Genomic DNA, 56706 nt, shown 5'->3' with positions numbered 1-56706 from the left:
TGCGATCCGGGCTGAACATTGCCCTGTTCCTATTCTTGGTGGTGCTGGTTTCCTACTTGGGTCTTAACTTCGTGCTGGCCTTGGTGGACAAGCTCAGGTGACCACTCCGTAAACCGATCCCCCGGCGTCACCCCGTTGCTGCCGGCCCAGATTTGCCGATAGCCCTTTGTCGCCAAGGGCAGGAAAGATACACTGGATTTACAGGACTTAACACCTTCTCTCAGTTGCCCCCTTGCCACCATGAGCCCCCTCTTTTGGTTGAGGCTGCCCTCTTTCTCCTGGCCTTCGCCGGGATCCCTTAAGCTTTATTCCAGATCCTACTCTGGATCTCAACCAGGGCCGACCCTAGCCCGCCGGGATCCTTCCTGGAAGCGTTGGCTGCGCTATCTTTATCTGCGCCTGTTGCGGCTGCAATCGTCGCCAAAAGAAATTGCCCGTGGCTTGGCGGTAGGGGTTTTTGCCGGCTGTTTCCCCATCTTCGGCTTTCAAACGTTGGCCGCTCTGGTGTTGGCTGTTCCGTTTCGGGGCAACAAGCTGGCGGCGGTGGCAGGGACCTGGGTGAGTAACCCCTTCACCTATGTGCCCATCTATGCATTCAACTACCAGGTGGGAGAATGGCTACTGGGATCCCGAACTGTCCTTCCCACCACAGAGCTGGTGGCGGCCACCTGGCAAAACTGGATGCAGTGGGGCTTGGAGATGTCGGGCACGCTGTTTGTCGGCTGTGCGTTTGTCGGTTTTTGGGGATCCCTCGTCAGCTATTTTCTGGGGCTGTGGTTGGTGCAGCGGATTCGTCGGCGGCAGAAAATGGCCGGCAGGGGTCTGTGAATGGGCGCAAGGCGATTCAGAATCCCAACTGAGAACCCAATCCTGGACAGTCTGCAGGTGCAGAGATCCATCCGTTTTCACAGAGCTTTTCACAGATAAGGTCTCATGATGGAAGACATGCGAGCGTTGTTGACAGACCTCAGCCGTCGCTCCCAGCGATGGGGGGAGCAGTTGGGATCCGCTTTGCAGACGCTCACGCAAGCCCCTCAGCCCATTGTGTTGCTCTCTTCGCGGGAACTGGAGAAAATGCGGCGGGCTTGTCGCCTGGCGGCAGATCTGCTCAAGCACTTGGAGCCGATGGTGCAGCCAGGGGTCACCACCCAAGAGCTCAACGACGAGGCCGAGCGATGGACGCGGGCGCATGGGGCCAGAAGCGCCCCTTTGGGCTACCATGGCTTTCCCAAGTCCATCTGCACCAGCGTCAACCACGTGGTCTGCCACGGCATTCCCAGCCCCAAGCAGATCCTGCGAGAAGGCGACATCATCAACATCGATGTCACCCCGGTTTTGGATGGCTACCACGGCGATACGTCCAAAACCTTCTTTGTCGGACAGCCTTCTGAGCGGGCGCGGCGCTTGGTGGAGGTGACCGAAGAATGTCTGCGGCGGGGCATTGCTGCCGTCAAGCCGGGGGGGAGAGTCGGCGACATTGGCGCTGCCATCCAAGAATATGCCGAGGCCCAGGGCTACAGCGTGGTGCGCGATTTTGTCGGGCATGGGGTGGGACGGCAATTCCACACTGCTCCCCAGATCCCCCACTACGGCGAACGGGGAAAAGGGGAGAAACTCCGCCCCGGCATGGTGTTCACCATCGAGCCGATGATCAACGAGGGCACCTGGGAGGTGAAGGTGCTCTCCGACGGGTGGACGGCGGTCACTTTGGATGGCAAGCTCTCGGCCCAATTTGAACATACGGTCGCCGTTACCGAAACCGGTGTAGAGATCTTGACCCTGCCTTCCCAAAGCCCCTGAGCCGATCATGAACAGCGCCCCCGCTCTCCGCCTGCGCCTCTCCTCCGAGAACCTGCTGCTGCTGCTGGCGGCGGCAGTGGGGTTGGCCACGGGGCTGTTGGTGGTTGGATTTCGCTACTTGATTGGCTGGTGGCGCTATCTGCTGCAGGACACCCTCGTGGATGGCCTCGGCAGGGCTGCAGAACACTATGGCCTGTGGCTGCTGGGATCCTGGCCGCTGGCTTTGGCGCCGGTGTTGGGGGGCCTGCTGATCGGCGCTTTGGGGGCAGTTGTGCCCTTTCCCAACTTGAGCCTCTCCAGCTTGGTGAGTCCTGCTCGTCCTTTGGCACTTCAGCCCTGGTGGATCCCGCTCAAGCTCTTGGCGGCTGCCATCTCGTTGGGCGCGGGAGCTTCCCTTGGCCCTGAGGCCCCCAGTGTGGAAAGTGGCGCTTTGCTGGGATCCCTGCTGGGGCAAAACCTACGCCTCTCGCGGGAGCGGGTGCAACTGTTGATGGCTGCCGGAGCAGCGGCTGGCCTGGCGGCAGGGTTTAACGCGCCCATTGCCGGGGTGTTTTTGGCGCTGGAGCTGGCTTTGGCCCGCACCTTCACCACTTCTGCTGTCAGTGTGGTGGTGTTGGCGGCGGTGGTCTCCGCCTTGATCGCCCAGGTGGGGTTGGGGGCACAACCCGCTTTTCTTTTGCCCACCATCACCCAGCCGGCTTTTGTCTTGCCGGACTACGAGATCCACAGCTTGCTGGAGGTACCTCTGTATCTCGGCTTGGGCTTTTTGGCCAGCCTGGTTTCTATGGCCTTCAGCTACACCCTGGAGTGGGGCAAGCACCTGTTCAACAGTGGCCCCCTGGCGGCTTGGCCGGCTTGGAGCAAGCCCATTTTGGGGGGCGGGATCCTGGGCTGCGCGGGCTTGGGGATCCCATTGGCGTTGGGGGTGGGCTATGAAACCATTGAGTCGATTCTGCAGGCCGTTCCCTTTTCTCTTGGCCATCTGGGCCTGCTCCTATTGGGCAAGCTGTTGCTGAGCGCTTTGAGCCTGGGCAGCGGCTTTGTGGGGGGAACCTTTGCCCCGGCTTTGTTCATGGGGGCAGTGCTGGGGGCAGGCTACGGTCAGGTGCTATCTCAAGCTTTGCCCTTGATTGCCTTGTCTCCCCCTGCTGCCTACGCCATGGTGGGCATGGCGGCGGTGTTGGCGGCCAGCGTGCGGGCTCCGCTAACGGCCATCTTGCTGCTGTTTGAGATGACGCGGGACTATCACATTGCGCTGCCGGTGATGGCGGCAGTGGGTTTGAGCATCTGGCTGACGGAGCAGTTGCATTCGCCGGCCATCTACCCTTCCGCCCGTCGCTATCGCCACGCAACGCTTGACGGAGTCCTTGGGCAGGAGCCTAGAGAGCTGACGGTGCAAGAGGTGATGGTGCCCCCATCTCTTTTGCTTCGGCAAGACACACCGCTGCGAGAAGCTCTGGAGAGTTTGCTGCAGCAAAAGTGCCATAGCGCGTTGGTGGTGGACGGACAGGAGCGGCTGCGGGGCATTCTCACCCTGGAAGATCTGGAGCGGGCCTTGGCCCATAAGGAGGCGGCGGAGTTGGCGGAGCTAACCGTACAGGAGGTCAGCCAATCTCCGGTTCTCACCACCTTCCCCGATGAGGCGGTAGCGGTGGCAGCCGAGCCGATGTACGAATACGATTTGCGCCAATTGCCAGTGGTCTCGCGGGAAGACCCGGAGCAGATCGTCGGCCTGTTGGATCGAGAGCGGGTGCTGCTCTCCCAAGAGATTCAATCGGTGCGGCAAGCCCTGGAGTTGGAAGTTCCCCCAGCAGAGAGAGACGCCGGCAGGAACGGACAAGAGGGGATCCCAGATGCTTCTACTGCGCCCGCAGAATAGAGCCCTGCTGTCGGGATCAACGCTGCCGCCCAGAGGGGCAGGTGGGACGCAGCGGGCAGCGGCCACATTCGGGCATACGGGCCTTGCAAATGCGCTTGCCCAGCCGGACAAAGTTGACGTGCAGGGAATAGGCTTTGCCTCTGGGGATCTGAGGGGAAAGCTGAGCAAAAGTGTCGTCGGGATGTTTGGCCCGCACCAAGCCCAGACGGTTGGCCACTCGATGCACGTGGGTATCCACCGGGCAGAGATCCCGACCCAGGCCGAACAACAACACACAGGTGGCGGTCTTCAGCCCCACCCCTTTTAACGAGAGCAGAAAGTCGAGGGCGCCGGCGTCGTCTAGCTCTCTTAGAAAGTCCAGACTCAGGGATCCCTGTCGTTCTTGAATGGCGGCCAGGATCTCCTGAATGCGGGCTGCCTTGAGGTGGGCTAAGCCGCCGGAGCGGATCACCTGGGCCAGATCTGCCGGGTCGGCGGCCAAGACCGCTTCCCAAGAGGGAAAGGTGGCTTTGAGGGCGCGGAAGGCACGGCTGCTGTTGGTGTCAGTGGTGTTCTGGGAAAGGATCGTGCCCACCAACTCGTCCAGGAGATCCGGGCGGGGGGAAAGGCCATCGGGAGCCCGCTGGGGGATCCCGAAGCACTGCTCTAGCCGCATCAACAGCGATTCCATCCTGTCAGCGGGCGGGAGTTCCGCCAGCAGGGTTGGGGACTCCGCCGCTTTGGCGGGCACAGGCGGGCGTTGGGAAAGGCTGTCCAATCTTGGCTGTACCACGGCTTAACGGGCAGAACTCTGGCGGATCTCCTGCAACAGGCGGGCAAGAACCTTGCTGGCATTGGGAGGAGCTGCGGCCTGCAAGCGAGCGGCCATTTGGGCAACCACCTGCGGCTGGGCCAACCAGGTCAACACCGTTTGCCGCAGCAAGTCCAGATTCTCTTCGGATTCTCGCATGACCACCCCCCCACCGCGCCCCACAAAGGCCAGAGCATTCTGATACTGATGATCCTCAGCGGCAAAGGGATAGGGGATCAAAATGGCTGGGGTGGCGGTGGTCAGCAACTCCGCCAGGCTCATGGCCCCGGCGCGGCTAATGGCAAAGTTGGCCCGCTGCAACAAGGCAGCTACATCTCGACGGAAAGGAAAGGGCCGGTAGCGGGGATGGCTGGGGATCCTGGCTTCCGGATCTTGAGCTTCGCTGCCGCCGGTCAAATGCACAATCCAGGCCCCCGCCTCCAACCAAGCTGGGGCACAGGTGGCCACCATGCGGTTGAGGCCCCGCGCCCCTTGGCTGCCCCCCATGACCACAATGAGGGGATCCCCGTCGGGAATGGGGAGGTCGGCAGGGAAAGGCTGGGGCGTGTAGAACTCGGCCCGCACTGGCGTACCCACCACTTGGGCAGCCACCCCTGGCAAATGCTCTGCCGTCTCCGCCATGCCCAGCGCCACCACCTGACAAAATCTCCCCAGCCAACGGGTCACTTTGCCCGGGATCCGATTGGACTCGTGCAGCAACACCGGTACCCCCAGCGAGCGGGCGGCCAAAATGGCCGGAGCGGCAATGTACCCACCGGTGGTCAGGACAATATCAAACCGTCCCGACATAAGGAGTCGGCGCACTTGCAGGGTGGCGCGGGCCAGTTGGGCCAAGGCCTGCAGCCTATGGAGAGGGGATCCCTGCCAGCCCGACATGACGACCCGGTGCAAGGGATAGCGCTCCCGCACCAGCTTCCCTTCCATCCGATCCGGCACCCCCAGCCATTCGATCTGCCAGTCAGGCAACTGCTCGGCAATAGCCAAAGCCGGAAAAATGTGGCCACCAGTGCCACTGGCAGCAACCAGCAGCCGCGGGCGTGAAGCTGGATCCTTGGCGCGTATATCCACCCGTGTGCCGATTAGGGATCCCTAAGATCTGATCTAGATCTTCAGGAGTTGTTGGAGCTGACATAGCGCAAGAGGGTGCCCCGTTGCCCCAGAATAAACCCCTGCTGGGGGCCGAAAAACTCAATGCTGTAGAAGTTGGCGGGGATGTTGCTGAGTTTCTTGGCCTGTTCCCAGGTTTTGCCACCATCAGGGCTGTGGATCAGGGTAGCGCCACCCCCCACCACCCACAGGTCGTGGTCGTTCTGGTAGGCGGCATTGAGGTAGCCAAAGCTGAGGGCCCGCCCTGGACGCAGCGGCGACGACCACTGGCCGGAGGTGAAGTCATCGGTAAAGGCGATCTCCGCCCCTTGGTTCAATTTCCAAGCGCTGCCGTGGGGGCCAAAGCCCATGTTTTGAATGCGGCGGGAGCTTTCCCGCGGGTAGGGCTTCCAGGTGCGACTTTCAGGAGTGTACAGAAAGTAGAAGCTGCCCCGCGACGACACCGCCAGATATTCGCCTTCAGGGCCGCGGGCAATGTTTTTGATGGCCCCAATCGGCTCATCCACTTGGGCATGCCAGGTCTGACCGCCATCTTCGGTGCGGTAGATGGCCCCCACATTGGTCACCATTTCGGCGGCGCCAGGGCCCAGAGCCTGGATCAAGAGCGGCTCCCCTGGCAGTTGGTTGTTGAGGCGGATGGAAGTCCAGTCGGATCCCTCGTTTAGGGTGTGGAGGAGGATCTTCGGCTGCCCGGCCACCCAGCCTTCTGCCCCAGCAAAGCTAATGGAGGCCAGGTAGGCTTCCGGCTCCAGACCCGGCAGCTCCCGCACCTGCCAGTGCAGACCCCCATCGCGGGATTCCAGCAGCGTCGCCTTGTCTCCCACCAACCAGCCATGGGAAGGGGTGGTGCCGGTGAAGGCAATGTCCAGCAGAATGTTCTGGGTGGGCACTTCCACCTGCTGCCAGGGGACCACCCGCATGTTGGGCATCCCCGCCGCCATCAGCAGCACCGAGACAGCAATCAGCAGCACCAGCCTCAGGGGTTTGAACATCTTGACCCTCACTCGACGAAATAGAAACTCATCAAAAATAAAAATCCCAGCGCCAGTCCCAAGAAGATCAGCAGGTTCTTTTGAGCAGGGGTCATCACGTTCACCCCCAGGCCGTAGCGCAAGTTCTCTTGAAAACCGGAAGGCTTGCCCTTGGCGCCCACTGCTTGGAACGAGCGCTTACCGGCTCGGCACACCGGACATTTCCAATCGGCTGGCAATTCCTCAAACGGTACGCCCGCCGGGATCCGATTGAGCTGATCCCCCTTGGCCGGTTCGTAAACATAGCCACAAGAACGACATTCGTAGCGCTGCATCCGCAGGGGATCGCTGAGCTGCGCATCGGTTTCATCTTCTGGCAACTCAATGAGCCTCGGTGTCTTGGGAGAACGGGGTTGAACACCGGGATCCGGTTGCGAGCCATTCATGGTCAGGGAGCCATCCGCATCGTCGATCCTATTATGAGAGGAATTGTTACAAAAATCTACTCAGACCCTTTCTTGTTGCTCAGGGGGATCCCGCGCCAGCTCAGAGTGATGGGCAGATTCCGCTGCTCTTGGAGAGGCTGATCTGGTGGACACAGGGATCCACCAGGGGGATCCTATGTTATGTTTTGGCTATCCTGCCCTCAGTGTTGTGCAAGCGGGTGCCTTTCATGACCACGCCCCCTCGCCGACCAGCCCTCAATCACGTGCTCATCGTCAAGGATCGTCATGGGCCAAAAGCCTACTGGTTGACGGCTGAGCTCTACTCCTTAGGCCGGGATCCACGCAACAGCATTCGCATCGACTCCCAGTACGCCTCTCGCTACCACGCCATTTTGGTCAAAACAGAATCCCCCTCTTCTCCCGATGGGTTCACTTACCAAATCATCGACGGAGACATTCAGGGCACCCCCAGCACCAACGGCCTTTACGTGCGTGGGCAACGGGTGGAATTTCGGGATCTGGAGGACGGGGACGAGATTCAGTTTGGCAACGATGCCACTGCTACCTACTCGGTGCAAAACAAGGATCTGGATGAAATCCTGGCTACTTTTGAAAACACCCAGATCGTTGGGCTGTAGGAAGCTGCCTTCCCTGTTGGGTCTTGGCCTGTCCCGTCTGCATGCTGGCTGAAGGGTTAACCGGCGCTCGGAGAAGGGATCCCGTCGCCGTATTTCTGGGATCGCTTGCTGGTAAACTGTGTCATACGAAAAAACAAAGCTGGGATCCCTGCTGTTTTATTGGGCTTTCTGCTTGCGGGATCCCTTCCTTCTGCTGTCTTTAAGGGAGGATCTCATCTTGCGCCCCATCCTCATTGCCGGCAACTGGAAAATGCACAAGACTCAGGCTGAGGCTCGCGAGTTTCTGCGAGAGTTGGGCCTGGCTTTACGGTCATCGCCGTCAGGGTCAGCATCCCAGCGGCAGATCATCCTATGTGTGCCCTTTACAGACCTGGCGGTGGTGGCAGAGCAAAGCCGCGGATCCGACATAGCCGTGGGAGCACAAAACCTACATTGGGAGGATCAGGGAGCTTTTACCGGGGAAATTTCCGGCCCCATGCTGGCGGAATTGGGGGTGCGCTATGTCATCGTCGGCCACAGCGAACGGCGGCAGTACTTCGGCGAGACGGACGAAACCGTCAATCGGCGTCTGGCAGCCGCCCAGCGGCACGGCCTTACCCCCATCCTCTGTGTGGGAGAAAGCCAGCAGCAGCGGGAGCAAGGCTTGACCGAGTCTTGGATTGTGGGGCAGTTGGATCGCGCCTTGCAAGGGATCGATCTGGAGAACTTGGTGATTGCCTATGAGCCAATTTGGGCCATCGGCACCGGCCAGACTTGTGCAGCTCAAGAGGCCAACCGGGTCATCGGCTTGATCCGGCAACACCTGGGCAATGCCCAACTGCCCATTTTGTATGGCGGCTCGGTGAAGGCCGGCAACATCGATGAGCTGATGGCCCAGCCTGAGATCGACGGCGTGTTGGTGGGAGGGGCCAGCCTAGACCCCCAAGAGTTTGCCCGCATCGTCAACTTTCAGGCCCTAGCTCCCGCCTAGGCCGCTAGCGGGATTGTCCCCACAGCAGGGCCACCGGGAAGGATTTCAAGACAACGCCCACCGGCAAGGTTTCGCCGGCAGGGATCCTTTCCTGGGTTAGCCCATTCACCCAGTCCAGCCGCTTCCAGCGCGGCAGATGAATTTCGGTATCTGCCCAAACGGATTCTCCCAGAGGATCTTGGGTTTCGTCGATCAACTTTGTCAGGAAACGCGGCACTACCGTGAGCAATACCTGCTTACTGTGCTGACGGGCAAAAGCCACAACATGGTCAGCATGGGATCCGCTGATTTGCAGAGGAATGTAGCTGCCCTCGAGAAACAATTGGGGCTGTTCCTGGCGGGCCTTGAGCACGTGGTAAATCAGAAACAGCTTAATGCGTCCGTCGCTGCGGTGCAGGAGCAAATCCGCGATGAGTTGGAGAGGATCCTGTTTAACCCGCCGCTGAATTTCTTCCAAATAGGCGAGGCGACGGGAAAAATCCACAGGCCGACGATTGTCGGGATCCACCATGCTCAAATCCCACAGTTCCGTGCCTTGGTAAATATCCGGGATCCCAGGGCTGGTGAGCTTGATCAGCGTCTGCGAGAGGGAATTAAAAATGCCAAAGTGAGCAACTTTCCGTTGGAAAGGCAAAAAGGACTCCAAAAAGGGGTTAGGACCTTGAAGGATCCGTTCGATAAAGGCGGTAGTGGCTTCTTCGTACTCGGTATCGGGGCGAAGCCAAGCGGTGTGGACCTTAGCTTCCCGCACTGCTTTGATGGCATAGTCTTTGACCCGCTGTACGAACTGGGACACCTCTTCCGGTTGGAAGGGATAAGAGCCGAGCAATGTCTGGTAGAGCAAATACTCGTCATTGCGATCCGGCAGTTCCGAGCGCTTAGCTTGTTTGCTGCGGACTTTGTAGCCGAGGTTCAGCTCATGCCAAAGATTGATGTGCTTTTCCCACTCGGCGGGGATTTCAGAAAGCACATTCAGCCGGGCCCGCACATCTTCGCCACGCTTGGTGTCGTGGGTGGCAGAAGCATTCATGGACAGAGGCCACCGAGCTGACCGCTCTTGATTAAAGCGGTGAAACTCTTGCACCGAAAGGCCAAAGCGACAGGGATCCCCACCGACTTCATTGAGAGATAAAAGGCGGTTGTACACATAAAAAGCAGTATCTTCTACCCCTTTGGCCATGAGAGGGCCGGCCAACTGCTGCAAGCGCATGGCAAAATAGATCTGCTCATTTTTCTCCTGGTCTGATAAATTGTCCAGAGACTCCAGGCAGAGAAAGCGCTGAATAAAATTCAGCTCATTCACCAAAACGGGCAGGTTCTCCTTGGCCTTCTCCACAGCTTGACGAACCACCTGTTGACCTTCTGGACTGAGGATCCCTTCGTGGATATAGACGCGGTAGACCGGAAAGCACACCAAAACTTCTACCAAAGCTCGACGTAAACTGTAGAGGGTAAAGTCATTGGCATAGCGATGGTGGCTGGTGATCTGTTTGAGCAAAAAAGCAAGGTTATCCATATCTCCTGACAGGTTGCGCTCGATGATCAGGCGTTTTTTATCTTCGATAACCTGCTCTGGGGAATGCCGTAGATTTGTGAAATTTTGATAGAGAGAGTCAAAAGCCTCTGCATTTTCTTCTTGACAAAAGATGCCGTTGAGCTTAGCCAAAAAATCATAGCCCGTTGTGCCCTGAACCGGCCAGCTTTGGGGCAGACTTTCATTAGCCTCTAGTATTTTTTCTACTACGATGTAGAGATTTGGGCAGCGTTCCCGCAGGCGATGGAGATACTCTTCGGGATTGAACAACCCATCGATATGATCGATGCGCAAACCACTAAAACGCCCCTGTTCTGCAAGCTTAAAGATAAGCTGATGGGTTTTGCGAAACACCTCGCGATCTTCCACCCGCAGTGAGATCAGCTCGTTAATGGTAAAGAAACGACGATAATTGATCTCCTCAGCACCCACCTTCCAGAAGGAAAGGCGAAAATTTTGCCGCGCCAGAAGACTATCCAGCAGGTCAAAGCTTGACGGATCCCCTGGCTTGCCGTTAAAGATGGCAATGTTCTCGTCAAAAAAGCTCTGGATAGGTTGGCTAGACGTGTAGAGTTCCCACAATGAATGCTTGGCAAAGCTAATTTGATCGGTGCGCTCTAGGAGATCTTCCTTGCTGGGAATGAATTTCAGGCTGAAGAGGATCCCGAGCAACTTGACGTAGTCAGGGTGGCTGCGTCCCAATTTTCGCCGCAGTTTGCTCAGGTTGTAGGTAAAAACATCCGCATAGGTGTCAATATTGAGGGGGAACCTCAAGTTGTAGTAGTTAATACTTAGGCCATCGGCATCATAACGAAGCTGGATTTGACCCGACTCCAAACATTTGTCGTAGAAATCTCCCAAGAAAGGGGCTAAGATTCTGCCTTTGATCCCCAGGTAAGAGTGATTCCAATTCACATCAAAGTAGTCAACAAAATCTGAGTTGGGGCCGCTCTCCAGAACGTCCATGAGCATCTGGTTTTGGCCATCGTAGGCCATGTGATTGGGCACAATGTCCTGGATCCAGCCTATTCCCTGCTGATTGAGGGCTTCCCACAAGAGCTCAAACTTTTCGCTTCCCCCCAATTCCTGATTAATTTGCCTGGGATCCACCACGTCGTAGCCGTGGGTGCTGCCTTTGCGGGCTTGGAAGATGGGAGAGGCATACAAGTCACTGATGCCCAGCAACTTCAGGTAGGGAACAATCTGTCGTGCTGCGTCGAAGTCAAACCCAGTATGAAACTGAATGCGATAGGTGGAAGTCGGGATCCGCATAATGACCTTAGAACAACGACAGAGGGGCCTAGCTCGCGAACGGCATAGGGTCAAGAGAAGAGATGTATCCAGGGTAGCGGCTAAGATCAAGGAGTCCTGCAGGGGAGAGGCGAGGTTAGTGAACTTGTCAAGGCCACAGAGGAGCGCTTCACCCCCGGTAAGGGGGCCGGCAAGGATGGCGAGGTGGGCAGGGATCCTGCTCGTGGGTGGGCTGATGGGGAGTTGGCGGAGCGAGGCAACCTGGGCAGAAAGCGAGTTTCGGGTGGGGAGTGAGCTGGTTTTGACCCTGCGCACCCCCGATGCCCCCGCTCGCCTCCGTCTGCTGAAGCAACGGTTGGAAGAGATTTTGCTACAGGCCAGCAGCCCTCAGGTGCAGGTCAGTCTGGATATCCCCAGTCCCAATCCCTCGACGACCGGCAGCGGGGATCCCCCAGCTCAAGCCGCTCGGATTCTTTTGAACCAGCAACTGCTGTTGGAGGTAACTCCAGCCGATGCAGAGGCTCATGCTGCTCCCCAACCGGCAGATCTGGCAAGGATCTGGGCGGATCGCCTGCAAACGGTGTTCAACCAGGAATCCAGTCGGCAGCAACTGTTTTTGGGATTGGGGCTGCCCCCGCACTTGACCTGGCAAGGGCGACTCTATCGCCGCGCTGAGCGTGCTGCCGCCGATACTGGGCGCTTTGTTACCGATGGCACTCGCATTCAAGATCATGTGGTCTATTGGGAGATCCCCTCTGGAGAAAACCCGTTTGATTTTACTGACAAGCCGACCCTGCCGGATCCGCCGCCGGAGCGGCTATTTTTGTTGAATCGCCACCGCCAGTTTGTGCCCTACGAGTTGTAACCGAAGTCCTTTCTCCCTCTGTTGTCTATTGTCTATGTCGTCCATTCAACGAGAACCTCGCATTCTGTTGGGCCTGCGGGCCGACCAATTTCGTCATCCCGTGGATCTGCAAGCCACCCGCTCTCTGCAGCAAGTGCCGGGGCTGGGCCTGCTGATTCAAAATTGGCTTGGCTCAACGGCAGGACAGATATTTTATCTGGACAACATTGCTTCTAGTATCCAAATTAACGAGCATCAGTTGCCGGAAATTCATCAGCTTTTGGTGCAGGCCTGTCGCATCTTGGATCTGGAGGTGCCCCAGCTCTACGTGCGGCAGAACCCCACGCCCAATGCTTACACCTTTGCCATGCAGGGGAAAAAGCCCTTCATTGTCTTGCACAGCTCTCTGCTGGATCTGTTGGAGCCGCCGGAAATTCAGGCCGTGATCGCTCATGAGTTGGGCCACTTGAAGTGCAATCACGGGGTCTACTTGACGATGGCCAACATTCTCATGCTCTCCACCAGCTTGCTCCCCTTCGGGGGGTTGTTTTATCAGGCGTTGCAGGATCAACTGATGCACTGGCTGCGGTGTGCCGAGTTTACCTGTGACCGGGCGGCGCTGTTGGTAGCCCAAGATGCCAAGACGGTGATCTCGGTGTTGATGAAATTGTGTGGGGGATCCCCGCAATTGGCCTCCAAGCTGAACGTGGACGCCTTTTTGGAGCAGGCCCGTACTTACGACGAGCTGGACGGGGATCTGTGGCAGATGGAGCTGAAGCAGATGCAAACGGTGGGGCGCACCCATCCGCTGCCGGTGCTACGGGCCAGAGAAATCGAGCGTTGGTTCCGCAGCAACACCTATCAGCAGATCCTGGAGCTCCAGGGATTGGGCTCCGCACCGCGGACGTCAACGGCTGCTTCGTAAACTACCCGACTCCGACCGCTAAAGCAGTACAGAGCGGGCTTTTAGTAGCCCTGCAGTTGGCAAGCCAACCACGAGCCTCTGGGGTGGTTTACAGCACCCCCAATCGACCGTTACCAGTGCCTTAAACAACCGTTTCTGGTGTCCGCAGTACAATTATAACCATGGAGGCGGACTTTCCTCTCGACACTGATCCTACCGGTACAGCACGGGGCTCCTGCGATTTCTAGCTGAGTGCTCAAGATGGATCCCTCTCATGTGCCCCTGGGTTTGCCGCTCATCTTGGGGGAGGTGCTTTTCGACTGCTTCCCCACAGAGATTGTGCTGGGCGGAGCAGCTTTGAATGTGGCTTGGAACCTCAAGGGGCTGGGATCCGATCCCCTCTTGCTCAGCCGTGTTGGCCAGGACGAGGCCGCCAGAGAGCTGCTGGGGGCCTTGCGACGGCAGGGGCTGCGCCTGGAGGGTCTGCAGCAGGATTCTGTTCACCCCACCGGCAAGGTTCAAGTAACCCTGGATGAGCAAGGGATCCCCACCTTCGCCATCTTGCCCGACCAAGCCTACGACTACATCCAGTTGGATATCGGGGCTCTGCAAGCTCTCCAGCCCAGCCTGCTCTACCGGGGCAGCTTGGCAGCCCGCCGGGAGGCAGCCCATCGCCACTTTCAAGAGGGGATCCCCGCTTTGGGCTGTCCCGTGTTTCTGGATCTCAACCTGCGGGATCCCTGGTGGCATCCAGACGCCATCCAGGAGATGCTGCGCACCTGCACTTGGCTGAAGCTGAACCAGGCAGAGCTGGAGCAAGTGGCCCAACTGGAAGGGATCCCTCCTGGAGACCTGCTGGAGCAAGGACAGATCCTCCAGGCTCATCTGAACCTGAAAGGTCTATTTCTGACCTTGGGAGCGGCAGGCGCGCTGCTGATCACCCCTACTCAGATCCATCGGGCCGACCCAGTGCCCGCGCCTCAGCTGGTGGATACAGTGGGGGCGGGAGATGCATTTAGCGCCGTGGCCATCCTGGGGCTGTTGCGGGGATGGCCGGAGGCGATTCTGGTGCAACGAGCCGTGCAATTTGCGGCGGCCATCTGCGGGATCCCGGGGGGAGCGCCTGCGGATCCGGAGTTTTACCGGCCCTTCCGGCAGGCATGGGAGATCCAGGAGATCCAGAGGCCAAGGGTTCAATGAAACTGGCGCAGGTGAAACTGGGCGTAGCGACCCCCTTTGCCCAGCAATTCTCGGTGATTTCCCTGCTCCAGCAATTGCCCCTGCTCCAAGACGAAAATGCGGTGGGCGGTGCGCACTGTCGAGAGGCGGTGGGCAATCACAAAAACGGTACAGCGTTGCATCAGCCGTTGCAGTGCTTCCTGCACCAACGCTTCCGACTCGTTGTCCAAAGCAGAGGTAGCCTCGTCCAGGATCAAGATCTTGGGGTTGAGGAGCACGGCGCGGGCAATGGCCAGCCGTTGCCGTTGTCCACCGGAGAGGGTGACCCCGCGTTCTCCCACGCGGGTGGCGTAGCCATCGGGCAAGCTCTCGATAAAGGTGTCGATGTTGGCCACCTGGGCCGCCTGGCGTACCGCTTCCAGGTCAAAATGCTCTTGTCCGTAGGCGATGTTGCTGGCAATGGTTCCCGAAAACAGGGTGATCTCCTGCGGCACAATGCCGATCTGCCGGCGCAGGCTCTTGAGGGTGACGGTGCGGATGTCGATGCCGTCGATGCGGATGCAGCCCTGCTGGGGATCGTAAAAGCGGGGAATCAGGCTCACCAGGGTGGATTTGCCGGCGCCGGAGGATCCCACCAGGGCCACAATCTCGCCGGGAGACACCTGAAAGCTGATCTGTTTGAGCACCGGCTGATCCGGTTTGTAGGCAAAGGAAACTTGGTCGAACTCCACCCAACCCTGAATGGGAGGCATGGGGCGGGCCCCGGGCAGCTCCCGGATCTGGGAGCGGGTGTTTAGCAGCTCGAAGATCCGCTCCACCGAAGCCTCACCCTGTTTCAGCTCGCTGTAGTTGTTGGTGATATGAACAATAGGGTCGATCAACATCGCAACACCGGCGATAAAGCCGAGAAACTGGCTGCCGGTCAGGTTGCCCTGGCTAATTTGCCAGCCGCCCACCCAAAACACCCCCAACACGCTCATGGCGTACAGGAAGCCCACCACCGGGTCTTGGATGGCTCTCATCTGTTCGGTCTGAAACCGGGCCAGGCGGTTGCTTTCGGCAATGGCACTGAAGCGGCGAATTTCGTAGTCCTCAGCCGCAAAGGCGCGAGTGAGGCTGATCCCGGCAAACACCTCTGTCAAGAGGGCGGCCAAATCCGACATCTTCTCTTGGTTGAGGCGGGAGCGAAACAAAAGGCGATCCCCAAACCAACTGATCAAGGCTCCCATCAGGGGGGCGATCAGCAAGGTGGTCAAGGTGAGAATGCCGTTGAGATAGAACAGGTAGGCCACCACCGCCAAGATGGTGAGCACGCTGGGGATGAAGCGATGGAAAAATCGTTGCACCACCTCTCCCACCCGATCCAGATCCCCCGTAAGGCGATAGACCAGATCGCCGGTGCGGCTGCCGGAAAAATAGTCCACATCCAGTGCCTGCAGGTGGGCATAAATCTGTTGGCGCAATTCCAAAACCATTTGCAAGGAGGCCCTCGCCATCAGGGTGTCTTGGCCATACTGAAAAGCGCCGCGCACCAAGAAAAACACCACCCCAATCAAGGCCAGCATCCGCAATTGCCCCAGATCCCCGGCACCAATGGAGCGTGCCACCCACTCGATCAAGTAGGCGAGGGCGGGCATGGTTAGCACAAAGCCAAGGGTGCAGGTCAGCCCCAGCAACAACATCCACAGATGGGGCCGAATGAAGGGAATGAGACGGCGATAGCTACGACCCGGATGCACAAATCACAAACCAGAAGGGCCTGTAAACTACCCGACCCTGACTGCTTCGCAGTACAGGGCGGGCTTTCGGTAGCCCTGCAGTTGGCAAGCCAACCACGAACCTCTAGGCTGGTTTACAGCAGCCCCCAAAAGCGCAATCACATTCGCACCATTCAAATCCGCATCTCCTTCCCATCCACAGTGCCCACACTTGAACGACTTGCCACTGCGGTAGGACTTGCCCTGCTCAGGGTGGATGTGTAAGCACCGGTGACAGGTCTGCGACGTGTAAGCAGGCGGCACAAGAACCAGAGAAACCCCTGCAGCCCTCGCCTTGTATTCCAGAAATTGACGTAGTTGGTAGAACGCCCAACTGTTGGCCCTGCGCCGCTCGGCTTTGCTGCGCGGCTGTTGATTGACTCTTTTCCGGATCCCTGTCAGGTCTTCCAGGGCAATAGCGCTGTTTGTGGTCTTTGCCCTAGAGACAATAGCTTTGGAGATGCGATGATTGACCCACGCCTGAAAGCGCCTCTCCTTGCCAGACAGCCGTTGCAGCAGTTGACGGCATCTGCGCCGCGAACTGCGTGTGCCCTTACTGGCTTTGCGTTGGAGTGCCGCCCTCAATCGAGAGTAGTGGTCTCGGACTCGGTTCAACTGCTGTCCATTCCAGTTATCACCCTCTGACGTATGGGCAATATCTGTCCTTCCCAAGTCCACCCCCAGCACTCTACCCGTGCGTTGCGGTGGGGATGGCTCCGTTTCCACACAGATTTGAATAGAGTAGGAGCCGTCTTTACGCTTGACCAGAGTGGCAGATTTGGGATTGGAGCCCGCCAGCCGTTCTCTCTGGTAGCGGCCAATCGCCAGCTCAAAGCGCTCCCGACCCTCCACCGTGGTCAGCGACACCGTCCAGTCTTTCTCGCGGAACGAAAAGATACGAGCGTCGTAGGTAGCGAAGCCACCCTTGAACGCTTTGACGGGGCGGTTTTTCTGTTGGGCAACTTTACGGGCGCCGGCCAGCCGCCTGCAGACCTGCTGAGCCAAGTTACTGGACAAGCCAAACCGGGCTCGAATCTCGTAGTAGCAAAGGGATTGCAGCTTGACCGCGTTGACGATCTTCTCCGGCGTGTTCTGGTTGACCCAATTCAAGGCTTGGCCAAAAGCCTCCAAAGTCGCGTCCAATTTGGCGGCTTGCGACTGGGACGCCTTGAGCTTGCAGGATACGGTCAGGACTTGGGTCATGGTTCTATCATAACTTCCGCATTCCTCCCGACACTGACCCTACGGGTACAGTGCGGGGCTCCTGCGATTTCTAGCTGACCCAACCAGCTTACAGGATAGTGTTGCGGACTGCTGCCGGGATCCCTGAAACTGGCCGATAGAGTCGAAAGCCGCTGCGGCCATTTTCCTTGACCTGGTAGAGGGCCAAGTCGGCATGGTGCAAAAGGGTGGACACTTCTACGCCGTCTTGGGGGTAGAGGGCGACGCCAATGCTGCAGGTCACGGAAAGGGAATGGCCCTCGCAGGAGAAGGGAGTTTGAAAGGCATCGACAATCCGCTGAGCCAGACGCGCTGCCACTGTGGGGCTGCCAATTCGGGGCAGCAGCAGGGTAAACTCATCCCCTCCCCAGCGGGCGACGATATCTCCAGGGCGAACGCACTTGGTTAACCGTTCAGCTACCCCCTGCAACAGGGCATCGCCGACACCGTGGCCGAAGGTATCGTTGATGTCTTTGAAGTGATCCAAATCCACAAAGAAGAGGGCCAGAGATTCACTGTAGTATTGCTGCAGGGCCTGCTGCAGCCGCTCCCGAAAGGATTCGCGGTTCACCAAACCTGTCAGGGCATCATGATGAGCGCGAAACTCCATGTAGGCTAAGCTCTGCTTTTGGGCGGTGATGTCTTCGCAGATGCCTTCATAGCCGAGGATGTTTCCGGCTTTATCTTTAACCAAACGGGCCTTTTCTCGGACCCAGATGATCGAGCCATCCCGCCGCCGCAGCCGGTACTCAAAGCCGCGTACGGATCCCTGCTCCTGCAATAGCCGCACAAATTCCTCCCACTGGCTGGGATCCACATAGAGCTGCCGCTTGCCCGCCTCTTTCGCTTCGCGCATCAATTCTTCGGGGGAGCTGTAGCCGCAGATCTGGGCCAGCATCGGGTTGGCGGAGAGATACCGACCTGCCGCATCGGTGAAAAAAATGCCCTCTACCGCATTCTCGAAAAAATTGCGATAGCGCTCCTCAGCCTGGCGCAGCTCCTCTTCCACTTGCCGGCGCTCCGAGATCTCGAGGGCCAGAGACACCAAATCCGCCAGGGATCCGGCGAAGTTTTGCTCTTCTAAGGTCCAGTGGCGAGGGGAGCCAATGTGCTCGTGGCAGAGAACTCCCACCATCCGTCCTTCCAGTCGAATGGGGGCATCCAGCATCGAGACCACTCCCATTGCTGTCAGGTAGGAATTGCCGAACTCGGCGGTGCGGGGATCCGCCACCACTTGGTCGGCAGCAATGGTGCGCTCTTGCTCCAGGGCTTGAAAATAACGGGGATAGTCTTTGGCCCAGATCTCCGCCCCTTGAGTATGGGATCCCTCGGGGTTGTCTGGGGTGATCTCGAATTGATTGATGCAGCGAATGCTGGAGCGCTCCGACGTGTAGAGCCAGACCCCCACCCGTGCCACCCCCAGGGTATGGGCGGCTGTAGTACAAATCTGTTGCAGAGCAGCTTGTAAGTCTCCTTGGCTGAGGGCTTTGTGCCGGGTGAGCTCCATCAGAGCCCGGTTGTGCTCCAACAGTTGCTTTTGGCTGCGCTGTAGCTGCCACTCCACTTGCTTGCGTGCTGTGATGTCCTGACAGGAGCCGACAATTCGGCTGATTGGCTTGTTCTCCTCAACTACTGGAGAAAGGGTAACGATTAGAACACGGGTCGACTCTGGGTCGGGAGCGGCAGAGGCCGTTAGGCTCAGCTCAAAGCTCACTTGCCGGCCATGGCTGAGGCAGTGTTCGGTGTGCAGTTGAATCTGCGCAGCCAGAGAAGGCGGTAGACAACTCTGGAGCTCTTCTCCCTCGATAGGTCGAGAGGAGAGAAAAAACATCCTGCAAAAAGCCGGGTTACCCACCAAAAACCGACAGCGCGGTTGAGGTGAGCCTCTTTCTGGCTCCGGGGGCAGACACTCAAGGACAAACAACCCATCGCTGACGCTCTCGAACATGGTGCGCAGCACAGCCCGTCCCCGAGCCTGTACCGGGCGCCCACGGTACATGACCTGGGGATTCCACAGATCGGCCCGCGTCAGCGCATCATAAACGCTGCCAGCCTGGTCTGGCCCAGCAGTCCCCCTTTCAACCATAGGCTAGGAACACCCAGTAGACGCTCGGGCAACGGGGAGGGCAAGCCGAAAAAAACAGCTATGAATTCACGCTGTCTCTGCCATTCTACGGTCATCCTATGGAATTGTTGGGGGAGTTTGTGTGTCTCTCGATACAAAAGATCCCCGGGCTGGCACGGGCTTTTGGGTGCTCCGGAGGGGATATTCTTTGAAGCAACTCTTGAGGTTAATTAAAAGAATTATTAAAAAGCCTGTCCTGCCGACGTGAAGGGCTATGCGTCGCCGTTTTCAAGGTTAAACCGCTTCTGGCTCCCGAACTTGTTCTACCCGTACATCGACACGCTTGGGAAGGAACCAGGCCCCTATTAGTTAGAACTGCTCTCATTAGAAAGAACCTCAGCTAGCCCTGGAAAAGGGATCCCTGCCAGACCCAGGATGGCTAATTCCGCGGGCGTGGGATCCCCGATGCATCCAAGGCAAGAGAGGAAGACTGATGGATACAACTCCACCACTCAACCGAGTAACAGCATAGCTCTATTGAGATTAGCTTTCAATAGCGTGCCGGCAAAGTAGGGATCCTCTTTGATAAAGACTTGCATTAAGCTTGAGGAGTCTGGTAGAGTGCTTACCCAAGTAGCAATTGCTAAAGATTTGCAGTTAAGTCTTCTCAGGAGAACAAGCTGCGGAGTGGCAAGCATGGCATGGCAACAGGTTCAGGCGGGGGTGTGGTGTAGGCAGTTGGGGCAATTGGCGCCTCAGTGGTGGTTGGGCTGGAGTCTGGAGCAGGGCTTTCGGCTCTACCGCAAAGAAGTTTCCTCTGCTCTGCCTTCTCTCTCTGCTTTGAGGATTCGCTACCAAGAGCGAGATGGCTGGCTGGACGTGTTTCTGGGAGAAGCGGAGCAATGTAACCGACGACGGCGCAGCCTTTTGGATCCGGCAGCGCGGGTAGCCTTGCACTACATGCCGGAAGATTTAGCTCAGATTCAGTCCCTAAAGTGTCCTCACGAGCGCATTCCTCCGCAGCTTTGGCAGCGGCTAACCCAGCAGCCGGGTTGAGGACTGTTGAAGGTTAGAGGGCTATTTATTGTTTTTATTGTTTCAGATGGATCCAGTCCGCTGCGGCAACCGATCCTGCCTCTTCTCGCCTTTCCAGTTCTTCTGGAGAGCGGTAGCCTGTTTTTTTCTTCCTCTAGGCAGGCTTAAGCTGGAGAACGAAGAGTAGCGGCTGCAGCCATGACTGTTTCTAAGCACCAACCCAAGCAGCGCTCCCAGCAGCAGGTCGAGGGGCTGACTTCTCGCCGCCTTTTGAAGGGATCCATCATCGGCGCCGGCCAGGTAGGCATGGCCTGTGCCTACTCGATGGTAATCCAGAACACTCTGGATGAGCTGGTCCTTCACGACATCGACCGCAACAAGCTGGAAGGGGAAGTGATGGATCTGGTGCACGGGATCCCCTTTGTGGAGCCGACGCGGATACGGGCAGGGGAACTGGCTGATTGCGCCGGGTCAGATGTAGTGATTTTAACGGCAGGGGCCAAGCAGCGCCCTGGAGAAACCCGCTTGGATTTGGTGCAGCGCAACGTCGAGATCTTCAAAGGCTTGATCCCGGCCTTGATGGCGCATTGCCCTGACACACTCCTTTTGGTGGTGAGCAATCCCGTTGACATCATGACTTACGTTTCCCTGAAGTTGTCGGGGTTGCCGGCAGGGCAGGTGATCGGGTCGGGGACGGTTTTGGACACAGCCCGCTTTCGCTATCTTTTGGCGGAGCGCCTGGGGGTGGATCCGCGTAGCCTGCACGCCTACATCATCGGCGAACATGGAGATAGCGAGGTGGCCGTTTGGAGCAAGGTGAACATCGCCGGCACCCCGATTGGGGAACTCTCACCGGACTGGGATCCCGCCTATTTGGGGGATATCTTCGAGCAGGTGCGCAACGCTGCCTACGAGATCATCCGTCGCAAAGGGGCCACCAGCTACGCCATCGGGTTAGGGGTGACGCAAATTGTCCAAGCCCTGCTGCGGGATCAACACCGCGTTTTAACCGTGAGCAGCCTCACCCAAGGGGAGTACGATCTGCCAGAGGTCTGTCTCAGCTTGCCCAGAGTGGTCGGGCGGCAGGGGGTGGAACGCACGCTGGCCATGTCCCTCACCGAGAGCGAGCGCAAGCAGCTGCACCGCTCGGCCCAGATCTTGCGGCAAGTCATCGACAGCATCCGGTGGTAGCCTAGATCTCCTGGACTTTTGTCGCTCCCCTCCAAGCTGGGGGATCCCTTGGTCAGTGGGCGAGGGCCGCAGCTGGCGGCAGGAGGTGGTCTATGGAAGCAGAGGTGCAACAGGGGCAGCAATCGCCTGAGGGCCAACTGGAGAAGCGCCCCCCTTCTCCGCCTTGGGCCGGGATCCCCTTACAGAGGGGCCTCGGTCACCGGGTACGGCAGCACGTCAATCCCCTGCAGGCGCAGTATCAGCAGCCCACCCCCCCACCCCACTGGGAGCGGGTATACCGACGGCTGGGGCAGCCCTTTCATCTGGATATCGGCACAGGGAGCGGACGATTTCTGCTGCGCCTCGCTCAGGAGCAGCCCGACTGGAACTTCCTGGGGGTAGAGATTCGGCAGGCGCTGGTGGAACGGGCCAATGCCTGGCGGGACGAGCTGGGGCTGGATAACGTCCATTTTCTGTTTGCCAACATCAATGTCTCTTTGCGGCATCTGTTTGCGCCGGGGGATCTCAGCCGCGTAACCATCCTATTTCCGGATCCCTGGTTCAAAAAGCGCCATCACAAACGGCGGATCGTCCAGCCCCAACTGGTGGCAGATCTGGCTCTGCTGCTGCGACCGGGCAGCCCCGTCTTCCTGCAATCGGATATCCAAGAGGTGGCCGAAGAAATGGCAGCTCGATTTTTAGAGCATCCGCAGTTTTGGGATCCCCACCAGGGGCCTTTGGACTCCAATCCCCTCGGCATCCCCACGGAGCGGGAGTGGCACTGCCTACAACTGGGCCTGCCCATCTATCGCTATTGGCTGGAGCGACGGTGACAACAGGACAAATCCGTAATGCAGTAATAACAACTCCATTCCGCCAAGACAATACAGAAGATAGGATATAACCCGCTTGAGTTGGATCCGTCGCCGCAATGTCTCACTCTGAAACCACGGCCTCTGCCGACCCCTCCTCTGCTTGGTTTTCTGTTCGCCGTGGGATCCTCAACCTGCTGAGCCTATTGGCCATTGTGATTGTCGGGCTTTCTCTTTCCAGCAGTTGGTTTCAGCCGCCGCCCCAAACGCAGTTGGATTTGTTGCAAACCGATCTCGCCCTGCAAGCTTCCCGCACCCTCGATGATCCCCGCTATCAGGATCTGGCACGGGCACTTTTGGGTCAGGATGTGTTCAAGGTGGCCCAAAATCGCTATCAGCAGACCGCCGATAACTACACCGAACGCCTGAAACGTTTGAAACGGCTGACCCGGTCAACTCCTGCTGGCGAATCTGAGGCGGCCAGCCCAGAACTGGCCCAATCTCCAGAGGTGGATCCCGCCCTTTTGGCCTCCATGCAAGATTTGCAGACGGAGCTGGATGCGCTTTGGCTGCGCCTGGGCTTGCTCTATGCCTACCAAGAAGATCTGGAGGCCGCTCAGCAGCAATGGCAGCAGATCATCGACCTGGAACGTCCCGTGGAGCTGGAATCGAGCCAAAAGGGGGCAGCGCGGGTTTTGCAAGGGCTGTGGGGAACACCGCGGCGCATCTTGCCAGAGGCGGAGGTGCAGATTCGCAATCATCTGGATGGTTGGTTTGAGGCGGTGGCTCTGCAACAGCTTTACCGACTGCAGCAGCGCAGCGATAGCCTAAATGCCCTCAACCAACAGCAGGAAAAATTGGCCTTGGCGGCTCTATTTCGACTGGCGGTGGTGGGCGGGATCCCCGTGCTGGGGGCACTGCTGGGGTTGATGCTCTTGTTGGGCTGGCTGGGCTGGAGCCTTTGGCGCAAACGTCCGCTCCTGGGCCCTGCTTGGGAAGTGCCTTGGCCGGGGATCGGGGCGCAAGCGGTGTTGACCGGCTGGTTTTTGGGGTTTATCGCCCTCAACGCTTTGGTGCCTCGACTTTACATCATCATCCTCGGCCTGGGGGCACGGCAGCTCAGCCCTTGGCAGCAGGCGGTAGCCCTGTTTCTCACCTACAACTCCGGCGCTTTGCTGGGGGCAGGGTTATTGTACCGTCTCTTGCACTCCTACCCCGGCTGGCAGAGGGTGCTGCAGGTGCGGTTGTGGGGTCCTTGGCTGCTGTGGGGCTTGTGTGGCTACTGGGTGGCCTTGCCTTTGGTGGTGCTGGCAGCGGCACTCTCGCAATTGCTGCTACCGCAGGCGGGGGGTGGGAATCCCATTTTGCCCCTGCTGCTGGATAGCCATGGTTGGGGGGCGCGGTTGGTGTTTTTGGCCGTGGTGTCTGTCTGTGCCCCTGTTTTTGAGGAGGTGCTGTTCCGGGGCTTTTGGCTGCCCACCCTAAGCCGCCACCTGCCTATGGGGGCCGCCATTGTGCTCAGCGCCTTTACCTTTGCCCTTGCCCACCTCAACCTCTCTGATCTGCTGCCTCTGACCATGCTGGGGGTGGTGCTGGGGGTGGTGTACAGCCACAGCCGCAACCTGCTGGCTCCCATCCTGCTGCACAGCCTCTGGAATACGGGATCCCTGGTGACGCTGCTGGTGCTAGGGGGTGCGCGTTAAGGGGGGCTCTGCCTACTTTTTCCTGCCGAAGAGGCGGCTAAAGAACCCGCCGTTGTCTTCTTTGCGGGGAGGCGGCACCACTTTCTGAGCCTGTGACGTTTGACGGCTGGCCACTCGCGTTGGCGGGACGGAGTCCTTGGGGACGGGAATGGGCTGTTGAGTGGTGACCTGCTGCAGCCAGCGGCGCACCTCGGCCATCAACTCGGCGTTGGCAGGTTCTAGGCGACTGGCTTGCATAAAGTCTGCTTTGGCCATGCCAGCATTCCCCTGCTTCAGGTGAGCAATGCCCCGGTGCAGGTAGTAGCGGGCCACGTTGGGCTCAGCGCTGATGGCGAAGTTCAGATATTGCACCGCATCCCGGTATTGCTTGCGCTCGATCATGTCCAAGGCTTGGATAAAGCGGGTTTCCCCAGGGCTGAACTTGGGGGCAGGCGGTGGGGTGGGAACAGGCTGAACAGGGGGACGGGTGGGCGGAGCAACGACGGGGGAGGCTGGGATCCCACCCACAGTGGTACGGCTGGGGGAAGGGGTTGGGATCCCGGTCGCGGTAGTGGTTCTAGAGGCAGGGGCTAGGCTCCCCTGGTAGCCGGCCTTGAGCAACAAATAGGCCAGGTTCAGCTCGCTCAATTCCTCGGTTTTCTCGAGCAGGGTTTCCATGGAGCTGTATTGTTCTTTGGCCAGCTTCTCCACCCGTCTGACATACTCTTCCTGCCAATGGGGGTGCTCGGCCAAGCCCTTGACGGCTTCCCCAGAGGGCCAAAGATCCGGGGGGGGCGTCTCCAAAAGGCGTTTGATCCGCATTTTGAGCACCGTTTCATATTCCCCTCGCTCCCGCTCTTTGGTCAGCACTTCGTTGGCCGGGTTGACCAGCTTGGCAAAGAGGATGTTGGCGCGCTCTGCACCTTCGGGATCCCCCACAAACCGATCCGGGTGGAGGGCCTTGGCCGCCTGCAGGTAGCCGCGCCGGATCCCCTTGGAGTCGGCGGTAAGGGGCACGCCTAAGATGGCGAAATGGTCAGTCTCGTAGCGGGCTAGCCCTCGGTTGAGGCGGGGGACATTAGAGTTGGATCCCATAGTTGCCACTTCTCTAAAATCTGCTGCAAGGTTCCGTTTTCGATCAGGCTGGAAATCGCCCCATCCACAGCTTCCTTCAGGGAAGGATGCTGAGAGGATACTACTCCCACCAGAGGCATGGGGAACAAGGGCGGCCCCACCAGGCGCAGCCGGGATCCGGCTTGGCGCAGGTTTAGGGCGGCAACAGGCTGATCAACCAGCACGGCATCCAACTGGCCGGCTTGTAGCTGAGCAAACAAGCGCTCAGGGTTGCTGGTGGCAAAGAGACGAATGGCGTTGCCCCTCCTCTCGTTATACGCCTCCAGTAGGGCTGCCCCCGTACTGTTAACTACAATGCCCACTTTGCGGCCAAATAATTGCGACAGTGTCTCGATGGCCGGTTCCTCTGGCCCAGAGGTGGGGAAGGGATCCCGTACCACCAAGCGCTGCGGGCTGAGATAGTAGGGCCGGGTGGCCAGAAACTGCTCCGGATCCAAGCCCAAAGCTTCCCGCGCTCCCCAGATCAAGTCCACCTCATCCGCTTGCAAGGCCGCCAACTGCTCGCTCCAGGCCACGTAGATGGGATCCACCTGCACCTGAAGGATTTGGGCCAACGCCTCCAGGATATCCCACTCGAAGCCGGCGTAGGTTTGTCGCTCCAAGTCGGTGTAGAGATAAGCCGGCCCCAAACTGGGATCCAAGCCAACTCGAATGCGCCCCCGGGCCTGGATCTCGGCCCAACGGGAATCGAGGGGCTGTGCCTGCTCGGTGGAGGCGACTTTCCCTTGTGCCGGCTGAGGGTAACCGGGGCCAGCAGTGGCAACCCCAAGGGCCATCGCTCCCAAGAGGAGAGCCAGGCCGAACTGTGCCGCCCAGTAGCAATGTCGCTGTTTTCCGGGGAGTCCGCTAACCCATCTCCTATCTACCCTGCCCAACATAGGGTTCTTGGAATCTTCTTGATTATTCCTCGATTATTCGTCAGCTACTTCTGTCTTCAATTCAACTCAACTGGGGAGCTTTCCCGGTTCTGATAGGCTGGGCGTGGATCCCGCCGCATGGGAAAGGAGACCGGCAAAGGCTGTACTTGGGCCAATTCTTCTTGCAGAGCAGCGTGTAACCAGCCATTGCTGGCCAACAGTCGGCCACTGTAAACGTCCACCGGGCTGCCATCATAAGCGGTCACCTTGCCGCCTGCCTCCCGCACCAGGACGATCCCTGCGGCAATGTCCCAAGGGGAGAGGCCCCGCTCCCAATAGCCATCCAACTGGCCGGTGGCCACATAGGCCAAATCCAGAGCTGCAGATCCGCCCCGCCGCACTCCTTGGGTGAGATGGGTAAAGTGGCAAAACTCGGCGTAGTTGTTGTCGGGGGTTTCGCGACGATCGTAGGCAAAGCCGGTAACCAGCAGGCTCCGAGACAATTCAGCCGTTGTGGAGACTCGAATGGGTTGACGGTTGCGGGTGGCCCCCATCCCTTGGACGGCGCGAAACAGATCCCCGCGAAAAACATCACAAACAACCCCCAAAACCGGCTCCCGCCCCTGCAGCAAACCAATGGAGACGGCAGCGAAAGGGTAACCGTGGGCAAAGTTGGTGGTGCCATCTAGGGGATCGATCATCCAAGCGTAGGCACCCTCCGGGGATCCCTGCTGGCCTGATTCCTCGGTCAAGATGACATCTTCGGGGAAGTGCCGCCTCAAGATTTTCAAGATGAGATCCTCAGAAGCGCGATCCGCCGCCGTCACCAAGTCGCCCGGACGTTTCTCCTCAATGGCAAGGGTGCCCCCCACATAACTGCGCAGCAAAGCTCCTGCCTCCAGGGCAGCTTCTGTGGCCACATCCAACCGACGCAGCAGGGCCTCCGTCACACCCTCACCTCAAGGTTAAAAACCTGCTACTCAGAATAGCCCGCGAAGGCTGAGGCTCCCAAGGGATTCCTGAAAACCAAAATGGGCCCAACCTGAGCCCAAGCCCAGTTTCCGGGGAAAGGGGGTATCTCCAAGGCTGCCTATGGTGTATAGTACAGTACACTGGGGCTTGTGGGTTTTCCGGCAGCCCGCCAAGACCAGAGTTCCTTTGAAAGCAGTAGGGTTTTGGGGAACTATAGATAAGACTTTGAATTTGGAAAGCCAAGCTGCTGTAAATGGCGTTGAGCGTTGAGGGGGGAAGGCCGTTGTCACATAGCTACGACGATTTCTTTGCCTCCACCACGGCGGTTGGTGGGAAAAGTCCTCTTCTCAGCCAGGGCTTTGATCTGCCGGCGGATTTGTTCGATCGAGTCCCTGAGCAGCCGGTATCCCATCCGGAGTTCACCCTGTCCATCTGCCATCCTGTCCGGCCCTGCAGCTACATCCTGCGGGAGAGTATCTACACGGTTGGACGGGATCCCTCCAACGCCATCCAGATCGTCAATCGGTTTGTCTCGCGTCACCACGCTTACCTGGTGCGGGTGCCCACCAAGTCCAACCGGACAGGGTTTACCTATTGCCTGATCGACGGCAACCGCAAGGGCCAGTCCAGTACCAATGGGGTGTTTGTCAACGGCACGCGGGTGGCTACTCACTACCTGAGGAGCGGAGATGTCATCTATTTCGGGCCAGAGATCCGCGCCTATTTCTTCGAGGTGGCCCGCATTCTCCCTGTGAACCCCTTTGACATCGGCCCTGGCCTTGGCGAAGAGCTTCAGCTTCCCCACGCATAGGAGCTCACTGCAACTGTTGACAGACCCGAAGCTGCATCGCTAGATTAATTAAGCTGGTTAAGCAATGTGAATTGGGGCATCGCCAAGCGGTAAGGCAGCGGGTTTTGGTCCCGCCATTCGGTGGTTCGAATCCATCTGCCCCAGCTTAAAATCCAACCGAGAGCACAAAGGCGCAAGCCCCTGGGATCCCGTGCAGACCTGGGGTTTCGGCTCTTGGCATCAGCAGGGCGGTTAACTAGGGGATTGCAGAGTCGCTTTTGCCAACGGAGGCCCTGGCTTGGCAGGACTGGCCGCGGGGAGAATGGCAACAACCAGAAACCAAGGGCGAGGGATCCGGGGTGAGCTGTTCAGGTCGATCCTTGATGGTGGTGGGAACTTCTTCCCATGTGGGCAAAACCCTTTTGGTGACAGCCCTTTGTCGCATTCTCAAGAAAGCGGGAAAAAGGGTTGCCCCTTTCAAAGCTCAGAACATGTCCCTCAACGCCTATGTCACCCCAGACGGCAAAGAGATCGCCTACGCGCAGGCTCTGCAAGCTTGGGCTGCCGGGATCCCCCCTGCGGTGGAGATGAACCCAATCCTTCTGAAGCCCCAGGGCAACCTGACTTCCCAGATCGTCTTGAACGGAGTGGCGGTGGGCACCTACCGCGCCGGAGAGTATTATGAGCGCTGGTTTGCGCCGGCCTGGCAAGCGGTTAAAGAAGCCCTTGCTCGCCTACAACAGCAGTACGACTGGATCCTTTGCGAGGGGGCAGGCAGTCCGGCAGAGGTGAACCTCAAACATCGGGACTTGGCAAATATGCGGGTTGCCTTGCATTTGGGATCCCCCACTTGGCTGGTGGCAGACATCGACCGAGGTGGGGCGCTGGCCCATGTGGTGGGCACGCTCCAACTGCTGGAACCCGAAGAACGGGCCCTGATCCGGGGCATTGTCATCAACAAGTTTCGGGGCTCGCGGGAACTGTTGCAGCCCGGCCTGGATTGGCTGGAAAACTACACCGGGATCCCAGTTGTCGGGGTCTTGCCTTGGGTGGACTGGGTTCTGCCCCAAGAGGATTCGATGGGAATTGCAGCCAACCCCCTGCTTTGGGAAGATCGCCGCGACCGAGCCGGTGGCCAAGCCCTGAGGGAAGGGCGCCTGGAGATTGCTGTGGTGCGTTTGCCCCAGGTGGCCAATTTCTCGGATTTTGACCCCTTGTTGGCGGAGCCCACCGTCCATCTGCGCTGGGTTCACCCCGGCCAAAGTTTGGGATCCCCGGATGTGGTCATCCTGCCCGGCAGCAAAACCACCCTCAACGATCTGTTCGCGTTGCAAAAGACCGGCTTGGCCGAGCAACTGCGCCAATACTCTGGCCATATCGTCGGCATTTGCGGCGGACTGCAAATGTTGGGAGAAACCATCGCCGATCCCGAAGGCTGGGAGGGGATCGCCGGCACCTACTCGGGGTTGGGCTTTCTCCCTTTGACCACCGTTTTACAGCCCACCAAGGTCACCCAGCAGGTACAGACCCAAAGCCGATGGCCTGCCCTGGCCCCCATCCAGGGGTACGAAATTCATCAGGGATCCACCCAGGCGGATCCCTCTGGCTGCCTGCCGCTGTTCGACCGGGAGAACCTGGGCTGGCGGGATCCCACGGGTCGGATTTGGGGCAGCTATCTGCATGGCCTGTTTGACAACCACCTGTGGCGGCGACAATGGCTGAACTGGCTGCGCCGACAAAAAGGCTGGGATCCCTTGCCGGAGCTGGAGGGCCACTATGCTCAGCAGCGGGAGCAATTGCTGGAGCGCCTGGCCGATCTGTGGCAGCCTCACCTGGACTTGGGCCTGTTGATGGAATAGCCGCTCCGAAAGACTTATGCAACGCTGAACAAAACAGAACTTTGCCCAGCATCGCTGCTTTCTTCCTGCTTCAGCGACCCATGACTGGCGGCAGAGTTCACCTCCACCGCCCCGCCAGAGGGATCTCCACAGGCGTTACTTCCCCGCGAGCTGCAGGTAGTTAGATACCACTGGGCTAGGTTGATGGCTGCATTCAAGTCGCGGTCTAGCTCCAGACCACAACACGGGCAGCGAAATACCCGCTCGCTGAGTGGCATCTTCTGTTTGTGGCCACACCCTGAACACAGTTGGCTGGACGGATAAAACCTATCCGCCACCACCACCTGACAGCCGTAGAGTTGGGCCTTGTACTCTAGCTGTCGCCGAAACTCGTAGAACCCACAGTCTGACAGCGCTCCTGCCAACTTGCGGTTCTTAAGCAGGTTCTTCACCTGCAAGCCCTCAATCACCACCACCCGATACTTCTTGGCCAGGTAAGTCGTTAGCTTGTGCAGATTGTCTTGCCGAATGTCTGCCACCCGCTTGTGGGCCCTGCCTAACTGCACCACCGCCTTCTTACGGTTAGCGGATCCCTTCTGCTTGCGACTCAGCCGCCGTTGCAGTTTGGTCAGACGCCTCCTCGCCTTACGGTAGGGCTTTGGATTCTCGAATACTTCCCCGTCGGAGCAGGTGGCCAAGTGATGGATCCCTAAGTCCACTCCCACAACTTCCCCGGTCTTCTCCACTTGAGGCGCTGGAGCTTCATATTTGAAGGAGATATGCCAATGTCCAGCGCGAAGACTAATGACCACGTTCTTGGGTGTGGTCGCCGGAAGCAACTCTGCACAGCGCAGCCAACCGAAGATAGGCACCTTGATGCGGTCGCCAGAAATGCGGATGCTGCCTTCTAGGTAAAAGCTGTCTCGCACTCCCTTACGCTTGAAGCGGGGGAACTTCCCCAACCCACCCCGCCAGCGCTTAAAGGCTTGCTCCAAGTTGCGTAATGCCTGCTGAGGAGCGCATTTGGAGACCTGGTAGTACCAGGGGTTTTCCTTCTTAACCTCGGCTACCAGGCGCTTGTGCAGGTCAATGGCGGTGGGGAGTTTCTGCCGGTTCTCCAGGGCTTGCCGACAGATGGCCAGGCCCCAGTTGTAGGCGTGACGGGCTACCCCAGCGTGCTGAGCGGCTAGGGTCTTCTGCCGGTTATTCAGCTCTAAGCGGGTGCGGAATCCAAGCAGCATTCAGATAGCTGCGGCCAACATGCTTAGTTTAATGGCTATTTCGGTTCCGCAAAGTAACCAATTGTTCAGCAGATCGGGGACTAGAGGCAGCCCCTGTAGCTTGTTCGCGAAAGCGTCGCGCAGCGGTAAGGGAGCGATCCAACAATTCCATCGGGTGATAGATGGGGATCCCGGCTTTGCCCTGTAGGCGCAGATGTTTCTGGATTTGTAGGCGGCAGCCGATATTGGCAGAGACAATCCCCTGAGCACCGGTGTTAAGCAAGTTCTTTACCTTCTGGGATCCCAGCTCATCCGCCACCTGGGGTTGCAACAGGTTGTAGACGCCGGAGCTACCACAGCAGAGGGCCGCATCGACGGGATCCCGCAGCTCCAGCCCCGGGATTTGCCGCAACAGGTGTCGAGGTTCCTGGCTGAGCCGCTGCCCATGCAGCATGTGACAGGCATCCTGGTAGACCAGCACCAGGGGTTCCGGCTGTAGCGGATGTAGGGGAGCCGTTAACCCCACCTGAGCGAGAAACTCCTGAATGTCCTTGACCTGGGCGGCAAATCGGGCTGCCTTCTCTTTGTAGTCGGGATCCCTGGCCAACAGGTGGCCATACTCCTTCAGGGTATGCCCGCAGCCAGAAGCGTTGATCAGAATGGCATCCAACTCGTAATCGGCAAAGGCATCGATCATCTGGCGGGCCAGGGTTTCCGCCTGCTGCAGTTGCCCTTGATGGTGGGGCAAGGCCGCACAACAGCCCTGGACAGGCGGGATCACCACCTCACAGCCGTTGTGGGTCAAGACGCGAATGCTGGCCTCATTCACCTGCGGGGCAAACAGGCGCTGCACGCAGCCCAAAATGAGTCCCACCCGAAAACGGCGTTCTCCCACCGCCGGGATCCGCTCAGGGTAACGCTTGGGCAGCAGTTGCTCCACCTCCAGGGGGGGCATCAGGGATTCCATGGCCGCCAAACGCGGGGAGACCTTTTCCAGACCCTTTCGGATCCAAGCGCCGATCCCCATTTTTTGGTACAGCCAGAGAGGCCACAGCAGCGGTTGCAGCCGCTCCGGGTAAGGAAACACCGAGAAGATGAACTGGCGGTAAAGCCGATCCCAAAGGCTACGTGGGTAGTTGCGTTCGATTTGCGGGCGGGTGGCGGCAATTAAGCGGTCATATTGCACCCCCGATGGACAGGCCGTAACACAGGCCAAACAGCCCAAACAACTGTCGAAGTGGGAAACCGTAGCCGCAGAAAGGGCGATCTGCCCCTGGTTGAGGGCATCCATCTGATAGATCCGCCCCCGCGGCGAGTCCGTCTCTTTGCCGATTACACGGTAGCTGGGGCAGGTGGTCAGGCAAAACCCGCAATGCACGCAGGCATCGATCAGCTTGGGATCCGGGGGATCCACGCCGTCAAAACTTGGCCCTTTGTATACGTTCATCGGCCTCTAGCTCTCAGCACAAAAGCCTGCTGTACAGACTCAATCTTGCCTTTTGGCTTGTTTTGGGGTTTTGGAGGTGCCCCCGTTTCCTGCATCTTAATCCGGGAACAAAGCGGCTGAGGCGTTCTATCCAGATCCAGACGCTCCTTTCGTCCGTACTACCCTGAAGAAGGGACTCCCCGGACGGATTCCCTCTCAATCGATCCCTCGTTAACCCTCTTCGAGTTGTCTGTGCTCTGCACAGCACGGAGTGCTATGAAAGTGCAACACCTCTTCACCTCAGCTCTTGTGGGCGCAGCCCTCTCCAGTTTGAGCCTGCCCACCGCCGCTCTGGCCCAAGCCAACCTGCGGGAACTCCCTCCAGACCTGGCAGAACAGCTAACCACAGAGCAAATTTTGCAAGCCTGCGCCAACAACCAAGCAGATACTTTGCCCAGCCCTTTCCCGGATGTGGTGCCAAGCGATTGGGCCTACAAGGCGGTGCTCACCCTCTACTACTGTGGAGCCTGCCGAGGGGCCATTCCACCGGAGCAATTCCGGCGCTACTTGGAGCAACAACGGGGATCCCAAACCTAGAAGGCTGGCCCTACTTCAAAGATCGGTACATTTCCTCAATAAGGTGAGCGTAGCGCTCCGCCACGGGGTTGCGCTTAATTTTCAGCGTCTGGGTCATGAGGCCATTTTCCACACTCAGGGGCTCTGGCAAGAAGCGAAAGTCAGCAACTTGCTCGTCGGGCCGATAGCCAGGGCGCTCTTGGATGCGGCGGCGTACTTCTTGCAAGATGAAGCGGCGCACCTGCGGGTGAACGAGCAGCTCGGTCTCGCCAGTAGGGATCCCTTGCTCAGCAGCCCAGGCCTTGAGGGCGTCGAGGTTGGGGTAGATGAGGGCAGCCAATTTTTTTTGGTCTTGCCCGACGATCACAATCTGGCTGATGTAGGGAGATTGCAGGCAGGCATCTTCCAGTGGCTGTGGCTCAATGTTCTCGCCGTTGCGCAAGACAATGACATCCTTGGCCCTGCCGGTGATCACCAGTTGGCCGTCGGGAGTGAGCCAGCCTAGGTCCCCGGTTTCAAACCAGCCATCAGAGCTGAGAACTTTAGCGGTGGCTTCTGGATTGTTGTAGTAGCCCATCATCACCTGCGGGCCACGGGCCAGGATCAACCCTTTTTCTTGTGGCGGCAGCGGCTGTCGAGTTTCAGGATCCACAATGCGAAACTCCGTCCCCGGCAGAGGGGGGCCAGCCGTACCGCGCACATTGTTGTCTGGACGCCGCGCGCACAACACCGGCGAAGTTTCGGTGAGGCCGTAGCCATTCAAGATGGAAATGCCCACCACCTCGTAGAACAGATCCAAGTAGGCAGGCAGGGATCCACCGCCGCTGATGGCATGTTGAAAATTGGGGCCCAACGCCCGTCGTACCTTGCGGTAGATCAGCACATCGGCCAATCGGTGCAGGGGCCAGAGCAGCCAATGTTGCAGGCGAGCCTGCAGGCGCACCCAGGGGCTGACTCCGTAATGCAAAATCGACTGATTGCGAGCTATCCGTCCAGAGAGCACGTGGCTCTCGCTCACGGCCATCAGAGCGCGGATCAGCCGCTGCATCAGGGGGCTTTTCTCTTTGAATTGCCGTTGGATCCCTTCATAAACGGTTTCCCAAATCCGGGGCACTGCCACCAAAAAATGGGGGTGCTCCTGTTGGAAATCTTGTTTGATAAAGCGAGGGCTGGTATAGACCAACATGCAGGCGCGGCTGAGGAGAAAATACTCGCAAGCCCGCTCATAGGAGTGCCAAGTGGGCAGAATGGTCAACACCTTATTCCCCGGTTGTGGCTGTACGACCACGCCCAAGTTCTCCACCTGGTGCATCAGGTTGCCGTGGCTGAGCATCACCCCCTTGGGCCGACCGGAGGTGCCGGAGGTGTAGATGATGGTGGCCAGTTGGGATCGCTCCAGCTTTGGGGGTTGGTAGGTGTGTTCCCGACCCTTTTGCAGCCATTGGGAAAAGTTCAGCACCCCTGCTTCCTGCTCATCGGAAAGCAACAGCAGCCGTTCCAGGCCCAGCTCCTGCACATCCGGCCGGATCCGCCTCAGGGTCTTCAGATCCTGAGCAATCAGGGCCGTGCTACCGGAGTGGCGCAAGATGTAGCCCAGCTCACTGGGATCCGCCACAGCGCTGCGGGGCACATTCACAGCTCCCGTGAACATCGTGGCCAGATCGGCCATCAGCCAGCGGGGGGAGTTATCGGCAAAAATGGCCACCCGATCCCTCGGGCAAATGCCCAAAGCCTGCAGGCCAGCCGCCAGGGTTTGAATGCGGCGAAACAGCTCTCCATAAGACATCTCGAAAACTGGCTGCGCGTGGGGATCCCGTAGGGCAACCTGACCGGCAAACTCTTCCGCCAGCACTTGCCAAACGTTCAGCAGCGTCGTCTCAGGGGCAGTGGGAGTAGCAGAAGCGGCAGCAGTTGTCATAGATCTGTACCGTAAATTACGTTTACAGTCTATTAAACCCAGCCTCTCTCCCCAGGTGTCGCTAGGACAGTTCCCAGCCTGTCACCCCATTCACCATCTTCCCCTTGCGGGGAAAAGGTAGGGATCAACACTATAAAATCTTGATCTTGCGCTGGCAGAACCAGGGTGGTGATTGCTCGCCCCGGCAGATTGCGCACAAAACTTTACAATTTTGATCAAACCGGATCCCATATCTCCCATGGGGATCCCGGCTGTAAGCTTCATGTAAACTACCCGACACCGACCGCTAGGCGGTACGAAGCGGGCTTTTAGTAGCCCTGCAGTTAGTAAACTAACCACGGACCTCTGGGGTGGTTTACGGCACCCCCAATCGACCGTTACCAGTGCCCTAAACAGCTGTTTCTGGTGTCCGCAGTACCATTATAGCATTCCTCCCGACACTGACCCTACGGGTACCGTGCGGGGCTCCTGCGATTTCTAGCTGAGCAGCTCATCGTTTCTGGAGGTTGTGTATCGGTGATCAACCCATTCTCATCCTTCCGGTGGAGACATTCTTCTCGCTCTCCAGCTGGGATCCCAGAAGTTGAACCTCAGCCCCCAGACGCTTCCGATCCTTTTGCTTCCCAACGGGAGCAGATGGTCAAGAAACAGCTCATCAAACGAGGGATCCGAGATCCACGGGTACTGGAAGCCATGGGAAAAGTGCCGCGTCACCTTTTTGTCCCCTCTGATCTGCGGGATCGGGCCTACAGGGATTGCCCTCTGCCCATCGGCTATGGCCAGACCATTTCTCAGCCCTATATTGTTGCTTTTATGACAGAAGCTGCTCGCCTCACGCCTGAATCGGTGGTGTTGGAAATCGGCACCGGCTCCGGCTATCAGGCGGCTGTTTTGGCAGAGCTGGCCCGGCAAGTGTATAGCCTGGAGCGTCTGTCCCCATTGGCTGCTCAAGCTCAACAAACCCTCGCTGCCCTGGGCTATCGCAACGTGGAAGTGCGTCAGGGGGATGGCTACCAAGGTTGGCCAGAGCATGCTCCCTACGATGCCATCGTGGTGACGGCAGCGCCCCCAACTGTGCCCATGGTGCTGCTGGATCAACTGGCGGTGGGGGGCACCTTGGTGGTGCCGGTGGGAGAAAGCCCTTCGGACTCCGGTGCCCAGGGATCCCAGTCCTTGCTGATCCTCTGCAAAACAGCCCAAGGATGGGTTCAAAAAGGGGCTTTTCCGGTGCAGTTTGTGCCCATGGTCTAGGGTTTTGCCCCCTCTACTCCTGCCAAACGGTGGGCGCGAATTTGCAAAGCCAATTGGGGACGGTCGGTAATCAACCCTTGAACAACGGGATTTTGTCCTACTGAGCCGGCAAATGGCTGCAAGCACAACTTCATCACTTCAGGATCGTTCACCGTCCAAACGTACAGAGGGATCCCGGCCTGTTCAGCTTCAGCCAAGAACTGCAAGTTCACCCAACTGTAGTGGGGGGCCAGAAAATCCGCTCCCAACTCCCGGCAACGGGTAAGTAAAGATCCCTTGGCTTGCTCCTCAGCCTTTGCCTCGATCAACAGGCCAACCTTGGGTTGCGGGGACAAAAGCGTTTTAACCCGCTGCACCACCTGAGGCAAAAAAGAGGTGATCACAAATTCTTCGGGGGTCAAAATATCGCTAACGAGGGCAAGGACTTGTTCCTCATAGCCTGCTTCTTTGAGTTCGATATCGAGGGTGATCTTGCCCTTGATATGTGACAGGGTCTCTTCAAGAGTGGGAATCGTGGGTTTGCGGGCCCGAATCTCGGCCCAAGTTAATGCGGCCAAAGGCTGTCCATCCAAATCGGCATCGTGAACAACCAGTGGGATCCCATCTCGGCTACAGCGCACATCCAGCTCAATTTGCTCGGCCCCCACTTCAACAGCAGCAGCAAAAGCGGCCAACGTGTTTTCCTCGGCGTGGGTGTGCTCCCCACGGTGGGCGACAATCTGGGTGTAGGGGAGCATGTCAGCACCTGTAAACTACCCGACACCAACCGCTAGGCGGTACGGAGCGGGCTTTTAGTAGCCCTGCAGTTAGCAAGCCAACCACGAGCCTCTGGGGTGGTTTACTGCACCCCCAATCGACCGTTACCAGTGCCCTAAACAACCGTTTCTGGTGTCCGCAGTATTATTATAGCATTCCTCCCGACACCGAACCTACGGGTACAGTGCGGGGCTCCTGCAATTTCTAGCTGAAGCGGGGTTGAGTGCCAGGTTGCGCAGCTCTATTATGATTGGCTCTCGGTGGTTCAGAAAGGGATCCCGGCGACTGGGAGGAAACGATAAGCTAAGGGAGTGGATTGGGTCTCTGAAGTCATGGACGCCGCCGAAATTGCCGCCTTGAAAGAGCGCATCAAGCTGATCCGCGAACGCCGGCCAGCAGTAGCCAAGCTGCTGGAAAAGCCAGACTTGGGCAGCTTGCGCGTGGATGTCAACCAAGCGCTGGAGGAGATCGACGAGTTGCTCTACGAGTTCGAGCAGACTTTTGGCCCGGAAAGCTAGAGGGCTAGCTACCGACAAGCCGTTGCAACTGGGCCAGAACCTCAGCACTGTGGCGGCTGGGGTTCACGATTGGGTCGATTTCTCGCAAAATCCCCTCCGGGTCGATCAAGAACGTATTGCGCAGGGCAACATCGCCCATCCAGGAGCCGTAAGCTCGACTGACCGTGCCGTCGGGATCCGACAGCAAAGGAAACTGTAGCCCTTCTGCCGAGCAAAAGCGCCTGTGAGAGTCCACCGAGTCAGCGCTCACGCCCACAACCTGTGCCCCCATGGCCCGGAACTTGGGCAAATCTTGCTGAAAGCGGCGGGCCTCAATCGTACAGCCGGAAGTGAAGTCGCGGGGGTAAAAATACAACACCACCCACTCCCCCCGAAAATCCGCCAGCCGCCGTATTTGCCCGGCTTGATCTGGCAATGCGAACTCCGGTGCCGGAGAACCTATTGGCGGGAGAGGGGTAGTCCCCCACTGGGCCCAGGCAGGCTGAGCCATCCCAAAGCCCACAAGCAGGCCCACAACCAATCCCATGAAAACCCTGCCCAATTCCCTCACTGCCCCTCCGAGACCTCTCTAGAACCCATCTCTAGTTTACATAACTTTATATGAGTCCAGGAACTCGCCTCACTGCGCAGAAGCAAGCCAGCGGGGTGGGAAGCATCTCCACTCTGCCAGCTCAATGTTGCCGCTTTGCCAATTCCTTTGCCAATTCAAGGTAACCACTTGCAGAGCAAAAGCTGCGGAGGGATCCCCAACCATCGCCAGAGTTGAGAGGTGCGTTCGATGGGGGTATAGCGCAGTTGAGCGTACAGTTGCCGCGCGGGGAGATTGTCTTCCAACACGTGCAGATGCAAACAGCGGTAGCCCCACCCTTTCGCCACCCCTTCAGCACTGAGCAAAAGCAGACGAGCAATTCCTCGCCGCCGCCAGCCGGGCAGCACCGCCAAGTTGGAGAGGTAGGGATACTTCCCGTGGGCTGTGACCCGCAAAGAGATCTCGGCAGTGCCCACCACTTCGGATCCCACCGCAGCCGCCAGACAGCAATAGTAGGGATCCCTTGCGGCCAGCCTGAGGCGCAACTCTTCGCGAATGCCCAGCTTGCGAATTGGGTGGATCCAGCGTTGCAGGCCTGAGGGCGGATAAAAAACCTGCGCCAGAACTTCGGCCAAGGGATCCAGATCGCCCGGTGTAGCCGGGTAAACCACAGGGGAAGGCAACACAGGTTGAGACGGGGCAACCGCAGGCATCCCCCTTATTTTCCCAAACAACTTGCAAACAACAAAACAATAAGTGGTGACCCCCACGGGGAGCCACCACTGAACCGGTAGGACTTGGCCACAGGGAGGAAAACCACCCCTGCCGACGCGGACTAACCGCATCCAAGATTCATCAAAACTTATTCTGTAAAACTTATTCTGTTGTCTTAACCTGTAGCTGATTCAACCGCTCCCACTACTGGGCTCGACAAATTAGTCGGCAAACAAACGAACTCAATTTTTGGGCCAGCGCCAGTGGCCGCTCCGACACCAGAATCCGACTCTGAGGTTTACGATGAGATCTCCAGATCGCTAAAATGGCAGGCTGAGCCGTTGATGCGATAGATATCATCCGTGATAGGCTGGTAACCCACTTCCACCAGATCGGACTTGGCAGGAGCAAATATGCGGATAATTGCTCTAGCAATCTTTGAGAGAAAGGTAAACATAGCAACCTCCTGAAAGTGAGAGTGAAACTATGAACTGAGAGAACCTCGAATTGCTAAAGCCCGCAGTCCTTGTCCCACTGAGCGCTGGTTCCGACTCGCAGAGCTTGCAGGTTGAGAGCACCTGAACCTGATCACCGATTTTCCCACCCTGACTCGCTCATGAATGGAGACTCAAAATAGCCGGCTGAGCTTGTTGATCTGGCAAAACCACTTTTATTTGAGGATTATTTGAGGAACACCTAGAGCGCTCTCTCACTTTCCCAGTGGCTTGTGCAGCAAGCCCAACTGCTATCTGCCTAACTCCCTTGTTCTGCTTTGAGGAAAACCTGTCGTAGGTACCAGGTGCTCTGCTGAGCGAGACAACCACTTCTCAGGAGAGTCTGCCGAAGCAACGGATCGGAAGCTTGGATCAGAGCGTTGACCGACAGAGAACTTTGGAGAGAATTTTGGATTTGAGTCAGTCGAGAAGCGGTGCCTCGCATTTGAGATGGGGATGAGATATTATCCTCCTCGCCTGAATCACTACATTCATAATCTAACCTATAGCCGATCTCTCCACCAAGGGCGGCAACCATTCTTAACAGGCTGGATCATTCCTTTAACTTGGTCTTTTCATCTCTTTTTGGTTCAGGTCAATGAGGGATCCCAGCATTCTGGATTCGGATTCCTCAGCCTCTTTCCGTCACAGGACACCTGATTTTTTGGGGAAACAAGCCGGCTCGGTACGGGACTTAAGCTCAATGGAAACACACGCAAAAAAATACCGACCAACCCCTGCTTCGGGCTTAATCGCCGGAAGGAACTCATTCCCTATCCTAGAAAACTCATTCCAGCTGTAGCTCGTTTTCCAGGTTAAGAGAATCTTGATTTCGGGGCCGAGAACGCAGGATCAGCAGGGAAAAGTAGGGGGGCCGGTAGTCGGCCAGTCCTTCCAGGGTGGGGAAGAGGGTTTGCTGAGGCCAGCCGGCCCAGACCACCAAGCTGGCTTGTTGCAGCCAACCTCTTTCGGCCAGCCACTGCCAAACCTGAGGGTAGACAGAGGCCACTTTCATGAGGACGACTACCTCAGCCCAGGCACAAGCCTGCTCCAGTTCCGAGAGGGCAAACAGAGCCGGTAAAATCGCCAATTTCTCGGAGCCGAGCACCAAGGGGGATCCCAGGGCAGCAGCAGCGGCTAAGGGAGAGCACACCCCCGGTATGGCCTGGATGGGCAAGGCGGGGATCCGCTGCCGCAGGGCTTGGGCCACGTAGGCGAAGGTGCTGTAGAGGCCCACGTCTCCCTCACAGATGAAGGCGACATCTTCTCCCCTTTCTAGGAGTGGGGCTAGTTGCTGGGCAGCCACTCGCCAGGCAGCTTGCAGGACTTCCGGCTGGGTGACAAAGGGCAGGCGAAGCGGCAAGAGGGTTTGTTCCGGTCGCAGCCAAGGGCGCACAATTTGGTAGGCCAAGCCCGGCTGGCCGGCAGCATTTTGGGGACAGGCCACCCAGTTGACCGTGCTGAGGATGCGGGCTGCTTTGACCGTGATCCAGTCGGGATCCCCTGCTCCAGCACTGATCCCCCAAAAGGTTCCCAGACCCATACTTATTACGTATCAGGCGGTCTCTGTACTGCCCGTACTTCCTTCCTTCAGGCGATCCAAGGCTTCCTGCAAGGAGTTGCGCAAAGACAGGAACTTCTCCAGGCGCACCAGCTTCACCGTTTGGGTGATGCGGGGATTGCTCACCACCTGAAAGATACCTGCGCGGCCCTGCACCAGCTTGGCCAATTGCACCAGGGCGCCGACGCCAGAGCTATCGATGAAGTCGATCCCTGTCAAATCCAAGATGAGGTTAGGGGATCCCTCTTCCAGGTATTTGGTGACCACCTTAACAAAGACCGGCTCGGAAAAGGCATCCAGAAGGCCAGTCAGGTGAAAGACCTGGCAGTTTTCCAGCGCCTCGCGGCTGCCGCGCAAGCTGACCGTCAGAGATAGGGGTTCCGGAATGGCTCTTCTCCTTTCAACCATCTCGACAGAAGGGAACACCTGAGAGAGGCCCCAGGGTGGGTTCAATCTCGGGTGTGGAGATAGCTTAGCATCCCCGTTCTCCGCGGGAGACGGTATTTTTCCGCGGGGTCTTCGGGGGAATTACGCCTGGGAGCAGGGATCTCTTCTTTCTGTTCCCTCGTGGCAAGCCAGGAGTCCTTGGGTAGGATGGGGGCAACTGTGCCGGCAAGGTCGGCCCGCAGTGCACGAACGGCTTTTGGGAGCCTGTCAGGTTTTTAAGGGGTAGGCGGTTGGGAGAGGATCACCAAGATCCAAAGATGCAGCAGCAACGATTCAACCTTTCCCCCATCACTCTAGCTGGGGTGGGTTTGGGCTTGACGGCTGCCGCCTTTGGTGCCGCCTGGGGAACAGGGATCTACCTTCAAGATCACGTGCTGCCGCAGGTGGAAGCAACCCTCTCGCAAGCGATGCGCCGGCGCGTGGAATTGGGGGAGGTGAGGTTTCTGGCCCCCTGGCAGGTGAGCTTGGGAGAAAGCCGCGTTGAACATCTGGCCAGTATCGGCTCCATCGACCTCAGCCCTGATTTCTGGACTTGGCTGCAGACGGGTCAGTGGGTGCTGAATGTTACCCTAAACCAGCCGCAACTGCTGCTGATGGAAACGCTGGATCGCGGCTGGGCGGATGTGCAGTTTCAACTGCCCGAAGGGGAGGGATCCCTGCCCTTGCATGGGCTGAACATCCGTTTGCGCCAGGGATCCCTGACGGCCATCCCTTTGGTGGGGGAGCGACGCCAGTTTGATCGGCTGCAGGGCCAGGTGCAGGTGTGGCTGACTCACAATGCCCCGCCAGGAGAGGAGGATCTTTTCGGGGGGCGGGCCAGTTTCCAGGCGACGGCACGGTTGCTCCCTCGGGAGGGGGAGGGGGGGTACCCCCTGCAGCTCAGGGGGGTGGCGGATTTTGCCCAGGCTTCCGGTTCGGTGACGCTTTCTGCAGCTCGTCTGCCTTTGGATCTCTTGCCCAGTGTGGTGCCGGCGGCCCCTTTTGCGGAGGTGCAGGGGGAAACTGGCTTGGATCTCCAGGTGCTCTGGCGGCGGGATCAACCGCTGGAGTTGACGGGGCAGGCCCAGGTTCAACAGGCTCGGCTGGATCTGGAGAGGTTGCCCCATCCTTTTGAAGAGGTGAAGGGCTCCGTTCGCTTTACCTTGCAGGGGTTGGAGCTGGAGGGGGTGAGCGGTCGCTTTGGTCAGCTTTCCTTTGCCGAGCTAAAAGGCCCGGTGGTCTGGGAGCAAGGACAGGGGTTTGGTTTGCAGGCGGAACTGGTGCCGGCCAGTCTTCAACAGATCCAAGAGACGTTTGACGTGACTGGCCTGCCGGTGGCGGTGGAGGGGGTGGTAGGGGGATCCGTAGCGGTCACTGGAGCCTTGGATCAGCCGCAGATCCGGGGACAGTTGCGGGGGCTTTCGCCGGGGCAGGTGGATCGCCTGCCGGTGTCGGAGTATGCCTTTGGCTTCCGCTTTGCGGATCAAACCTTGGCCTTGGAAGCAATTGACCTCAAGACTGCAGGGGGTCGCATCCAAGGCTCCGGCCAGCTGCAATGGGCTGCCGGCTTGGCAGGCCAGTTCGATCTTCAAGTCAGCGGAGCCGACGTGGAGCAGGTGCTGGCCCTTTACGGCCTCAACCTGCCCCGCCGGGGCGCTCTTCCTTGGGTGGGGCCGGTTTCCGCTCAAGTGCAGGTGGCGCTGACGGGATCCCAACCTCAGGTAGAGGCCACCTGGGCAACCCAAGGGGGAGAGATTGCCGGAAGAGGGCAGCTGCAGGTTTTGCCGGAGGGTCGGGACTGGGTGGTGCAGGTGCCGCAGGCGGTGCTGGACGTGGGCGGAGGCCGGGTGGCGGTGGCGGGGCGGTGGGCGGGGGGACAGCTCCAGACGCAGTTGGCTCCTCAGGAGGTGCCGCTGGCCTTTTTCAACCCCCAATGGCCGGGATCCCTCTCTGGCGAGCTGACGGCGCAGCTGGACAGGGCGGCGGCAGCAGAAGTGGGCTTCCTGGGGGCGTTGCGGGCGCAAGGGTCGCTGGCTTTGTTGCAGCCTTTGGGAGCGAGGGGACGGCAGTGGGTTGAGGGCATCCGCGGCCAGGTGACTTGGGAGGGATCCGGACTGCATATCCAGGAGGCGGAGGTGTTGGCAGGTGGCACTCGCCTGGCCAGGGTCGAAGGGCAGATCCCCTTGGATCCCCAGACGCTGCAGGTGGGATCCCTGGATCTGAGCTTTACCACCGACGGGATTACGCTGGCAGAAGTACCCGGCCTGCCGCCGCTGGTGAAAGGAGTGCTGCAGGGATCCGGCCAGATCCGCGGACCTCTGGACACCTTGCAGGTGACTGGCAAGGTGCAGTTGCGGGGCTTGCAGGTGGGAGATGTGGCCTTTGAAGACTTGGCCGGGCCCTTTCAGGGGTCTGTTCAGGGGACGGAAGTGGATCTGCGGGGGAAGCGGGATCGACTGGCGCTGCAGTTGGATCCCCAGTTTCAGCCTTTGCAGTTTCAGGTGCAGCGGGGCGAGGCGGAAATTCGCGGCCAACGCCGGCAAGAGGAGCTCCAGGTGGCAGTGAACCAGTTGCCTCTGGCTTTGCTGGGGGGGGTGGCTGCCGGGCCGTGGGCCAGTCTGCAGGGAACCCTCGAGGGGGAGGTGGCAGTTGACCTGGCAAGCGGCGCCGCCCAAGGACGGGCTGCGGTGGCGGATCTGCAGTTGGGAGGGATCGAAGTACGGGGCTTTTCGGTGGATTTCGACTACCACGCTGGTAATGGTTCTCCTCGCCTAGAGATCGCCCAAGCTCAACTGGATTTGTTTGAGAGCACCTACACCGCTAGCGGCACCCTGGAGCTGCCGGCGGATCCCCTCCAGGGCGGTTTGGAGTCTACTCCAGAGGTTTCCGTTCCTCAAATTAACCTAGAGATCAGCACCCGCCAGGGCCGCCTGGAAGACATCGTCTCTGCCTTTAAGTGGCGGCAGTGGCAAGACATCACCACTCGCGGCTTCCGGCGGCCCCCCTTGGGCCCTGCCTCGGCGTTAAAGACCGACCCGGTCGGTTTGCCCAACCATCCTCTCCTGGAGCAGCTGGAGTACTATGCCCAGATCTTGGCCGTCCACCTGGAGACCTTGGCCAGCCGCATGGATCCGCTGTTCGCGTCAGCGGTGCGGAGCACTTTCCCGCCGCCCACAAGTCTGCGAGGGGAATTCCAAGCCAGCGTTAGCCTGGTCGGCAGCCTCAACCGGCCTAGCGTCAGCTTTTACCTTGAGGGCCAGAATTGGCAGGCAGAGGAGTTTGGCATCGAAAGCCTTACTGCCAGGGGCAGCCTGGCTGGAGATGCAGTGGTGTTGGAGCCGCTGCGGTTGCGCAGTGGCGAACGTCAAGCCCTTTTTGTGGGCAAGCTGGGCCTAGAGGAACAGTCGGGATCCTTGCAAATCCAAGGATTGCCTCTGGCTTTGCTGGACCGCTTCCTGCCAGAGGAGCTGGAGCTGCAGGGGGATCTCAACCTGGACGTGGAGCTGGCCGGCAACCTGCGGGATCCCCATGCCCGCGGATCCCTGACAGTGGTCAACGCCCAGATCAACCAGGTGCCGCTGCGGGAGGTGGGAGGACAATTTGACTACCAGCGGGGGCAGCTGCGCCTGGACGGCGCCCTGCTGGCCAATGGTGACGAACCCATTCGCCTCTTTGGCCTAGTGCCCTACACCCTGCCCTTTGCCGAGGTGCGGGCCGAATCCGACCAGATCGACCTCACCCTGCAAGCCAAGCATGGCGGTCTGCGCCTGATCAACCTCTTCACCGACCAGGTGCGCTGGGAAGGCGGCCAAAGCCAACTGGAGCTGGCCATCCGCGGCACCTTGCGAGAGCCCAGCCTGCAGGGGAACTTGAGCGTCAACTCGGGGATCCTCAAGCTGGCAGCCCTGCCGGAGCCCATTACCGACCTCACAGGCCAGATCGCCTTTAACCTCAATCAGCTGCAAGTCCAGGAGCTGCGGGGACAGTTGGGGGGTGGATCCCTTTTGGCTGAAGGCTTTTTGCCCGTCAACTCTCGCGGTGCCCTGCAGATGGACGAAACCTCGCCACCCTTAACTCTGCAACTCCAAGGGGTCCAGCTCAACCTGCCCAACCTCTACACTGGCCATCTGGACGGCGAGGTGGCTGTCAGAGGGCTGCTTCTGCAACCTTTGCTCGAGGGGCGGCTGGAGGTTTCTCAAGGGATCGTGGATGTCAGCCCCCGCCGGGCAGAACCTGAGGCCGCAACAGCTGCCGCCGGCTCGACTTCGCCGGATCCCTTCTGGCAGCCGCGGCTCAACGGACTGGAGCTGGTCTTGGGGCCAGGGATCCGCGTGCAGCGTCCCAATCTGTTTGAATTCAATGCTGCCGGCACCTTGCGCCTGTTTGGCACTCCCCAGGATCTGCGCCCAGCGGGCACCATTGCCCTAGAGCGAGGCCGCGTCAACCTGCCCCTTGCCAACTTTCGCCTGGATCGCTCCCGCTCCAATACCGCCACTTTTGACCTAGACAACCCCTTCGATCCCTTCCTGAACCTGCGCTTGATGACCCAGGCCATCGAGGTCTATCGCTTTCCCCAAGAGCTCTCCCCCTTCGACACCAACCGCAACCTGCCGGGATCCCAGCAGAGCATCGAGATTTTCGCCACGGTCAACGGGCGGGCCAGCCAGCTGGCTGAGGCGGATCCCCGCAACGGGGTTCTGGCCCTTTCCAGCAGCCCCAGCCGCTCCCCCGAAGAGATCGTCGCCCTCCTGGGAGGCACAGCTCTGGCCCGCCTCAACCCCGAAGCGGGAGTGGCCGGCCTGGCCGGAACTGCCTTGCTCAACGATGTGCTGGACACGCTGCGGGACACCCTGGGCCTAGACGAGGTGCGCATTAGCCCCGTCCCCCAGGTCGATACCCGCGCTGCCAACCGCTCCTCGATAGGGCTAGCGCTGGAGGTGGCCCGCGATCTGGGGCCAGCCACTTCCATCTCGGTGCAGCGGAACTTGACGGATCCCTTCCAGCCCACCCGCTACAGCGCCCGCTACCGCTTCAACGAGCAAACCCTCACCCGCGCCAGTACCGATTTTGAGGGCAACAATGTCATTTCCATCGAGTTTGAGACCCGCTTCTAATGGGATCCGCTCCGGAGTTTGGCAGCAGGCTTTGGATGGCCAGGGATCCCTTGAAAAAAGATAGATAAAGATAGATTTAGTGGAAAAAGCTGCCTTACAGGTAACGGCTAATGTCTTCTCCTCGCTCCGCCAAAAACGACAAGGCCCGGAAGCGCAGCCCTGCCACCTGGTCGTAGAGGGGGTTGAGCTTACACATGGGCGGAATGTGCATCACCTTATGGCCAAACAGCACCACATCTCGCTCAAAGGGGCAGCGGGCCGGGATCCACTGGCAAAGGAAATGGGCCAAGCGTGGATCGCGGATGCTAAAGTTATCGATAGCCGATTGAATGGGACGCAACGGAGCCTGCAACCAGTCGCGCAGGCGACCCGTGGACTTGAAAAGCACAGAAGTCATGGAACCAGGCAGCTCCTGAGGAGCTTTGCGAGCACGTTGCCAAGAAATCGTTGTGGAACCCATAAGCTTTCACCTCACACCTTTACCTTTGAAGAAGGAGCAAACTTTGATCGATTACGGCGCATGAAATCGTCAATAATCGACAATTCTTATGCTTTGTGTCGAGTTTGTATTGAGGGAAACATCAGCCATCTCTCTTCCCTCTGTTAGTCTGCCTTCCTCAACAGAAAGCTTGCTTCTGTAAACAAGAATCTCTGCTCAATGTTGTAGAGCTACATGTTTTGTCTCCAAAAGTTAATATGTAACGAAAAATACAAAAACTCCTCTGCTCTTGTCCACCAGCCGATTCCCTGTCAGGATCCCTGAAGTTCCTCAGCTTGGGCTCTGGAGCCAGATGGGTATCCATCGCTCCTATTTCTAGGATGGAACAAGCCCTTTGGGCGGAGTAGAGGGATCCCCGTAATCACACTTGCCTTGGCAGGGTTGTTTTTCTTTTGATCGAGTTTGGCTTGGGAGCGTCTCGGTTGGGAGTTACGGAGGATAACAGCCAAGGGATGCCGGCTGCTGAGCGTTCTACAATGCCAGGAGAGATTCCCAGCGGGTGCACATCCGGCGGTGGGTTGGGATCCTTGATTTTGTCTCTGGCTTTCTTGAGAGGCTGCCCATGAAATTGGCCTATTGGATGTACGCTGGCCCTGCCCATATCGGCACGCTGCGGGTGGCCAGCTCCTTCAAAAACGTTCACAGCATCATGCACGCTCCTCTGGGAGACGACTATTTCAACGTGATGCGTTCCATGTTGGAGCGAGAGCGGGATTTTACTCCGGTAACCACCAGCGTCGTTGACCGGCAGGTGTTGGCGCGGGGATCCGACGAAAAGGTGATTCGCAACATCGTCCGCAAAGACGGCGAGGAGCAGCCGGATCTGATCGTCGTCACCCCCACCTGCACCTCTAGCATTTTGCAGGAAGATCTGCATCACTTTGTCCGGCAGGCCCAGTTGGCCAGTCGCTGCGATGTGGTGCTGGCAGATGTCAACCACTACCGGGTTAACGAATTGCAGGCAGCGGATCGCACCCTGCAGCAGATTGTGGAGTTCTATATCACCAAAGCTCGCAAAAGCGGGGAGTTAGACGGCCTGCCCCAAAAGACGGAGCGGCCTTCCTGTAACATCCTTGGCATTTCCACCCTAGGGTTTCACAATGCCCATGATCTGCGGGAGCTGAAGGTGCTGCTGCGGGATCTGGGGATCCAGCTCAACCTGGTGATCCCGCAAGGGGCCAGTGTCCACGATCTCAAACACCTGGGGCGGGCTTGGTTTAATGTGGTGCCCTACCGGGAGCTGGGGCCGATGACAGCTCGCTATCTGCAGCAGGAATTCGGCATGCCTTACATTGAGATCACCCCGATGGGGGTGGTGGAAACGGCTCGCTTCATCCGCCAGATCCAGCAGACCCTAAACGAGCAAGGGATCCCTGTCGATTATGAAGCCTACATCCAGGAGCAAACGCTTCACATTTCCCAAGCGGCCTGGTTTTCCCGCTCCATCGACTGCCAAAACCTAACCGGCAAAAAAGCGGTGGTCTTCGGGGATTCCACCCACGCGGCGGCCATCACCAAAATCCTGGCCCGCGAGATGGGGATCCACGTGGTGTGGGCGGGCAGCTATTGCATCTACGATGGGGAGTGGTTCCAGGCAGAGGTGGGGGAATATTGCGATCAGGTCTTGATGACAGAGGACCACACCCGCGTGGCGGATGCGATTGCCCAGGCGGAACCTGCTGCGATTTTCGGCACCCAGATGGAGCGGCATGTGGGCAAACAGCTGCGGATCCCTTGTGGGGTCATCTCGGCCCCCATCCACGTGCAGGATTTCCCTATCGGCTACCGGCCCTTTTTGGGCTACGAGGGCGCCAACCAAATTGTGGACTTGATCTACAACTCCTTTACCCTGGGCATGGAAGATCACCTGTTGGAGATCTTCGGTGGCCACGACACCAAGGAGGTGATTCACAAGAGCCTGAGCGCCGATTCCGACCTCATCTGGACGCGGGAAGCCCAGGCGGAGCTGAACAAGGTGCCCGGCTTTGTGCGCGGCAAGGTTAAACGCAACACCGAAAAATTTGCCCGCGAACGAGGCTTGACCGAGATCGGTGTGGAGGTCATGTACGCCGCCAAAGAAGCTTTTGGAGCTTGAAGGGATCCCGTTGACAACCTTTACCCTGGGTGGGATCTTCCATCTGACGTTTGCCTATGCGTCTCCTGGTTACCGGCGGGGCGGGCTACATCGGCAGCCACACCTGCAAAGCTCTGGCGGCCTCTGGCCATCTGCCCATCACTTACGACAACTTGGTTTACGGGCACCCCTGGGCAGTTCGCTGGGGGCCGTTGGAGATTGGGGATCTCGCCGACCGGAAGCGGCTTGACCAAGTCATCCAGCACTATCGCCCAGAAGGGGTGATTCACTTTGCTGCCTATGCCTATGTGGGCGAGTCGGTCAAGGATCCCGGCAAATACTACCGCAACAACGTGGCCGGATCCCTGAACTTGCTGGAGGCCATGCGAGATCACGGGATCCCTTACATAGTGTTCTCCAGCACCTGTGCCACTTATGGGGTGCCAGAGCGGATTCCCATTCCCGAAAGTCATCCGCAACGTCCCATCAACCCCTACGGCCAGAGCAAGCTAATGGTGGAGCAGATCTTGCAAGATTTCCAGGTTGCCCACGGGATCCGATCCATTAGCCTGCGCTACTTCAATGCCGCCGGAGCCGATCCCGATGGTGAAATTGGGGAGGCCCATGACCCGGAAACCCACCTGATCCCCTTGGTGTTGGAGGTCGCCGGAGGCCAACGTCCCCACATCACGGTTTTTGGAGAGGACTACGATACCCCCGATGGCACCTGTATCCGCGACTACATTCACGTCACCGACCTGGCTCAAGCCCACGTGTTGGCGGTAGAAGCGCTGGCCTCTGGCCGGCCCATACAACCAGCCTACAACCTGGGCAATGGCCAAGGCTTTTCCGTCAAAGAGGTCATTGCCACCGCAGCAGCCGTGACCGGAAAGCGGATCCCGGTGCAAATGGGAGCGCGCCGCCCTGGGGATCCCCCGCGCTTGGTGGGCGATGCCGGCGCCATCCTTCGCGATCTCAACTGGAAACCTCTCTACACCGACCTGGCCGAGATCATTCAAACTGCCTGGCGCTGGCACCAGAAGCGACCCTACTTTGGGAAAGCCAAGCCCTCGGTGAGCTAGGAACGCCTAGCCCGGCGGGCGATAGGATAGGGAGAAACCGCCCGGCTAACAACTTCCCCGCCCCGCATGGACGACAAGATCACACCCGATACCCTCGCGGTTGTCATGACCACGGTGGGATCCGAAACCGAGGCCCATCGCTTGGCTCATACCTTGGTGGCCGAACGTTATGTGGCCTGTGCCCAGGTCTTGCCCGGGATCACGTCCTACTATCGCTGGCAGGGATCCCTGCAGACCGATGCCGAGTTCCTCATCCTGCTCAAATTGCCCGCAACTGCCTATCCCCGCCTGGAACAACGGCTGCGAGAGCTGCACCCCTACGCTGAGCCCGAGATCCTGGCCCTGACGGCCAACTTGGTGAGCACAACCTATTTGGCGTGGGCCCGCGACCAGGTAGGCTAGGGAATAGTGCACAGTTGGCCATGATCGCCCTCTACCCCGGCAGCTTCGACCCGATTACCCTTGGGCATCTCGATGTTATCGAGCGAGCCAGTCGTCTCTTTTCTAAGGTGATTGTCGCCGTCTTGAAAAACCCCAACAAAACCCCTCTGTTCAGCCCAGAGCAGCGGCAAGCCCAGATTAGCCTGTCCACGGCCCATCTCAAAAATGTTGAGGTTGATACGTTTTCAGGTCTGACGGTGGCCTACGCCCGTCAACGGGGGGCAAAGGTGATCGTGCGCGGCTTGCGAGTCTTGTCGGACTTCGATGTGGAGCTGCAAATGGCCCACACCAACAAGCTGCTGGCTCCCGAACTGGAAACCTTGTTCCTTGCCACCGCCAGCGAGCACAGTTTTGTCAGCAGCAGCCTGGTGAAGGAGGTCGCCAAGCTGGGCGGCCCCATCGATCATCTAGTGCCCGCTCCGGTGATTCGAGATTTGCGGGAGCGCTTTCCCTTGGCCTGAGGGCTCAGGGATCCCCTCTCCTTCCCCAATCAAAATTCAAAGGGCTGCATCCCTGCCGTCACCGGATCAAACCCCACCGGGAAGCAGGTGCTGTGATTGTAGAGGGATCCCCTCAAATTGGCCCCTTCCAAGCAGGCTCCCTCAAGGTCGGCATAGCGCAGGTCGGCACAGCGCAGGTCGGCCTTTGCCAGATTGCTGCCCCGCAGGTTGGCGTAGCGCAGGTTGGCCCCATGCAAATCGGATCCCTTGAGATTGGCCCCTCGCAGATCGGCCCCCCTCAAGAAGGCATACTCCAAGCAGGACTGGGGAAAATGGCGCTCTCCCCGCTGGTAGCGGCTGAGCAACTCTGAGGCCCCTTGTAGAGCACACTGGGCAATGGTTTGAGTCATGGTACTGCTCCCAAATCAGACTGGATGCCTTATTTCTATCCTCATCCCTATCATCGGGTTGGCCGGGTTTTGATCATCCCTGCTTAACAAATGATTTCAGTTTTTGAGTGGATTGTTGCCCCCAAGTTTTTTTGGAAAGATCTATCCTCAGAGATATAGAAGTCTTTCCTAATCGGCAGCTTGTGCGGCAATGTTTCTTAATTCTTTTTGTGAAGAATACTTAACGGCTGGACTTGATCGCCAACCCCAAACCCCACCGGGAACGCAAGCTGACCTGATCTTGCTGGGCTGTATGGATCCCTCAATTTCTTCTTTTTCAGCACTCCCCCAACCAGAAGGTGTTTCTCCAGATCTGATTGAACCAAGATAATTGGGATAATGATCGACTGGATCACATCCGTAGTTTGCGATTGAGTAGGGATTCTCTGCAAGCGATATAGACCCTTATCTCTGTTCAGGATGTTCACCTTTCTTTAACTAGAGCTCTATGCCCAAACGTAAGCGAATCGGGATCCTCACCAGTGGCGGCGATTGTGGCGGCCTCAACGCTGTGATTCGAGCAGTGGTGCGGCGGGCCCGCGACTACGATATGGAAGTTTATGGCATCAAAGATGCGACGGCAGGACTGATGGCTCGACCGGTGGAGGCGGAGCTGCTGGATGTGAAGCGGGTTTCCGGCATTTTGCGCTACGGCGGCACCATCTTGGGCACCGTGAACAAAGGCAACCCCTTCGCCTACCCTATGCCCGATGGCAGCTTGGTGGATCGCTCGGCAGAGGTGATCACCGGCTACCACCGGCTTGGGTTGGATGCGCTGATCGGGGTGGGGGGGGATGGCAGCTTGGCCATTCTCCGGCAACTGGCCCTGCAGGGGGATTGGAACTTTGTCGGGATCCCCAAGACCATCGACAACGATGTCGGTGCCACCGAGTATTCGGTGGGGTTCAACACAGCTCTGAGCGTGGCTGTGGAAGCTCTAGATCAGCTCACCTACACGGCCATCAGCCACAGCCGAGTCATGGTCATGGAAGTCATGGGGCGGGATGCCGGTCACATTGCCATCAGCGCTGGCATTGCCGGGGGGGCGCATGTGATTTTGATCCCGGAAATTCCCTACAAGCTGGAGAATGTCTGCAAAAGAATCCGCGACCGCAAAGAGCGGGGCAATAACTTCAGCATCGTGGTGGTGGCAGAGGCAGTTCGCACCGAGTCGGGGGAGCCGGTGACCTACACCAACAGCCTGGGGCAGTCTCTCTACGGCGGCATTGGCCATTACATCGGCAATGAGATCGCCCTGCGCACCGGCATCGAAACCCGGGTTATGGTTTTGGGCCACCTGCAGCGGGGAGGTACGCCTTCTCCTCTGGATCGCCTGCTGGGAGCAGCCTTTGGGGTGGCTGCTGTGGACTTGATCGCCCAAGGCAAATACGACCGCATGGTGGCCTGGCAAAATCGGCGGGTGGTGGATGTACCCCTGGCAGAGGCCATCTCCCAGTATCGGCGGGTGGAGGTGGACGGGGCTTTGATCGCCACAGCCATTGGCTTGAATACCTATGTGGGCGAGGTGGATCCGCAGCTTTTGCGCAGCATTTCCCCCTGATCTTCCGGCAAAAAGGACACGTGGGCAGAGACAATCTTCCAGCCGATATCGGGGAACCTGTACCCCATCTGGCTTTGGCGGCCCAAGCGAGGGATCCCGTTCACCGGACGGCGAAACTCTAAGGTGACCGAGCCGCAATCCGCCCCAAAGGTGACTACCTGCAAACGCAGCATCTCGCGGGCCAAATTCGTGGGAGGACGCCGTTGGCGAAAAGCCTTGATCTCGTCTCCCCCGTAGAGATTTTCCCCCACACCAAAGCGCACCACCTGGGGGCCATCCCAAAACAGGCGGTTCAGGGTGGGCACATCATTGCTCGTCAGGGCAGCTTCGTACTGATGGTAGAGCATGCCTCTAACCCCCAAAACCCTGAACTTTGCTGAATTTACTGAGCTTTAGGCGGTTTGGCAAAAGTCATTGAGAGGGATATAGTAGACCAAGTTTCCCCCTGATCCTTGAGTCCACCGCAACGGTTGCCGGGAAGTGAAGGGGGAAAGCGCTCGGGGGGTATTCCTCAGGGCTTTGCGGGATACCGCCTTCCTGTTTGGACTCCGTCCCGCTGACGCGAACAGAGATAGGCAGGATGCGATCGCTTCTTTCCTGAACCATGTTCAGGAGAGTTCAGCGTGAATGTATCAGTTCGGTTAGCTCTGCCACCACCTCGGGGCGATTCACCACACTCATGGGCCGGGCTCTCGTGCAATCGAAATGGGATCCTATCGGCTCCAGGAGCAGCAGGAGGTTCTGGAAGAACAGCGGGATCCCATCGTGCGGCAAGACATCTCTAGGATCTAGGGGCTGAGAACGGCTTGCAAAGACCGCACATCGCAGTAGTACACCTGATGGCGGTGGGCATACCCCTTCAGCTCCACAGCCTGATGGGAGAAGCAGGCGGCTGCCTGCCCCAGCTGTTTGGCCAAGCAGGTATAGGTGTCCTGGCTGATCGCCAGGTCGGCGTTGAGGGTGCGGGTAGCGCTCTCGATGCGAAAGGCCAAATTCACCGTATCTCCCAGAGCCGTATATTCTTGGCGGGTGTTGTTGCCCACCTGGCGCACGATTGCCGAGCCTGTGTTGACCCCTGCCCCCAGACGAATGGGAGAAGGCAGCGGAAACTCACCGTTCAGCTGCTCGGTCATTTGAAACAGCTTCGCTATGGCCTGCAAAACCGACTTCACATCGAGGTGAATTCCCGGCGCTTCAACTCCTCCCAGGGGAGCGGTGTTGGCTTGGGGCACATGGAACCAAACGGCCATAATCGCATCGCCAATGTATTTATCGACAGTGCCCCCGTACTGCTGAATGATATCCCCACCCCGCCGGAACCAATCGCCCATCACCTGGGAAAGCAGGCGCTCGTCCAGTTGTTGAGTCAGTTGTCCGTAACCTCGCACATCCACCACCGCCACCGAGATCAGCCAGCGGGTTTGTAAAACCAGGGTGTCCGAAGGTTTGGCCGCAGGGCTGGGTTCCGAGCTGGCCAGGGATCCGCTGTGGAACTCCAGCTGGGATTGTCCAAGGGTGAGGTGATCCCCATCCTGCAGCAGGGTGGGAATGCTGACGCGGCGATTGTTGACAAACGAGCCGTTGCGGCTGCCCAGATCGATGAGATAGATGCTGTTGTTGTCGAGGTATTGCAGCAGGGCATGTTGGCGGGAAACGCTGGGATCGCTCAAGACGATGGCGTTGTCCTCATCACGGCCTAGGGTCCAAGCGGTCGCTCCCGAGAGAACGTGTTTTCTTTGGCTGCCATCCGGCTCTTTTAAGACTACATAGGGTGCGGCAGTGGCGGCAGATTCGCTCGTGACGCTCATGATGGGATAAGTTGTAGACGCGACCACACTTCAATAAATACGATACCCCGCTCCCCTTCGGTTGATCGGGAAGATGCCTGGGCTGGATTTCTAGGCTGTCTTCGTCGAGAGATGGAGGTCTGAGGATGGGCTTGGCGGGGGGCCAACCCGACCGATATCATTTTGTATAGATACGTTAAGGTCTATGCTGGATCCCTCCCATCCCATTCCCGCTGAGCAACAGCCGCTCCGGCAATATGCAGAGCTGAGGGAAGCCTTTCCTTTTTCCTGGCCTGCTTTGGGGTGGATCCCTTACTTAAAACGAATCTTTGGGGTTTGGGGAGCTGTTGTGCTGGCGGTTTCCCCGCTGGTTTGGAGCAGGTTTGCCGGAGATTGGGGCCACTTTGTCTCTGGGTCGGTGCTGGGGGCCAATGTCTTGCTCGGCCTGGTGTTGCTCCATCTCTACTTGGGATGGGCTTATGTGCGGCGGCGCTTGGTACAAGCCCAGATTCCCTATGAAGAAAGTGGCTGGTACGATGGGGCGATGTATGCCAAGTCAGAAGAGGAGCTGGCTCAGCATCGGCTGATTGTCAGGTATCAGATTGATCCTGTGTTGCAGCGCCTGCGACGGAGCTTGTGGGGCGTAGTGGGCTTGAGTGGGTTGGTGGCCCTGCTGTGGCCTCTGGGGTAGGCAGTTGGTTGGCTGTTTTTAGGATCCCGGACAGTGCACATCACTTCTGATCTGGCTCAAACCTTGCGACCCACCGCTGTGGCCATCGGGAACTTCGATGGCTTGCATCTGGGCCATCAGAGGGTGTTGCAACCGATTCGAGATTCTCTTCAGGGGGTACGTACTGTCCTCACCTTTCATCCCCATCCCCAGGAAGTCTTGACGAGGCGGCCTCAGCTGTTGCTCACTCCCCCTGCCGAAAAGCTGGATCTGTTGGCGCAAATGGGCTTTGAGCAGGTGGTACTGCTCCCCTTCACCCCTGCATTTGCCTGCCAGCCCCCCCAAGAGTTTATCCAAACGGTACTTGAACAGGGCCTGCGCGTTCGCCATCTCAGCGTCGGTTGGGATTTTTGCTTTGGTCACCGTCGCTCCGGCAACGCCCAAACGCTCCAGGCTTGGGGATCCGAGCGCTGCATTCCGGTGGAGGTGATCCCGGAGGCGAAACTGAACGGGGAACGGGTGAGCAGCTCTCGCATTCGAGCTGCCCTGGCGACCGGGGAGGTGTCCACTGCCGAAGCGCTCTTGGGTCGCCCCTATCGTCTGATGGGAGAGGTGGTGCAAGGGGATCAGCGGGGCCGACAACTGGGCTTTCCCACCGCCAACCTCCGCTTGCCTCCGGAGAAGTTTTTGCCCCGCGATGGGGTGTACAGCGTTTGGGTGGATGTGCCTGCTGCTGCGGCAGCTCTGCCTGGGGTGATGAACATCGGCCATCGGCCCACCTTTGCCGGTTTACAGCACACCGTCGAGGTGCATCTATTGGATTGGACAGGAGATCTCTACGGGCAAGAGGTGCGGGTGGCGCTACGGGGCTTTATCCGCCCAGAGCGGAGATTTCCCACGGTGGCAGATTTGATTCAGCAAATTCAGCAAGATTGCCAAACAGCCCGCCAGCAATTGGGTTTGGCTGAGCAAGTGGGTATGGTGTAGGGGGATCTATGCCGAAGAGAGCTCGCAAGCGCCAAGGCTCACCCAGGCGCTGGTGCCATCTCGCCAGTATTCTTTTTTCCAGATGGGGGCGTTGTGCTTGAGGGTGTCGATGGCAAATTGGCAGGCAGCAAACCCTTCGGCCCGATGAGGGGTGCCCACCGCCACCAAGACGCTGATCTCGCCAATGCGCAGCTTGCCGATGCGGTGGTGGATGACCACACTGTTGGCGTCTGGCCAGCGCTGCTGAATTTGTCGGGCAATATCGGCGAAGACCTTCAGAGCCATGGGCTCGTAGGCTTGGTATTCCAGGTAATCGACAGGGCAGCCATTGGTGTTGTCTCGAACAGTGCCGCTCATCACCACCACAGCTCCATTGCCCGGATGGGAGGCCTCTTGGTGGACACGGTCGATGGATAGGGGAGCCAGGGTAATCTGGAAGGAAGTCTTCAGGACGGTCAGGAGCATGACTCTAGTCAATAATAAGCTCAACTATACTGAAAATAATGTATAATATGTTCAGTACGGATTACTACCAGTTGATCTTTC

49 protein-coding genes, 1 tRNA gene and 1 pseudogene (1 of these 51 only partly in view) are annotated in these 56706 nt (G+C 58.5%); 27 read left to right on the top strand and 24 right to left on the bottom strand.

The annotated features are described in order from the left end of the window. From ACVWYY_RS01175 to ACVWYY_RS01160, 4 genes are all read left to right on the top strand, one after another. Positions 1–101, top strand: partial view of a hypothetical protein gene (locus ACVWYY_RS01175; RefSeq protein ID WP_414352050.1) — the 3' portion only. Its footprint begins 61 nt before the window's first position; the window shows 101 of its 162 coding nt (coding positions 62–162); its start codon lies off the left edge, out of view; it ends in the stop codon at positions 99–101. A 139-nt stretch (positions 102–240) separates the two neighbouring features. Beyond that, positions 241–828 (top strand): DUF2062 domain-containing protein, encoded by a 588-nt coding sequence (locus ACVWYY_RS01170; RefSeq protein ID WP_457403359.1) that lies wholly within the window; start codon positions 241–243, stop codon positions 826–828. A 183-nt stretch (positions 829–1011) separates the two neighbouring features. After that, on the top strand, positions 1012–1800 hold the full coding sequence (gene map / locus ACVWYY_RS01165; RefSeq protein WP_457403373.1) for a type I methionyl aminopeptidase: 789 nt from the start codon (positions 1012–1014) through the stop codon (positions 1798–1800). 7 nt (positions 1801–1807) lie between these two features. Then, on the top strand, positions 1808–3679 hold the full coding sequence (locus ACVWYY_RS01160) for a chloride channel protein (protein WP_414406936.1): 1872 nt from the start codon (positions 1808–1810) through the stop codon (positions 3677–3679). 16 nt (positions 3680–3695) lie between these two features. Here ACVWYY_RS01160 and ACVWYY_RS01155 read toward each other — a convergent pair whose 3' ends face one another. The 4 genes from ACVWYY_RS01155 to ACVWYY_RS01140 are packed head-to-tail and all read right to left on the bottom strand — an operon-like array spanning position 3696 to position 6903. After that, complete coding sequence (locus ACVWYY_RS01155; protein ID WP_457439315.1) at positions 3696–4451, bottom strand: endonuclease III domain-containing protein; 756 nt, start codon at positions 4449–4451, stop codon at positions 3696–3698. 3 nt (positions 4452–4454) lie between these two features. Beyond that, on the bottom strand, positions 4455–5558 hold the full coding sequence (gene murG, locus ACVWYY_RS01150) for an undecaprenyldiphospho-muramoylpentapeptide beta-N-acetylglucosaminyltransferase (RefSeq protein WP_414356779.1): 1104 nt from the start codon (positions 5556–5558) through the stop codon (positions 4455–4457). Between the two features lie 41 nt (positions 5559–5599). Then, complete coding sequence (locus ACVWYY_RS01145; protein ID WP_457439312.1) at positions 5600–6589, bottom strand: photosynthesis system II assembly factor Ycf48; 990 nt, start codon at positions 6587–6589, stop codon at positions 5600–5602. An 8-nt stretch (positions 6590–6597) separates the two neighbouring features. Continuing rightward, entirely contained in the window at positions 6598–6903 is a 306-nt protein-coding gene (locus ACVWYY_RS01140) for a rubredoxin (RefSeq protein WP_049749648.1), read from the bottom strand. Positions 6904–7241: 338 nt separating this feature from the next. On the opposite strand from ACVWYY_RS01140, the gene ACVWYY_RS01135 reads away from it, so the two are divergent. Together ACVWYY_RS01135 and tpiA are read left to right on the top strand one after the other, a co-directional pair. After that, a complete protein-coding gene (locus ACVWYY_RS01135) occupies positions 7242–7652 on the top strand; it encodes an FHA domain-containing protein (RefSeq protein ID WP_414389244.1) in 411 nt (136 codons plus the stop codon). 217 nt (positions 7653–7869) lie between these two features. Then, on the top strand, positions 7870–8622 hold the full coding sequence (gene tpiA, locus ACVWYY_RS01130) for a triose-phosphate isomerase (RefSeq protein WP_011433738.1): 753 nt from the start codon (positions 7870–7872) through the stop codon (positions 8620–8622). 4 nt (positions 8623–8626) lie between these two features. On the opposite strand, the gene treY is transcribed toward tpiA, so the two are convergent. Further along, entirely contained in the window at positions 8627–11428 is a 2802-nt protein-coding gene (treY, locus tag ACVWYY_RS01125; protein ID WP_457439310.1) for a malto-oligosyltrehalose synthase, read from the bottom strand. Between the two features lie 175 nt (positions 11429–11603). Between treY and ACVWYY_RS01120 the strand changes: the two genes are divergently transcribed. From ACVWYY_RS01120 to ACVWYY_RS01110, 3 genes are all read left to right on the top strand, one after another. Continuing rightward, positions 11604–12272: a hypothetical protein gene (locus ACVWYY_RS01120; protein ID WP_414332314.1), complete on the top strand. Its 669-nt coding sequence runs from the start codon at positions 11604–11606 to the stop codon at positions 12270–12272. A gap of 34 nt (positions 12273–12306) precedes the next feature. Further along, positions 12307–13176 carry a M48 family metallopeptidase gene (locus ACVWYY_RS01115; protein WP_011433741.1) on the top strand — a complete coding sequence of 290 codons (870 nt, stop codon included), beginning with the start codon at positions 12307–12309 and terminating at the stop codon, positions 13174–13176. Positions 13177–13416: 240 nt separating this feature from the next. Continuing rightward, positions 13417–14355: a carbohydrate kinase family protein gene (locus ACVWYY_RS01110; protein ID WP_457439308.1), complete on the top strand. Its 939-nt coding sequence runs from the start codon at positions 13417–13419 to the stop codon at positions 14353–14355. On the opposite strand, the gene ACVWYY_RS01105 is transcribed toward ACVWYY_RS01110, so the two are convergent. From ACVWYY_RS01105 to ACVWYY_RS01095, 3 genes are all read right to left on the bottom strand, one after another. Next, positions 14349–16073 (bottom strand): ABC transporter ATP-binding protein, encoded by a 1725-nt coding sequence (locus ACVWYY_RS01105; protein ID WP_414374844.1) that lies wholly within the window; start codon positions 16071–16073, stop codon positions 14349–14351. The two genes, ACVWYY_RS01110 and ACVWYY_RS01105, sit on opposite strands and share 7 nt — an antisense overlap. 27 nt (positions 16074–16100) lie before the next feature. Further along, a complete protein-coding gene (locus tag ACVWYY_RS01100) occupies positions 16101–17294 on the bottom strand; it encodes an RNA-guided endonuclease InsQ/TnpB family protein (RefSeq protein WP_457439306.1) in 1194 nt (397 codons plus the stop codon). Between the two features lie 88 nt (positions 17295–17382). Next, complete coding sequence (locus ACVWYY_RS01095; protein WP_457403346.1) at positions 17383–19398, bottom strand: diguanylate cyclase domain-containing protein; 2016 nt, start codon at positions 19396–19398, stop codon at positions 17383–17385. A gap of 675 nt (positions 19399–20073) precedes the next feature. Here ACVWYY_RS01095 and ACVWYY_RS01090 point away from each other — a divergent pair. From ACVWYY_RS01090 to ACVWYY_RS01075, 4 genes are all read left to right on the top strand, one after another. Continuing rightward, positions 20074–20433, top strand: a complete 360-nt coding sequence (locus ACVWYY_RS01090; RefSeq protein WP_011433745.1) for a hypothetical protein — start codon at positions 20074–20076, stop codon at positions 20431–20433. Positions 20434–20682: 249 nt separating this feature from the next. After that, on the top strand, positions 20683–21603 hold the full coding sequence (locus ACVWYY_RS01085; RefSeq protein WP_011433746.1) for an L-lactate dehydrogenase: 921 nt from the start codon (positions 20683–20685) through the stop codon (positions 21601–21603). Positions 21604–21695: 92 nt separating this feature from the next. After that, complete coding sequence (trmB, locus tag ACVWYY_RS01080; protein WP_414343030.1) at positions 21696–22415, top strand: tRNA (guanosine(46)-N7)-methyltransferase TrmB; 720 nt, start codon at positions 21696–21698, stop codon at positions 22413–22415. Between the two features lie 98 nt (positions 22416–22513). Further along, on the top strand, positions 22514–24097 hold the full coding sequence (locus ACVWYY_RS01075; protein ID WP_457439304.1) for a CPBP family intramembrane glutamic endopeptidase: 1584 nt from the start codon (positions 22514–22516) through the stop codon (positions 24095–24097). 12 nt (positions 24098–24109) lie between these two features. Here ACVWYY_RS01075 and ACVWYY_RS01070 read toward each other — a convergent pair whose 3' ends face one another. The 3 genes from ACVWYY_RS01070 to ACVWYY_RS01060 form a co-directional block, all read right to left on the bottom strand. Beyond that, the gene (locus tag ACVWYY_RS01070) at positions 24110–25171 is read right to left on the bottom strand and encodes a J domain-containing protein (RefSeq protein ID WP_457439302.1); all 1062 of its coding nucleotides are present in this window, start codon (positions 25169–25171) and stop codon (positions 24110–24112) included. Beyond that, on the bottom strand, positions 25129–25986 hold the full coding sequence (locus tag ACVWYY_RS01065) for an ABC transporter substrate-binding protein (protein ID WP_457439300.1): 858 nt from the start codon (positions 25984–25986) through the stop codon (positions 25129–25131). The genes ACVWYY_RS01070 and ACVWYY_RS01065 overlap by 43 nt, the downstream gene beginning before the upstream one ends. A 158-nt stretch (positions 25987–26144) precedes the next feature. Then, positions 26145–27017, bottom strand: a complete 873-nt coding sequence (locus ACVWYY_RS01060; RefSeq protein ID WP_414384140.1) for an inositol monophosphatase family protein — start codon at positions 27015–27017, stop codon at positions 26145–26147. 275 nt (positions 27018–27292) lie between these two features. On the opposite strand from ACVWYY_RS01060, the gene ACVWYY_RS01055 reads away from it, so the two are divergent. The 3 genes from ACVWYY_RS01055 to ACVWYY_RS01045 all read left to right on the top strand — a co-directional run bounded on the left by ACVWYY_RS01055 (position 27293) and on the right by ACVWYY_RS01045 (position 29688). Further along, on the top strand, positions 27293–27850 hold the full coding sequence (locus ACVWYY_RS01055) for an FHA domain-containing protein (RefSeq protein WP_457439298.1): 558 nt from the start codon (positions 27293–27295) through the stop codon (positions 27848–27850). 72 nt (positions 27851–27922) lie between these two features. Next, positions 27923–27994 (top strand) — tRNA-Gln (locus tag ACVWYY_RS01050). Between the two features lie 194 nt (positions 27995–28188). Then, a complete protein-coding gene (locus tag ACVWYY_RS01045) occupies positions 28189–29688 on the top strand; it encodes a cobyric acid synthase (RefSeq protein WP_457439376.1) in 1500 nt (499 codons plus the stop codon). A 14-nt stretch (positions 29689–29702) separates the two neighbouring features. Here the strand turns inward: ACVWYY_RS01045 and ACVWYY_RS01040 are convergent, their stop codons facing one another. Continuing rightward, a complete protein-coding gene (locus ACVWYY_RS01040; RefSeq protein WP_457439296.1) occupies positions 29703–30908 on the bottom strand; it encodes an RNA-guided endonuclease InsQ/TnpB family protein in 1206 nt (401 codons plus the stop codon). A 28-nt stretch (positions 30909–30936) separates the two neighbouring features. Beyond that, positions 30937–32334 carry a (Fe-S)-binding protein gene (locus ACVWYY_RS01035; protein WP_457403339.1) on the bottom strand — a complete coding sequence of 466 codons (1398 nt, stop codon included), beginning with the start codon at positions 32332–32334 and terminating at the stop codon, positions 30937–30939. A gap of 255 nt (positions 32335–32589) precedes the next feature. Between ACVWYY_RS01035 and ACVWYY_RS01030 the strand changes: the two genes are divergently transcribed. Next, on the top strand, positions 32590–32910 hold the full coding sequence (locus ACVWYY_RS01030; RefSeq protein WP_457403337.1) for a hypothetical protein: 321 nt from the start codon (positions 32590–32592) through the stop codon (positions 32908–32910). A gap of 10 nt (positions 32911–32920) precedes the next feature. On the opposite strand, the gene ACVWYY_RS01025 is transcribed toward ACVWYY_RS01030, so the two are convergent. Continuing rightward, complete coding sequence (locus tag ACVWYY_RS01025) at positions 32921–34807, bottom strand: AMP-dependent synthetase/ligase (RefSeq protein ID WP_457403336.1); 1887 nt, start codon at positions 34805–34807, stop codon at positions 32921–32923. 516 nt (positions 34808–35323) lie between these two features. Between ACVWYY_RS01025 and ACVWYY_RS01020 the strand changes: the two genes are divergently transcribed. Next, the gene (locus ACVWYY_RS01020) at positions 35324–36058 is read left to right on the top strand and encodes a protein-L-isoaspartate(D-aspartate) O-methyltransferase (protein ID WP_457403335.1); all 735 of its coding nucleotides are present in this window, start codon (positions 35324–35326) and stop codon (positions 36056–36058) included. On the opposite strand, the gene ACVWYY_RS01015 is transcribed toward ACVWYY_RS01020, so the two are convergent. After that, the gene (locus ACVWYY_RS01015) at positions 36055–36795 is read right to left on the bottom strand and encodes a glycerophosphodiester phosphodiesterase (RefSeq protein ID WP_457403334.1); all 741 of its coding nucleotides are present in this window, start codon (positions 36793–36795) and stop codon (positions 36055–36057) included. The two genes, ACVWYY_RS01020 and ACVWYY_RS01015, sit on opposite strands and share 4 nt — an antisense overlap. A 351-nt stretch (positions 36796–37146) precedes the next feature. Between ACVWYY_RS01015 and ACVWYY_RS01010 the strand changes: the two genes are divergently transcribed. Further along, entirely contained in the window at positions 37147–37332 is a 186-nt protein-coding gene (locus ACVWYY_RS01010; RefSeq protein WP_414344512.1) for a hypothetical protein, read from the top strand. Between the two features lie 4 nt (positions 37333–37336). On the opposite strand, the gene ACVWYY_RS01005 is transcribed toward ACVWYY_RS01010, so the two are convergent. The 4 genes from ACVWYY_RS01005 to ACVWYY_RS00990 all read right to left on the bottom strand — a co-directional run bounded on the left by ACVWYY_RS01005 (position 37337) and on the right by ACVWYY_RS00990 (position 41038). Next, the gene (locus ACVWYY_RS01005) at positions 37337–37858 is read right to left on the bottom strand and encodes a peroxiredoxin (RefSeq protein ID WP_414344495.1); all 522 of its coding nucleotides are present in this window, start codon (positions 37856–37858) and stop codon (positions 37337–37339) included. 179 nt (positions 37859–38037) lie between these two features. Continuing rightward, positions 38038–38547, bottom strand: coding sequence for an N-acetyltransferase family protein (locus ACVWYY_RS01000; protein ID WP_457439294.1), 510 nt, complete (start codon positions 38545–38547; stop codon positions 38038–38040). Between the two features lie 1309 nt (positions 38548–39856). Further along, complete coding sequence (locus ACVWYY_RS00995; RefSeq protein ID WP_414350039.1) at positions 39857–40612, bottom strand: precorrin-2 C(20)-methyltransferase; 756 nt, start codon at positions 40610–40612, stop codon at positions 39857–39859. Positions 40613–40624: 12 nt separating this feature from the next. Beyond that, positions 40625–41038, bottom strand: a complete 414-nt coding sequence (locus tag ACVWYY_RS00990; protein WP_011433770.1) for an STAS domain-containing protein — start codon at positions 41036–41038, stop codon at positions 40625–40627. 296 nt (positions 41039–41334) lie between these two features. On the opposite strand from ACVWYY_RS00990, the gene ACVWYY_RS00985 reads away from it, so the two are divergent. After that, entirely contained in the window at positions 41335–46170 is a 4836-nt protein-coding gene (locus tag ACVWYY_RS00985) for a translocation/assembly module TamB domain-containing protein (protein WP_457403331.1), read from the top strand. A gap of 94 nt (positions 46171–46264) precedes the next feature. Here ACVWYY_RS00985 and ACVWYY_RS00980 read toward each other — a convergent pair. Beyond that, positions 46265–46510: pseudogene (locus tag ACVWYY_RS00980) on the bottom strand (Mo-dependent nitrogenase C-terminal domain-containing protein); the annotation flags it as partial. 721 nt (positions 46511–47231) lie between these two features. Between ACVWYY_RS00980 and bchB the strand changes: the two are divergent. From bchB to coaD, 4 genes are all read left to right on the top strand, one after another. After that, complete coding sequence (bchB, locus tag ACVWYY_RS00975) at positions 47232–48764, top strand: ferredoxin:protochlorophyllide reductase (ATP-dependent) subunit B (protein ID WP_457403330.1); 1533 nt, start codon at positions 47232–47234, stop codon at positions 48762–48764. Positions 48765–48820: 56 nt separating this feature from the next. Continuing rightward, positions 48821–49825 (top strand): UDP-glucose 4-epimerase GalE, encoded by a 1005-nt coding sequence (galE, locus tag ACVWYY_RS00970; RefSeq protein ID WP_457403370.1) that lies wholly within the window; start codon positions 48821–48823, stop codon positions 49823–49825. A gap of 66 nt (positions 49826–49891) precedes the next feature. After that, the gene (gene cutA, locus ACVWYY_RS00965; RefSeq protein WP_457403328.1) at positions 49892–50227 is read left to right on the top strand and encodes a divalent-cation tolerance protein CutA; all 336 of its coding nucleotides are present in this window, start codon (positions 49892–49894) and stop codon (positions 50225–50227) included. Between the two features lie 20 nt (positions 50228–50247). Beyond that, the gene (gene coaD, locus ACVWYY_RS00960; protein WP_011433776.1) at positions 50248–50727 is read left to right on the top strand and encodes a pantetheine-phosphate adenylyltransferase; all 480 of its coding nucleotides are present in this window, start codon (positions 50248–50250) and stop codon (positions 50725–50727) included. Between the two features lie 29 nt (positions 50728–50756). On the opposite strand, the gene ACVWYY_RS00955 is transcribed toward coaD, so the two are convergent. After that, the gene (locus tag ACVWYY_RS00955; RefSeq protein WP_457403326.1) at positions 50757–51116 is read right to left on the bottom strand and encodes a pentapeptide repeat-containing protein; all 360 of its coding nucleotides are present in this window, start codon (positions 51114–51116) and stop codon (positions 50757–50759) included. A gap of 487 nt (positions 51117–51603) precedes the next feature. Between ACVWYY_RS00955 and ACVWYY_RS00950 the strand changes: the two genes are divergently transcribed. After that, a complete protein-coding gene (locus ACVWYY_RS00950; protein WP_414344504.1) occupies positions 51604–52716 on the top strand; it encodes an ATP-dependent 6-phosphofructokinase in 1113 nt (370 codons plus the stop codon). On the opposite strand, the gene ACVWYY_RS00945 is transcribed toward ACVWYY_RS00950, so the two are convergent. After that, positions 52668–53063, bottom strand: coding sequence for an AtzH-like domain-containing protein (locus tag ACVWYY_RS00945; protein ID WP_457403325.1), 396 nt, complete (start codon positions 53061–53063; stop codon positions 52668–52670). The genes ACVWYY_RS00950 and ACVWYY_RS00945 overlap by 49 nt on opposite strands. 441 nt (positions 53064–53504) lie before the next feature. Beyond that, positions 53505–54524, bottom strand: a complete 1020-nt coding sequence (locus ACVWYY_RS00940) for an FHA domain-containing protein (RefSeq protein WP_457403323.1) — start codon at positions 54522–54524, stop codon at positions 53505–53507. Between the two features lie 184 nt (positions 54525–54708). Between ACVWYY_RS00940 and ACVWYY_RS00935 the strand changes: the two genes are divergently transcribed. Together ACVWYY_RS00935 and ACVWYY_RS00930 are read left to right on the top strand one after the other, a co-directional pair. Further along, positions 54709–55194, top strand: a complete 486-nt coding sequence (locus tag ACVWYY_RS00935; protein WP_457403322.1) for a CGLD27 family protein — start codon at positions 54709–54711, stop codon at positions 55192–55194. A 33-nt stretch (positions 55195–55227) separates the two neighbouring features. Beyond that, a complete protein-coding gene (locus tag ACVWYY_RS00930) occupies positions 55228–56160 on the top strand; it encodes a bifunctional riboflavin kinase/FAD synthetase (protein WP_457403321.1) in 933 nt (310 codons plus the stop codon). Between the two features lie 6 nt (positions 56161–56166). Here the strand turns inward: ACVWYY_RS00930 and ACVWYY_RS00925 are convergent, their stop codons facing one another. Next, a complete protein-coding gene (locus ACVWYY_RS00925) occupies positions 56167–56625 on the bottom strand; it encodes a molybdenum cofactor biosynthesis protein MoaE (protein ID WP_457403320.1) in 459 nt (152 codons plus the stop codon). Positions 56626–56706 lie beyond the last annotated feature (81 nt).

The sequence above is a fragment of the Thermostichus sp. MS-CIW-34 genome (assembly GCF_054060435.1).
The sequence above is the reverse complement of the archived record's forward strand: the minus strand, read 5'-3'. Positions and strand labels throughout refer to the sequence as shown.

Bases quoted from the DNA above. Each gene is read 5' to 3' on its own strand.
- ACVWYY_RS01170 (WP_457403359.1), top strand. From the start codon at position 241: ATGAGCCCCCTCTTTTGGTTGAGGCTGCCCTCTTTCTCCTGGCCTTCG.
- ACVWYY_RS01160 (WP_414406936.1), top strand. From the start codon at position 1,808: ATGAACAGCGCCCCCGCTCTCCGCCTGCGCCTCTCCTCCGAGAACCTG.
- ACVWYY_RS01145 (WP_457439312.1), bottom strand. From the start codon at position 6,589: ATGTTCAAACCCCTGAGGCTGGTGCTGCTGATTGCTGTCTCGGTGCTG.
- ACVWYY_RS01140 (WP_049749648.1), bottom strand. From the start codon at position 6,903: ATGCAGCGCTACGAATGTCGTTCTTGTGGCTATGTTTACGAACCGGCC.
- ACVWYY_RS01135 (WP_414389244.1), top strand. From the start codon at position 7,242: ATGACCACGCCCCCTCGCCGACCAGCCCTCAATCACGTGCTCATCGTC.
- treY (WP_457439310.1), bottom strand. From the start codon at position 11,428: ATGCGGATCCCGACTTCCACCTATCGCATTCAGTTTCATACTGGGTTT.
- ACVWYY_RS01120 (WP_414332314.1), top strand. From the start codon at position 11,604: ATGGCGAGGTGGGCAGGGATCCTGCTCGTGGGTGGGCTGATGGGGAGT.
- ACVWYY_RS01115 (WP_011433741.1), top strand. From the start codon at position 12,307: ATGTCGTCCATTCAACGAGAACCTCGCATTCTGTTGGGCCTGCGGGCC.
- ACVWYY_RS01110 (WP_457439308.1), top strand. From the start codon at position 13,417: ATGGATCCCTCTCATGTGCCCCTGGGTTTGCCGCTCATCTTGGGGGAG.
- ACVWYY_RS01100 (WP_457439306.1), bottom strand. From the start codon at position 17,294: ATGACCCAAGTCCTGACCGTATCCTGCAAGCTCAAGGCGTCCCAGTCG.
- ACVWYY_RS01095 (WP_457403346.1), bottom strand. From the start codon at position 19,398: ATGGTTGAAAGGGGGACTGCTGGGCCAGACCAGGCTGGCAGCGTTTAT.
- ACVWYY_RS01090 (WP_011433745.1), top strand. From the start codon at position 20,074: ATGGCATGGCAACAGGTTCAGGCGGGGGTGTGGTGTAGGCAGTTGGGG.
- trmB (WP_414343030.1), top strand. From the start codon at position 21,696: ATGGAAGCAGAGGTGCAACAGGGGCAGCAATCGCCTGAGGGCCAACTG.
- ACVWYY_RS01075 (WP_457439304.1), top strand. From the start codon at position 22,514: ATGTCTCACTCTGAAACCACGGCCTCTGCCGACCCCTCCTCTGCTTGG.
- ACVWYY_RS01070 (WP_457439302.1), bottom strand. From the start codon at position 25,171: ATGGGATCCAACTCTAATGTCCCCCGCCTCAACCGAGGGCTAGCCCGC.
- ACVWYY_RS01065 (WP_457439300.1), bottom strand. From the start codon at position 25,986: ATGGCCCTTGGGGTTGCCACTGCTGGCCCCGGTTACCCTCAGCCGGCA.
- ACVWYY_RS01055 (WP_457439298.1), top strand. From the start codon at position 27,293: ATGGCGTTGAGCGTTGAGGGGGGAAGGCCGTTGTCACATAGCTACGAC.
- ACVWYY_RS01040 (WP_457439296.1), bottom strand. From the start codon at position 30,908: ATGCTGCTTGGATTCCGCACCCGCTTAGAGCTGAATAACCGGCAGAAG.
- ACVWYY_RS01035 (WP_457403339.1), bottom strand. From the start codon at position 32,334: ATGAACGTATACAAAGGGCCAAGTTTTGACGGCGTGGATCCCCCGGAT.
- ACVWYY_RS01030 (WP_457403337.1), top strand. From the start codon at position 32,590: ATGAAAGTGCAACACCTCTTCACCTCAGCTCTTGTGGGCGCAGCCCTC.
- ACVWYY_RS01025 (WP_457403336.1), bottom strand. From the start codon at position 34,807: ATGACAACTGCTGCCGCTTCTGCTACTCCCACTGCCCCTGAGACGACG.
- ACVWYY_RS01015 (WP_457403334.1), bottom strand. From the start codon at position 36,795: ATGCTCCCCTACACCCAGATTGTCGCCCACCGTGGGGAGCACACCCAC.
- ACVWYY_RS01010 (WP_414344512.1), top strand. From the start codon at position 37,147: ATGGACGCCGCCGAAATTGCCGCCTTGAAAGAGCGCATCAAGCTGATC.
- ACVWYY_RS01005 (WP_414344495.1), bottom strand. From the start codon at position 37,858: ATGGGATTGGTTGTGGGCCTGCTTGTGGGCTTTGGGATGGCTCAGCCT.
- ACVWYY_RS00995 (WP_414350039.1), bottom strand. From the start codon at position 40,612: ATGGGTCTGGGAACCTTTTGGGGGATCAGTGCTGGAGCAGGGGATCCC.
- ACVWYY_RS00990 (WP_011433770.1), bottom strand. From the start codon at position 41,038: ATGGTTGAAAGGAGAAGAGCCATTCCGGAACCCCTATCTCTGACGGTC.
- ACVWYY_RS00985 (WP_457403331.1), top strand. From the start codon at position 41,335: ATGCAGCAGCAACGATTCAACCTTTCCCCCATCACTCTAGCTGGGGTG.
- bchB (WP_457403330.1), top strand. From the start codon at position 47,232: ATGAAATTGGCCTATTGGATGTACGCTGGCCCTGCCCATATCGGCACG.
- galE (WP_457403370.1), top strand. From the start codon at position 48,821: ATGCGTCTCCTGGTTACCGGCGGGGCGGGCTACATCGGCAGCCACACC.
- cutA (WP_457403328.1), top strand. From the start codon at position 49,892: ATGGACGACAAGATCACACCCGATACCCTCGCGGTTGTCATGACCACG.
- coaD (WP_011433776.1), top strand. From the start codon at position 50,248: ATGATCGCCCTCTACCCCGGCAGCTTCGACCCGATTACCCTTGGGCAT.
- ACVWYY_RS00955 (WP_457403326.1), bottom strand. From the start codon at position 51,116: ATGACTCAAACCATTGCCCAGTGTGCTCTACAAGGGGCCTCAGAGTTG.
- ACVWYY_RS00950 (WP_414344504.1), top strand. From the start codon at position 51,604: ATGCCCAAACGTAAGCGAATCGGGATCCTCACCAGTGGCGGCGATTGT.
- ACVWYY_RS00945 (WP_457403325.1), bottom strand. From the start codon at position 53,063: ATGCTCTACCATCAGTACGAAGCTGCCCTGACGAGCAATGATGTGCCC.
- ACVWYY_RS00940 (WP_457403323.1), bottom strand. From the start codon at position 54,524: ATGAGCGTCACGAGCGAATCTGCCGCCACTGCCGCACCCTATGTAGTC.
- ACVWYY_RS00935 (WP_457403322.1), top strand. From the start codon at position 54,709: ATGCTGGATCCCTCCCATCCCATTCCCGCTGAGCAACAGCCGCTCCGG.
- ACVWYY_RS00925 (WP_457403320.1), bottom strand. From the start codon at position 56,625: ATGCTCCTGACCGTCCTGAAGACTTCCTTCCAGATTACCCTGGCTCCC.